The 57,671-nt window shown below is 41.1% G+C and carries 51 protein-coding genes, 5 pseudogenes and 2 riboswitches (1 of these 58 running past the window's edge); of the genes and pseudogenes, 44 read left to right on the top strand and 12 right to left on the bottom strand.

All coding sequences use genetic code 11. From position 1 onward, the window contains the following. The 4 genes and pseudogenes from ACSU6B_RS17995 to ACSU6B_RS17980 all read left to right on the top strand — a co-directional run. Window positions 1-766, top strand: the 3' portion of a protein-coding gene (locus ACSU6B_RS17995) for a YhgE/Pip domain-containing protein (protein ID WP_410887321.1). 404 nt of this gene lie to the left of the window's left edge; 766 of the gene's 1,170 nt are visible here — the last part of the coding sequence; its start codon lies off the left edge, out of view; it ends in the stop codon at window positions 764-766. Window positions 767-790: 24 nt separating this feature from the next. Then, complete coding sequence (locus ACSU6B_RS17990; RefSeq protein WP_410887319.1) at window positions 791-1,000, top strand: hypothetical protein; 210 nt, start codon at window positions 791-793, stop codon at window positions 998-1,000. Window positions 1,001-1,015: 15 nt separating this feature from the next. Next, window positions 1,016-1,237, top strand: a pseudogene (locus tag ACSU6B_RS17985) (hypothetical protein); the annotation flags it as partial. Window positions 1,238-1,526: 289 nt separating this feature from the next. Beyond that, complete coding sequence (locus tag ACSU6B_RS17980) at window positions 1,527-2,165, top strand: cysteine hydrolase family protein (RefSeq protein ID WP_410887317.1); 639 nt, start codon at window positions 1,527-1,529, stop codon at window positions 2,163-2,165. Between the two features lie 115 nt (window positions 2,166-2,280). Here the strand turns inward: ACSU6B_RS17980 and ACSU6B_RS17975 are convergent. Further along, window positions 2,281-2,527, bottom strand: a pseudogene (locus ACSU6B_RS17975) (NAD(P)H-binding protein); the annotation flags it as partial. 499 nt (window positions 2,528-3,026) lie between these two features. Between ACSU6B_RS17975 and ACSU6B_RS17970 the strand changes: the two are divergent. Both ACSU6B_RS17970 and ACSU6B_RS17965 read left to right on the top strand, forming a co-directional pair. Next, window positions 3,027-3,227 carry a hypothetical protein gene (locus ACSU6B_RS17970; protein WP_410887315.1) on the top strand — a complete coding sequence of 67 codons (201 nt, stop codon included), beginning with the start codon at window positions 3,027-3,029 and terminating at the stop codon, window positions 3,225-3,227. Between the two features lie 103 nt (window positions 3,228-3,330). Further along, window positions 3,331-3,792 (top strand): NUDIX domain-containing protein, encoded by a 462-nt coding sequence (locus tag ACSU6B_RS17965; protein ID WP_410887313.1) that lies wholly within the window; start codon window positions 3,331-3,333, stop codon window positions 3,790-3,792. Between the two features lie 362 nt (window positions 3,793-4,154). Here ACSU6B_RS17965 and ACSU6B_RS17960 read toward each other — a convergent pair whose 3' ends face one another. From ACSU6B_RS17960 to ACSU6B_RS17945, 4 genes are all read right to left on the bottom strand, one after another. Next, window positions 4,155-4,301, bottom strand: coding sequence for a YjcZ family sporulation protein (locus tag ACSU6B_RS17960; protein WP_215006194.1), 147 nt, complete (start codon window positions 4,299-4,301; stop codon window positions 4,155-4,157). 31 nt (window positions 4,302-4,332) lie between these two features. Further along, a complete protein-coding gene (locus tag ACSU6B_RS17955) occupies window positions 4,333-4,446 on the bottom strand; it encodes a YjcZ family sporulation protein (RefSeq protein WP_307284070.1) in 114 nt (37 codons plus the stop codon). A 788-nt stretch (window positions 4,447-5,234) separates the two neighbouring features. Beyond that, complete coding sequence (locus ACSU6B_RS17950) at window positions 5,235-6,110, bottom strand: DMT family transporter (RefSeq protein ID WP_410887310.1); 876 nt, start codon at window positions 6,108-6,110, stop codon at window positions 5,235-5,237. Between the two features lie 406 nt (window positions 6,111-6,516). Beyond that, window positions 6,517-7,893, bottom strand: a complete 1,377-nt coding sequence (locus ACSU6B_RS17945) for a PLP-dependent aminotransferase family protein (protein WP_410887308.1) — start codon at window positions 7,891-7,893, stop codon at window positions 6,517-6,519. A 160-nt stretch (window positions 7,894-8,053) separates the two neighbouring features. On the opposite strand from ACSU6B_RS17945, the gene ACSU6B_RS17940 reads away from it, so the two are divergent. The 7 genes and pseudogenes from ACSU6B_RS17940 (at window position 8,054) to ACSU6B_RS17910 (ending at window position 12,668) form a co-directional block, all read left to right on the top strand. After that, window positions 8,054-8,959, top strand: coding sequence for a DMT family transporter (locus ACSU6B_RS17940; RefSeq protein ID WP_410887306.1), 906 nt, complete (start codon window positions 8,054-8,056; stop codon window positions 8,957-8,959). Window positions 8,960-9,123: 164 nt separating this feature from the next. Then, entirely contained in the window at window positions 9,124-10,098 is a 975-nt protein-coding gene (locus tag ACSU6B_RS17935; RefSeq protein WP_410887304.1) for an NAD(P)H-dependent flavin oxidoreductase, read from the top strand. A gap of 371 nt (window positions 10,099-10,469) precedes the next feature. Beyond that, window positions 10,470-10,685 (top strand): annotated as a pseudogene (locus ACSU6B_RS17930) (ATP-binding protein); the annotation flags it as partial. Between the two features lie 330 nt (window positions 10,686-11,015). Further along, complete coding sequence (gene spxA / locus ACSU6B_RS17925) at window positions 11,016-11,411, top strand: transcriptional regulator SpxA (protein ID WP_410887302.1); 396 nt, start codon at window positions 11,016-11,018, stop codon at window positions 11,409-11,411. 114 nt (window positions 11,412-11,525) lie between these two features. Beyond that, window positions 11,526-11,660, top strand: coding sequence for a BA3454 family stress response protein (locus ACSU6B_RS17920; RefSeq protein WP_410887300.1), 135 nt, complete (start codon window positions 11,526-11,528; stop codon window positions 11,658-11,660). Between the two features lie 147 nt (window positions 11,661-11,807). Further along, entirely contained in the window at window positions 11,808-12,221 is a 414-nt protein-coding gene (locus tag ACSU6B_RS17915; RefSeq protein ID WP_410887298.1) for an RrF2 family transcriptional regulator, read from the top strand. Between the two features lie 111 nt (window positions 12,222-12,332). Then, entirely contained in the window at window positions 12,333-12,668 is a 336-nt protein-coding gene (locus ACSU6B_RS17910) for an IDEAL domain-containing protein (protein ID WP_410887296.1), read from the top strand. 131 nt (window positions 12,669-12,799) lie between these two features. Here the strand turns inward: ACSU6B_RS17910 and ACSU6B_RS17905 are convergent. Continuing rightward, window positions 12,800-12,904 (bottom strand): annotated as a pseudogene (locus tag ACSU6B_RS17905) (MerR family transcriptional regulator); the annotation flags it as partial. An 8-nt stretch (window positions 12,905-12,912) separates the two neighbouring features. Here ACSU6B_RS17905 and ACSU6B_RS17900 point away from each other — a divergent pair. Continuing rightward, window positions 12,913-13,014: an alcohol dehydrogenase catalytic domain-containing protein gene (locus tag ACSU6B_RS17900; protein WP_410887294.1), complete on the top strand. Its 102-nt coding sequence runs from the start codon at window positions 12,913-12,915 to the stop codon at window positions 13,012-13,014. Then, window positions 12,989-13,225, top strand: a pseudogene (locus ACSU6B_RS17895) (alcohol dehydrogenase); the annotation flags it as partial. The gene ACSU6B_RS17900 and the pseudogene ACSU6B_RS17895, both read left to right, overlap by 26 nt. A 228-nt stretch (window positions 13,226-13,453) precedes the next feature. On the opposite strand, the gene ACSU6B_RS17890 reads toward ACSU6B_RS17895, so the two are convergent. Next, the gene (locus tag ACSU6B_RS17890; protein ID WP_410887292.1) at window positions 13,454-14,302 is read right to left on the bottom strand and encodes a helix-turn-helix transcriptional regulator; all 849 of its coding nucleotides are present in this window, start codon (window positions 14,300-14,302) and stop codon (window positions 13,454-13,456) included. Between the two features lie 122 nt (window positions 14,303-14,424). Here ACSU6B_RS17890 and fabF point away from each other — a divergent pair, with 122 nt between their 5' ends. Continuing rightward, window positions 14,425-15,663 (top strand): beta-ketoacyl-ACP synthase II, encoded by a 1,239-nt coding sequence (fabF, locus tag ACSU6B_RS17885; protein ID WP_410887290.1) that lies wholly within the window; start codon window positions 14,425-14,427, stop codon window positions 15,661-15,663. Window positions 15,664-15,935: 272 nt separating this feature from the next. Here fabF and ACSU6B_RS17880 read toward each other — a convergent pair whose 3' ends face one another. Together ACSU6B_RS17880 and ACSU6B_RS17875 are read right to left on the bottom strand one after the other, a co-directional pair. Continuing rightward, window positions 15,936-16,175, bottom strand: a complete 240-nt coding sequence (locus ACSU6B_RS17880) for a hypothetical protein (RefSeq protein ID WP_410887288.1) — start codon at window positions 16,173-16,175, stop codon at window positions 15,936-15,938. A 554-nt stretch (window positions 16,176-16,729) separates the two neighbouring features. Continuing rightward, window positions 16,730-17,572: a MerR family transcriptional regulator gene (locus tag ACSU6B_RS17875; protein WP_410887286.1), complete on the bottom strand. Its 843-nt coding sequence runs from the start codon at window positions 17,570-17,572 to the stop codon at window positions 16,730-16,732. A 119-nt stretch (window positions 17,573-17,691) separates the two neighbouring features. Between ACSU6B_RS17875 and ACSU6B_RS17870 the strand changes: the two genes are divergently transcribed. The 9 genes from ACSU6B_RS17870 to ACSU6B_RS17830 all read left to right on the top strand — a co-directional run bounded on the left by ACSU6B_RS17870 (window position 17,692) and on the right by ACSU6B_RS17830 (window position 36,155). After that, on the top strand, window positions 17,692-19,080 hold the full coding sequence (locus ACSU6B_RS17870; protein ID WP_410887284.1) for an APC family permease: 1,389 nt from the start codon (window positions 17,692-17,694) through the stop codon (window positions 19,078-19,080). Window positions 19,081-19,107: 27 nt separating this feature from the next. Continuing rightward, window positions 19,108-20,580 (top strand): aldehyde dehydrogenase family protein, encoded by a 1,473-nt coding sequence (locus tag ACSU6B_RS17865; RefSeq protein WP_410887282.1) that lies wholly within the window; start codon window positions 19,108-19,110, stop codon window positions 20,578-20,580. Between the two features lie 59 nt (window positions 20,581-20,639). Beyond that, window positions 20,640-21,824 carry an iron-containing alcohol dehydrogenase gene (locus ACSU6B_RS17860; protein ID WP_410887280.1) on the top strand — a complete coding sequence of 395 codons (1,185 nt, stop codon included), beginning with the start codon at window positions 20,640-20,642 and terminating at the stop codon, window positions 21,822-21,824. Between the two features lie 109 nt (window positions 21,825-21,933). Further along, a complete protein-coding gene (gene speB, locus ACSU6B_RS17855) occupies window positions 21,934-22,932 on the top strand; it encodes an agmatinase (RefSeq protein ID WP_410887278.1) in 999 nt (332 codons plus the stop codon). Window positions 22,933-23,176: 244 nt separating this feature from the next. Beyond that, window positions 23,177-23,266: a YjcZ family sporulation protein gene (locus ACSU6B_RS17850; protein ID WP_410887276.1), complete on the top strand. Its 90-nt coding sequence runs from the start codon at window positions 23,177-23,179 to the stop codon at window positions 23,264-23,266. 227 nt (window positions 23,267-23,493) lie between these two features. Then, window positions 23,494-31,836: a GH36-type glycosyl hydrolase domain-containing protein gene (locus tag ACSU6B_RS17845; protein ID WP_410887274.1), complete on the top strand. Its 8,343-nt coding sequence runs from the start codon at window positions 23,494-23,496 to the stop codon at window positions 31,834-31,836. A 371-nt stretch (window positions 31,837-32,207) separates the two neighbouring features. Beyond that, complete coding sequence (locus ACSU6B_RS17840; protein WP_410887272.1) at window positions 32,208-33,794, top strand: spore germination protein; 1,587 nt, start codon at window positions 32,208-32,210, stop codon at window positions 33,792-33,794. A 17-nt stretch (window positions 33,795-33,811) separates the two neighbouring features. After that, complete coding sequence (locus ACSU6B_RS17835) at window positions 33,812-35,020, top strand: Ger(x)C family spore germination protein (RefSeq protein WP_410887270.1); 1,209 nt, start codon at window positions 33,812-33,814, stop codon at window positions 35,018-35,020. A gap of 28 nt (window positions 35,021-35,048) precedes the next feature. Then, window positions 35,049-36,155, top strand: a complete 1,107-nt coding sequence (locus ACSU6B_RS17830) for a GerAB/ArcD/ProY family transporter (protein WP_410887268.1) — start codon at window positions 35,049-35,051, stop codon at window positions 36,153-36,155. Here the strand turns inward: ACSU6B_RS17830 and ACSU6B_RS17825 are convergent. The 3 genes from ACSU6B_RS17825 to ACSU6B_RS17815 all read right to left on the bottom strand — a co-directional run bounded on the left by ACSU6B_RS17825 (window position 36,152) and on the right by ACSU6B_RS17815 (window position 38,392). After that, window positions 36,152-36,370 carry a hypothetical protein gene (locus tag ACSU6B_RS17825; protein ID WP_214998719.1) on the bottom strand — a complete coding sequence of 73 codons (219 nt, stop codon included), beginning with the start codon at window positions 36,368-36,370 and terminating at the stop codon, window positions 36,152-36,154. The two genes, ACSU6B_RS17830 and ACSU6B_RS17825, sit on opposite strands and share 4 nt — an antisense overlap. Before the next feature lie 361 nt (window positions 36,371-36,731). After that, window positions 36,732-37,466: an SH3 domain-containing protein gene (locus ACSU6B_RS17820; RefSeq protein WP_410887265.1), complete on the bottom strand. Its 735-nt coding sequence runs from the start codon at window positions 37,464-37,466 to the stop codon at window positions 36,732-36,734. Window positions 37,467-37,471: 5 nt separating this feature from the next. Further along, a complete protein-coding gene (locus ACSU6B_RS17815) occupies window positions 37,472-38,392 on the bottom strand; it encodes a hypothetical protein (RefSeq protein ID WP_410887263.1) in 921 nt (306 codons plus the stop codon). Window positions 38,393-38,625: 233 nt separating this feature from the next. Next, window positions 38,626-38,815: riboswitch (cobalamin riboswitch) on the top strand. Window positions 38,816-38,991: 176 nt separating this feature from the next. Further along, a riboswitch (cobalamin riboswitch) is annotated at window positions 38,992-39,169 on the top strand. 125 nt (window positions 39,170-39,294) lie between these two features. Here ACSU6B_RS17815 and ACSU6B_RS17810 point away from each other — a divergent pair. The 19 genes from ACSU6B_RS17810 to ACSU6B_RS17720 all read left to right on the top strand — a co-directional run bounded on the left by ACSU6B_RS17810 (window position 39,295) and on the right by ACSU6B_RS17720 (window position 57,555). Continuing rightward, a complete protein-coding gene (locus ACSU6B_RS17810) occupies window positions 39,295-39,678 on the top strand; it encodes a (2Fe-2S) ferredoxin domain-containing protein (protein ID WP_410887261.1) in 384 nt (127 codons plus the stop codon). Window positions 39,679-39,731: 53 nt separating this feature from the next. Continuing rightward, complete coding sequence (gene cobJ / locus ACSU6B_RS17805; RefSeq protein WP_410887259.1) at window positions 39,732-41,357, top strand: precorrin-3B C(17)-methyltransferase; 1,626 nt, start codon at window positions 39,732-39,734, stop codon at window positions 41,355-41,357. Window positions 41,358-41,418: 61 nt separating this feature from the next. Then, window positions 41,419-42,342 carry a sirohydrochlorin chelatase gene (locus ACSU6B_RS17800; RefSeq protein WP_410887257.1) on the top strand — a complete coding sequence of 308 codons (924 nt, stop codon included), beginning with the start codon at window positions 41,419-41,421 and terminating at the stop codon, window positions 42,340-42,342. Then, window positions 42,339-43,136, top strand: a complete 798-nt coding sequence (gene cobK / locus ACSU6B_RS17795) for a precorrin-6A reductase (protein ID WP_410887255.1) — start codon at window positions 42,339-42,341, stop codon at window positions 43,134-43,136. Before ACSU6B_RS17800 ends, cobK begins: the two co-directional genes overlap by 4 nt. A 16-nt stretch (window positions 43,137-43,152) precedes the next feature. After that, window positions 43,153-43,800 carry a precorrin-8X methylmutase gene (locus tag ACSU6B_RS17790; protein ID WP_168243617.1) on the top strand — a complete coding sequence of 216 codons (648 nt, stop codon included), beginning with the start codon at window positions 43,153-43,155 and terminating at the stop codon, window positions 43,798-43,800. A gap of 3 nt (window positions 43,801-43,803) precedes the next feature. Continuing rightward, complete coding sequence (locus ACSU6B_RS17785; protein WP_410887252.1) at window positions 43,804-44,907, top strand: cobalt-precorrin-5B (C(1))-methyltransferase; 1,104 nt, start codon at window positions 43,804-43,806, stop codon at window positions 44,905-44,907. Beyond that, window positions 44,894-46,099, top strand: coding sequence for a precorrin-6y C5,15-methyltransferase (decarboxylating) subunit CbiE (gene cbiE / locus ACSU6B_RS17780; protein WP_410887250.1), 1,206 nt, complete (start codon window positions 44,894-44,896; stop codon window positions 46,097-46,099). Before ACSU6B_RS17785 ends, cbiE begins: the two co-directional genes overlap by 14 nt. A gap of 2 nt (window positions 46,100-46,101) precedes the next feature. Continuing rightward, window positions 46,102-46,803: a precorrin-2 C(20)-methyltransferase gene (gene cobI / locus ACSU6B_RS17775; protein WP_098527933.1), complete on the top strand. Its 702-nt coding sequence runs from the start codon at window positions 46,102-46,104 to the stop codon at window positions 46,801-46,803. After that, window positions 46,800-47,573, top strand: a complete 774-nt coding sequence (gene cobM / locus ACSU6B_RS17770; RefSeq protein ID WP_410887248.1) for a precorrin-4 C(11)-methyltransferase — start codon at window positions 46,800-46,802, stop codon at window positions 47,571-47,573. Before cobI ends, cobM begins: the two co-directional genes overlap by 4 nt. After that, a complete protein-coding gene (locus tag ACSU6B_RS17765; protein ID WP_410887246.1) occupies window positions 47,573-48,694 on the top strand; it encodes a cobalt-precorrin 5A hydrolase in 1,122 nt (373 codons plus the stop codon). The genes cobM and ACSU6B_RS17765 overlap by 1 nt, the downstream gene beginning before the upstream one ends. A 17-nt stretch (window positions 48,695-48,711) precedes the next feature. Further along, the gene (locus ACSU6B_RS17760) at window positions 48,712-50,082 is read left to right on the top strand and encodes a cobyrinate a,c-diamide synthase (protein WP_410887244.1); all 1,371 of its coding nucleotides are present in this window, start codon (window positions 48,712-48,714) and stop codon (window positions 50,080-50,082) included. Continuing rightward, a complete protein-coding gene (locus ACSU6B_RS17755) occupies window positions 50,075-51,592 on the top strand; it encodes a cobyric acid synthase (RefSeq protein WP_410887242.1) in 1,518 nt (505 codons plus the stop codon). The genes ACSU6B_RS17760 and ACSU6B_RS17755 overlap by 8 nt, the downstream gene beginning before the upstream one ends. After that, the gene (gene cobT / locus ACSU6B_RS17750; protein ID WP_410887240.1) at window positions 51,589-52,629 is read left to right on the top strand and encodes a nicotinate-nucleotide--dimethylbenzimidazole phosphoribosyltransferase; all 1,041 of its coding nucleotides are present in this window, start codon (window positions 51,589-51,591) and stop codon (window positions 52,627-52,629) included. Before ACSU6B_RS17755 ends, cobT begins: the two co-directional genes overlap by 4 nt. A 20-nt stretch (window positions 52,630-52,649) precedes the next feature. Then, on the top strand, window positions 52,650-53,435 hold the full coding sequence (gene cobA / locus ACSU6B_RS17745; RefSeq protein ID WP_410887238.1) for a uroporphyrinogen-III C-methyltransferase: 786 nt from the start codon (window positions 52,650-52,652) through the stop codon (window positions 53,433-53,435). A gap of 1 nt (window position 53,436) precedes the next feature. Then, window positions 53,437-54,006: a nitroreductase family protein gene (locus ACSU6B_RS17740; RefSeq protein ID WP_410887236.1), complete on the top strand. Its 570-nt coding sequence runs from the start codon at window positions 53,437-53,439 to the stop codon at window positions 54,004-54,006. Between the two features lie 15 nt (window positions 54,007-54,021). Beyond that, window positions 54,022-54,579: a cob(I)yrinic acid a,c-diamide adenosyltransferase gene (gene cobO, locus ACSU6B_RS17735; protein WP_410887234.1), complete on the top strand. Its 558-nt coding sequence runs from the start codon at window positions 54,022-54,024 to the stop codon at window positions 54,577-54,579. 147 nt (window positions 54,580-54,726) lie between these two features. Beyond that, complete coding sequence (locus ACSU6B_RS17730; RefSeq protein WP_410887232.1) at window positions 54,727-55,602, top strand: GHMP family kinase ATP-binding protein; 876 nt, start codon at window positions 54,727-54,729, stop codon at window positions 55,600-55,602. Window positions 55,603-55,725: 123 nt separating this feature from the next. After that, window positions 55,726-56,526, top strand: coding sequence for a sodium:proton antiporter (locus ACSU6B_RS17725; protein WP_410887230.1), 801 nt, complete (start codon window positions 55,726-55,728; stop codon window positions 56,524-56,526). A gap of 189 nt (window positions 56,527-56,715) precedes the next feature. Then, window positions 56,716-57,555 (top strand): methyltransferase domain-containing protein, encoded by an 840-nt coding sequence (locus ACSU6B_RS17720; protein WP_410887228.1) that lies wholly within the window; start codon window positions 56,716-56,718, stop codon window positions 57,553-57,555. Window positions 57,556-57,671 lie beyond the last annotated feature (116 nt).

Raw genomic sequence — 57,671 nt, 5'->3', positions numbered from 1 at the left:
CAACGTTACGGCGCTTGCCAATAAGCAGGCGATTGCCGCAGGAGCGCAAGCGAAACTGACGCAGGTAAGCCCGAATTTACCGACCGCCCATGCACATCAGATGGCGCAAGGACTGTCCGAACGCGTCACATCCGACATACAGACGTACAACAAAGTGAACGGTATGCACAACCAGATGGTGCCGATGATGCTCGTCCTCGCTTACTTCGTCGGATCGATGATCAAGGCGCAGAACCTGCAGATTTCCGTCAATATCATCTCACGGCAATACGGCAGGTGGAACGCATTCGGCGCCAGAGTAATGCTCAACGTTATTGCGGCGGTGGTGATCGGACTCGTCAGTACGACGATGGTTCATTTGCTCGGCGGGCAATCCGTCGTCAGCTTTGCAGCGATGTGGGACTTCGTGTCGCTCGTGTTACTCGCATTCATGTTTTTCGCTCAAATGTTCCTGATTCTGTTCGGCAACGCGGGCATGTTTCTTAACATCCTCATGCTTTCGACACAGTTGGTTTCTTCCGGAGCGATTGTACCGCGCGAGCTGCTGGGCTCGTTTTATAATCGGGTGAGCGACTATTTGCCGGCCACTTACGCGTTGGAGGGGATCATGAACCTGCTTTTCGGCGGTCCGAGCTTGGGTCCGAGCGCCATGACGCTTGTATGGATATTGGTCGTATGTCTCGCTATCAGCGCTGTCGGTGTTGCCGTCAGCCGCAGAAAGCGCGAAACCGCGCCAGCACCTGCTACCGCACCGGCCGAATGCTGACTTTCGATTGAAAAACAAAGAGGATTGGAACGGGTATACGGCAAAACGCATAGCCAATGGAATTTGGTAGCAGAAGCGGTCTATGGAATAACCGAACTATTTCGAAATGACATTAAGGGTACGAGAATTGTCGCAAATCCTGGGTTTTTCTCCTCATCTACAATCCTTGCACTTGCACCAATGGTGAGGGAAGGGCTCATTGATTTAGATAAAATTGTTGTATATGGTATGTAAGGAAAGGTTGGAGCAGGGAATAAGCTAGATCATGCTCTACATCAACCCGAAATACATAACAATATTTTATTCTACAACGTTGTGAACCATCAGCATAGCTATGAAATAGAACAGGAATTATCTGTAATTGCAGGACAATCCTTCCACGTGCACTTCACACCCCAATATGTGCTGATATCAAGGGGAATATTGACCGTAAATCACTGTTTTCATATAAGCTCAAAATCGCCTTCATAAAAAATATTTTCTAACTTTTTAATATCAATATGCTTAGAGTTACCCAGACACTGAAACCAAAATCAATTTGGGTAGGGCGCATTGACAGTTTCGTTCATATCAGTACATTTCTTCACAAAGTTATTTTATCGATTCAAATGTTTTCTGGTTTACCTGCTTATTGACATATTAGGTTTTTTGGGGAGCGAATGGTAATCTCACCTTAATGGGGTGAATAGACCTAATGTGCATGTTGTAATATTTGTGGTATCGAATTGGAATAATAAGCATGGTAAAGGGGGTGAAAAGGTTGGAAAAATTAAAAAAGAACTTGGAACGGAAAAACACGACCGTCATCGTCGTGGATGTGCAAAACGATTATTGCCATCCCGATGGAGCAATTGCCAAAAGCGGAAGCGATGTCAGCGCGGTCAAAAAAATAATTCCGAACTTGCGCAGCTTGTTGGATGCGGCAAGAGAGCACTCCGTTCCAATCATTTTTTTGCAGACCAATCATGATAAGTCGACTGATTCCGAGGTTTGGCTTTCCCGCTTTCCGGATGGAGTCAACCCGATTTGCCAGACAGGGAGCTGGGGAGCGGAATTTTACGAAGTTACGCCGCAGTCGAATGACATCATTGTGAAGAAGCATCGTTACAGCGGCTTCATTCATACTATGCTGGAGTCCATATTGCGAACTCTTAAAATCGAAACCTTGATTATAACAGGAGTCAGCACGAATCTTTGCGTGGAATCAACCGCCAGAGACGGGTTTATGCTGGATTATCGAATCGTGCTCATGAAAGATGCCTGTGCGGCTTTTTCGCAGGAAGAACACGATATGACCTTAAAAACCGTGGATACCTATTTTGGAATGGTGGCAGATACGGAACAGGTTGTTTCCTTTTGGCAGATGCACGCTCTCCAATCCCCCCAGTTTTTGACCTAAACGGTTGATGGACAAAAAACGACCATGCTTATTTTGACAAGCCCCAACAATAAAAACAGTGGTAGCCTAGGATGAGAAAATAAAGTTCTAGCCTGTCGCTGTTTTATTGCTAACTTCACCATTCTGCTGTATCCGGTACGGATATTTCAGCTCCACCCACCGGCAAAAAATTTCGGTCTATTCGAAATTTGCCTACCCTTTCTCCATTCGGCAAGTACGTAGGACAGATAATCGTCCATTCGAGGGTTGATTGTTTGAGCATATATATCGTAAACTTTATGATGTTCTTTCTCTGCATGGGTTGACTTCTGCTTTGATTCACTTGATTGATAACGCAGAGAATTTGGTGTGGTTCTACTTTTGCAAAATACCCGCTGAATAAGTAGCGGGTAGACATAATGAATAAGTGGAAAGACCCAAAAAAGAGCATCAATGGATGCTCTTTTTCAGTCTTAGAAACATTGTAAAGTGAACCTGACTTTATCAAATCTCTGTGGTGCAGCACTGATTTTGTGCTGCATGGATGGCTAACGGGTGCTTTTGTTGAAAATGGATTGCGTTACAGAAAGCCCTTTTTTTTAGTTGTAGACACTGAGCAAATACATTTACATTTGTAAGCGTTTACAAATATAATGTAATTAGATTGGATGACAATGGTGGTCATCACGGTATTCAGCGTAGGCGGAGCTGATACTATCAGGAGCTATAAGCTCTGTTTTTTTTGAAAAAAATCACCTATTTAACGGTGCTTTCGTTAATTATAAATGATGATCGTTGCAAAGGTCTTTTTGTTGTTGGACTAATGGAGCAGGATAATTTTAGAAAAAATAGTAATATGAAGTTATAAGGAGGTTAATATTTATGGTAATTCAATCAAATATGACTTCCAAAGCAATTACTGATGTCTGGGGAGATACTGTAGAGGTTTTTCAAAAATACAATATTCCAATTAAAAACATTGCATTACAAGTATTGATTACCGAAAACACACTACAGGTTTTGTTAATTGAATTAAATAATGTAGGAGGTAGTTCCTCCGTAACTTGCATAAAAGGTGGATGACAAATGCCGTCTAATAGGAGTAGGTTACTCCTTTGATACATATAAACATCAAGTAAAAAAGTTACGCTCATTTTAATAAGAAATTTTATCATTGGGGGTATTTATGGGTTATTGTGAGGATATGAGAGTAATGATTGGGAATTCTCCACTGATAATGGTTCGACCAAGTGTAGCTATTATTAATCATTATGGAGAAATTTTATTAAGTAGATATTCAGGTGCCACTTGGGGAATTCCTGGTGGTATATTACAGTTAAATGAGTCAGTTGAAGACTGTATTACACGAAATGTCATAGAAGAAGTAGGAATAAAGATAATGGCTTTAAAATTATTTGGTGTCTTTTCAGGCAAGGAATTAATAAATCGAGTCGAGGAAAGTGGCGATGAGTACCACACGGTTGCAATTGGATATATATGTACTGAATACGAAGGAGAATTAACACCTGATATTAAACAAGGAATAGAAGCAAAATTTTTTGGATTAAATCAATTACCTGAAGATATCGACCCTTTTATTAATAAAAAGTTAGATGGGTTAAAAGGTCAACTTAAAAACATAAGCTAACGTGTGGAAGGATTAACGCCTTTTTTTGTTAAAATCTTATCGAGCTAACGGGCAGTTTAGCAGTTGAACAAGGATTTTCCACTTCACTAAAGAATTTTACATATAAAAAGGAAACTACAAAGGCTAGTTAACAGTAGATTACCCTAGGGGTATTAGGTATAGAAATTATAATATAAAATAAGGGCTTAATCTGATGGATGCTTTATATAAACTAGTGCATAAGCTAGAAGTGAGCATCAGCCATACCGCCATACATTTTACTTCCTCAGTGCTTTATTATGCGTTCGGTGCATTAAAGCCAGATAAAAAAGCCCTAAAACGGGGCTTTTTTATTTGAAAAAAATTAGGTTGGATGCTTTTAATTAATAAAAGACAGTTGCTCCAATGATAATTAATAAAATAAACAAGACAACGATTAAGGCAAAACCTCCGCCATAACCAAAGCCGCCACCGTAACCGTAGCCACCACAGCCACCAAAGCCGCCGCCGAATCCTCCATAACCGAACATAAATATCCCCCTTTCAATCAGTATTATTTAATTAATAAAATCCTCCACCATATCCTCCGCCCATAAAGGACGCTCCAATAATAATAAGCAGGATAAACAAGACAACGATTAAGGCAAAACCTCCACCGGCTCCTACACCATCCATTTAATAACCTCCTTTACATCTATTCAATACAAAATATGATTAAATCCAAAAGGTGTCAGGGCTTTTGCGAAATACAAAAGCCCAATCTATACTATTAGAGAAAATCATTACACGATACTGCATTATGTAGCGAATAAAAGACTCCTTAACGCTAAAAATGCTTAGTTAAATTAAAAATAAAAATAAAAAGGCTTAACTACTTGGTTCTTCATAATAAACAGATGCATAATCTAGAAAGTAGCCGCTAAAAGACATATTCAAGCAATAGACTTACACGTTAAAACTGGGATAGTCTCAATCAAAAAAAGCCCTACAAGATAGGGCTTTTTTTAGGTTCTTCTTAGAAATAATTTACTGTACCAACCATAATTGATACAAATTAACCTATCGGATGAAGGTAGGCTAAAGGGAAGAGTTAAGTTTGTGAAGAAATGTACTTGAAATTAGGATTGCGTCGTAGCAAGCCACCTTTTTTTATTTGTAGACACTGAGCAAATACCTTTACAATTGTAAGCGTTTACAAATATAATGTAATTAGGTCGGATGGCAATAGTGGTCATCACGGTATTCAGCGCAGGCGGAGCTGATACTAACAGGAGCTATAAGCTCTATTTTTTTTTGCAAAAAATTACCTATTTTACAGTGCTTTGTTAATTAAAAATGATGATCGTTGCAGAAGTATTTTTGTTGTTGGACTTAAGTGGCAGGATAGTTCAACAACAGAGAACTTTTTTATCAGGAAAAATGAAGCAAACCCCCTTCAACTGAATTTGAAGGGGGTTTTAATACTATTTTTTCTCAATGATAACGAATAAAACACCTGTGAGAATTAGAAGAGAGCCTATCCAAAATGTTACACCAATGGTCTCTCCTAGAATAAGCCATCCAAGTAATGTTCCAACCACGGGTTGAAAGAAGAAAAATATTCCTCCACTTGAGGCGTTAAGCATTTGTAAACCACGATTCCAAAGTAGAAATCCACCTGCTGTTGAGACAATACCTAAATACAATATTCCTCCCCAAATGGTCGGGTGAGTCAGTTGAGAGATATTAATTTCTTGTAAGCGTGGCATAACAAAAGGGGTCAACACGATTAGGGCTACCAAGGTTGAATAGGTCGTTACCACAATTTGTGAATAATCACTCGGCAAAAGTTTTACAAATACAGACATGAGTGCCCATGTTAAAGCTGCAATAAGTAGTGCAATACCTCCAAGTGTACTGGACATATTCACATCACTAATTCCAACAATGAGAAGCACTCCAATTGTCGCTAAACAAACGGAGATTCCCTTTTTTAAGGTCATCCTTTCTTTAAGGATTAAGCTAGCAAAAATAACCATAAATGCTGGTGTTGAAGAAGTTATAATGGCTCCCATTTGTGCTGTGGATAGCATAGTACCAGTTTCCTGAGCAACAATTGAAATGGCATTACCTATAATTCCAATGGCTATGATTATTAAGACATAACGTTTTTCAATTCGCCATTTTTGTCTTGTTATGAAGCCAAACAAGAGAAGTGCGACAATCGCAACTAAATAACGCATCCACACAAGTTCCAGTGGAGGTATGACCGATACTACAACTTTAACAACAACGTACATACCGCCCCAAATACTCGAAGCTAAAATTAAATATAAAGAACCTAATAAGGTGTTTTTCATTTTTTTGTACCCTCCGTATTTTGTTTAGGTCGTGAATGCCCCTAACGGAGAGATGTAGTCACCTTCACTCCATTAAGAGCAGAAGAGAGCTACTGGTACATCGTTTTCAAATAATGGAGTCCAAAACATTTTGATTTCACCTCAATCCTACCACAATTATCTGTGTTTTATTATAGCAAAGAATACTAAGCCTGTGGCTATCAAGCTTTTAATAAATTACTATACGGTGAGTAGATTGTGAAATAGTGTTCTTAAAGTAAAGGGTGCTTTTGTTGAATAACGGGATTCCGGAGGCAGTCCTTTAGTTAACAAAAACATCCTTTACTCGAAAAAGCTTAAAAATATCCTTTTGAAAATTATTTGCTCTATTATCAAGGTTTATAAAGTTAATTTTTCAAGGCTACAACTAAAAGAGTAAAAAGTTATTTGGAGTAATATGATTTTTTCTATTGTTAATTAAAGCAATACAATGAGCCAATCGCTCTACCCCTAGTTTAATTTGACTCTCGTTCACTTGAGAGATACTTAATCGAAGGAGATTTTCCTTTTTATATTCTGGCAAAAACATTCTAGCGGCATCATCAACAAATATATGCTGCTCGTTTAGCATATGAACTACCTGTTTTGCTGTCACATTCTCTGGCAAACTGATGGATAGATAGAATCCTGAAGTCGGTTTTGAAAAATGAGTATTAGCCGGTAGCAATAATTCACAGGCTTCTTGAAGGATTTGCATTTTAGAATGGTATACCTCTTTTATTTTTTTGAGATGGTTATTAAACATACCACTTTTTAAATAGATTTCTAGTGCACCTTGAGAAAGTGCTGAACTATTAAAATCCGAACTAAATTTATATCGTAAAAAATTGTTAATCATTAATGTAGGAAGAACGACTGTAGCAATCCTTAGCCCTGGGAGGAAAATTTTCGAAAAGCTTTTAATATAAATCACTCTCCCGGAAGGATCAAAAGAAAATAAAGGATCTGATTTTGCATTTGGGTCAAGGTCCCCTAAAAAATCATCTTCCACTATATATATATCGTATTTTTTTGCTAACTCAACGATTTTTTTCTTTTCGCCATTCGAGTAACAATGTCCAAGTGGATTGTGAAATCTCGGGATAATATAGAAAAATTTTATATCATTATTTCGAAAAATGTATTCCAAACGATCAAGATCAATGCCTTCCATCGATAACTCAATTCCAAAAGTATTAGCTTGTTGCAGATTGATGGACTCAATGAATCCGAAATATGTAGGCTGCTCAATTAGAATATTGTTTTTTCCATTTGGAAACGGCATTGAAACTAATAAATTAAGGGCTTGCTGTGAGCCAGAAACAACGACTACTCTTTCAGGTTGAGTGAACACCTGTAGATTCTGCAAATATTTCACTAACTGTACGCGTAATGAGTAAAGCCCTTGTTGATCAGAGTATGTAAAAAGCTCTTCTTTATATTGTTCAATTGCTTGATTCATACAATGTTGAAATTCAATATAAGGCATAACGTTTTTATCTGGACCAGCAGACAAGAAATCAATCACGTCATTTTCATTCGTCGTATTTTGAAATTCATTCACAACAAAGTAGCCACTTTTAGGAACAGAATAAATTAAATGCTCTTTTTCTAGTTCTTCGTATGCTTTAATGACCGTATTTTTGCTACATGAAAAATGCTCAGATAGCTGACGAACAGAAGGGAGTTTACTCCCTGCAATAAGCGACCCATCTGCTAGCCGAAGCTTAATTTCTTCCATTATCTCGATATATTTTGTGCTCATACATTTATCCTCCTTCAACTGTACCGGTACAGATGGGTAAAAAAATGGTTTATTTTTATTGTGTGTACCTATTAATATTTTAATTATATCAGAACTGTTTTTTAAGAAAAGCAGAAAATGGTACAGATATAATACGAAGTTAAAAGGTAGGTAGGATAAGATGCAGAGAGAAACCAGAGAGAAATTTGGATTATTGTTGGGATTAGTAGGTGTTATTTTTTTTAGCTTAACGCTCCCATCTACTAGAATTGCAGTAGAGTATTTTGGGACCACGGTTGTCGGGTTAGGAAGAACAGTTGTTGCCGCTATTTTAGTTGCTGTTGTATTAATTGTTCGAAAAGAAAAACTCCCTTCTCCTCGCCAATTTAAAAGTCTGCTTTTTGTTGCTGTTGGTGCAGTTTTAGGATTTCCGCTCCTCACTTCTTGGGCAATGGAATCCTTGCCTGTTTCTCATGGAGCTGTGGAATTAGCACTGTTACCATTAGCCACAGCCGGATTTGCAATGTTTAGAGCTGGTGAAGTCCCTTCTCTCAAATTCTGGATTTCAAGTATAATCGGCTCTGTAGCTGTTATTGTGTATGCCCTTCATCTAGGGTTTGGTCAATTACAATTTGCCGATTTAGCTTTACTAGCAGCCGTGATTATACTTGGACTTAGTTATGCAGAAGGTGGGAGATTATCGAAAGAATTAGGTAGCTGGCAAGTGATTGCTTGGGCGATTATGATCGGTGCTCCATTTTTCATTATTCCAGTTTGGCTAAGCCTTACAACTGAAATGCTTCATGCTCCTTTACAAGCTTGGGTCAGTTTTATTTATCTTGCAGTTGTTAGTCAATTTCTAGCATATGTTGCTTGGTATAGCGGAATGGCTATGGGCGGAATAGCAAGAGTTAGTCAGATTCAATACTTACAACCAGTTTTGATGATCCTATTTGCAACAGTATTCCTCCATGAATCCATTACATATTTTACTCTTGTAATAGCAGTGATTGTTGTCTTTTCTGTTATATTAGGCAAAAATGCTACCGTTTCAAAAAAAGATCACTATCAAAGAAAAACTAACTAAATGTTCAGCATTGGGATAGCTAAGGGCCATAAATTTGCACGGCTCAACGGGCAGAATACCCCAACAAGAGCTTCCCTTTTTTAGGAGCTTAACAGGATTAATTATCATTTGTGTCGAATTTCTAATCTCATAACATGGAACACCGAAAAGGAGTGGGAGTATTTATGAAAACACGAGTAACAGAAATTTTTGGAATTAAATATCCAATTGTACAGGGAGGACTTGCTTACCTTGCTTATGCTGAACTGGCAGCTGCAGTCTCGAATGCAGGAGGACTTGGACAAATTACTGCGGCAACGCTAGGTACACCTGAAAGACTTCGGGAGGAAATCCGTAAAGTGCGTACACTTACCAACAAGCCCTTTGGTGTAAATTTTGCTATTGCAAGACACGACGGTAAATATCAGGACTTGCTGGAAGTTGCCATTGAGGAAAAGGTACCAGCAATTTCAATAACTGGAGCTAACCCGCAACCTGTTTTTGAACGAATTAAAGGAGAAAACATTCGAACACTGGTACTTGTATCCGGGGTTAGACAAGCACAAAAAGCCGAAGAACTAGGAGCTGACGCTTTAATGGCGGTTGGACAAGAAGGCGGAGGACATTTAGGACGTGACGAAATTGGTACAATGGTACTTATTCCTCGTGTCACAGATGCTGTATCTATACCAGTATTAGCAAGTGGTGGAATTGGCGATGGACGAGGTTTATTGGCATCTTTTGCACTTGGGGCAGAAGGAATTGAAATGGGGACTCGCTTTATCGCCACTCAAGAGTGCGTACATGCAAACAAGAAATATAAACAGGCAATCGTTAATGCAAACGAAACGGATACAGTGATTATAAAGAAAACATTGGGTTCACCAGGACGAGTCCTGAAAAGCGAAGTTACTCTCGATATTATTGAACGTGAAAAGGAAGGAGCAACCTATGAAGACCTGAAAGATATAATCAGCGGAAAAGCTAATTGCAGCTATATCTATGATGGAAATGAAGCAGGTTTCGGATGGGTTGGACAAGTAATCGGACTTATCAACAATATTCCTACAGTACAGGAGTTATTTGATGAGATGATTCTATCAGCAGAAAAAGGATTGAGCCGTATAGGTAATATTATGGGAGAGCGAACCCATAGATAATTTATTACTATATTTATTGACGTTTTATCTGAATCCTGATGGTTGCTTCGGTAACCATTTTTATTATGAAAGCAAAGATTGTGAAGTAGTGTACATAAACTATAGGGGGCGTTTCTGCAAATAGGAAGGAACGTTTTCTTACTAACAAAGCGCGGGTTAGTTCAACAAAAAGAAGGAATAGATACCTTTAAATAAGTAGTGTTTATCAAGAAATAAATGACGGATGGGATTTTTATGAAGATAGAAAAAATATATGGTGATTTACCAATAATACCAAATTGAAGATAAATACCGCCGATCAGGTGGTCTTTTTAATGTACGAAAAAACCATTTCAAACTTATATATCGATTATTGAAAGGTTGTTGAGGTTAGTGATATGGGTGTAGGTATAGAAGAGGCAGATCTGAAAAAAATCTTTAGTCCATTCTATACAACGAAATCCGATGGAACCGGGCTAGGGCTATCCATCTGTCAGAAAATTATTCAGGATCACGGTGGAACCATTGAGGCGGCAAGTATCCTGAACCAAGGAACCACATTTACCATTTGTTTTCCTTTGAAAAGTGGATATCACCAAAGTAAGTAAGATTGTAGTGAAAGGAACGGGGGGCGTTGATCCAAGAAGGATTAACGCTTATTTTTGTTGAATTTATTTCGCTAAAAGATAGAATGCCTAAGCCACTTCATATCACGGTTATTAAATTTATTCTCCACATTTTTTACATAGGCATTTACTTAAGGGCGATACAACCTCTTATGAAAAAATAAATGTCTCTTATATAGATATTATATTTAATCCAAAACTTTACAATTGACAAAATGAACTGTAATGATTAAACTTACAGTATAGTAACTGTAAAATTTTTTATTACATTTAAATATGTTTGCCAAATATACGTAAGGAGTGTGTAAAAGTATGGTGACTCTTTTTACAACACCCAGCTGTGCTTCTTGCCGAAAAGCAAAAGCTTGGCTTGAGGAACATCAAATTGATTTTATGGAAAGAAACATAATATCTAATCCCCTTACTGTCGATGAGATTAAATCGATTCTTCGCTTGACAGAAGAGGGGACTAGCGAAATTATTTCAACGAATTCAAAGGTGTTCAAAGAATTAAACGTAAACATTGAATCTCTTCCGCTTAATGAATTGTACAAATTAATAATCGAGCATCCCACAATGGTGCGTCGGCCAATTATCCTGGACGAAAAAAGATTACAAGTGGGATATAACGAGGATGAAATTCGTAGTTTTCTGCCCCGTAGAATTCGCTCATATTTGTACAACGAATTGCAAAAGGCGGCTAATTAATATGAAACAATAAGGAAAAAATTCTAAGTCTTAACAGTTTAAACTAACCCTGGAACTGAAAAGAAGGACGATCATCTTTAATGTGTAAATATGTTTTTAAAGGAGGTAAAACGGATGATTGAAGTATTCGTGACAGTAAATTATAAAGATCGAAATTACCATACCAATGTGATAGTGAAAAAAGATATGGCATGGAAAAAAATTAAACGGATAGCAGAAGAACAAGTCAAAAAGCAGTGGGATATTTAAATAAAACCAGCCTACCACGGACATTGAAAGCTAAATGGTTGACTAGCTAATCTGTAATGTTTAGTATTACAGTTGTTAATTTTAAAAAAAGATGCAGACAATACATGTAATAGTAGAAAGAAGTTATTGTCCTTAGGAGGCAAGCTCATGAATAGTGATTATACCCTTGCCATTCATAGTTTATCTTTTCTTGCGCTTCAGCCGGACCGCATGTCAACTAGCGATGCCATTTCAGAAAGTGCTGGCGTCCATCCGGTACGCATTCGAAAAGTGCTAAGTTTGTTAAAAAAACATGGATTTATTAAATCAAAAGAGGGAACTGGCGGCGGATTTATTTTTGAGCTAGATCTTAGTGAAGTAAATCTTTGGGATATATATAAGATAACCTCAGAAGGTGCTCTGCAGCCGAAGTGTCCTGAATCAAATGAAAAGTGTATTGTAGGGGCGAATATGCAAAGAGTACTCTGTAGCATTTTCTTCGGTGCGGAAGAACATCTGGGAGAATATTTAAAGGATTATACAATCAAAGAGGTTGTTGATCTTGTTAATAAGCGTCAGTGACAGGTATGTGGCCGTATACTTCTTAAGCTAAAATGTAATAAAAAAATTACAGATTAATTATAACTGGCATATTCTAAGATGAAACAAAAAAATTAAGAAGGTGAAAAAAGTATGTTCTCCAATAATAATACCATTTTAAAAACAGGTGATTGGATTAAGGCAGAATCACCAGATGGCGAATTAATCATTGGTTATATTGAATCACTGTCTAGTATAGAAGGAGTAGTAAAGGTAACCGTTGTTACAAGTGACAATAATCAAACGATTGGTAAAACCATACCTATTTTAAGTAAACAGGTTAAAAAGATGCCTGTTTCTAATGTAACCAACAAGGCACAAATTGAATTTCTCCTAGACCTGGCCTTATCAACAGGGGATAAGGAATGGTTTTTGGCGCTTTCTTCGGAGTTAAACGTGATGAAGCAGCTTGTTAATGGAGTACATTAAAACTTACAGATGGAATTCCGATGCTCGTGACAAGTTAAAGATGCTAGGAATATCAAATGTTTAATGGTAAAGGTTAGTCCAAATAGTAGAACGAATAGGTGCATTATTCCGGAAACGGTTTAATGCACTTTTTAATTTATTATAGGACTCCCTATTTTATCTTTTTTATGAATATCTTCCGTTCCTGCATCCAATGCAGTCATATAATAGTAGCATTTATGATTTATGAGTTCCATTTTATGGTTTGTGTTGTATTCTGGATGTTCTAATTGAAATTAAATATGCAGGCGTATGTCATTCTGACATCCATACTGCTCACGGCAAATGGGGTGCCGTTGTCAGTTAACGTATTCTCATTGATCGGTCATCGTCGTTCATTTGCAGGTTCAATGATTGGAGGCATCCGTGAGACTCAGGAAATGTTAAATTTCTGTGCAGAACATAATATTGTTCCTAAAATTGAAGTAATCTCGGCTGACCAAATTGACTAAGCCTACGAACGCGTATTAGCTTCAGATGTGAAGTATCGATTTGTGATTGATATCAGCACAATGTAAGTTGTGTAAGCGATAAATATGAAGATATGATCAAGGATGTCCCGAAATCCAGCTTTTGGGACATCCTTTTTATTTGCTTTTCTTAAATATTTTCCTTTACTTTTGAAAATTTCGCCTGAATTTCTTTTAAAAACAGATCAGCGGCAGCGGAAAAAACCTGATGCCAAATGGCACAAAAAAAGGGGGAGGTTTTAGTCCCCCTAATTAGGACTACTTTCAGCTCTAAACTTAACTTTTTTCACCTTTTTTCATCATCTTCTTTAATTTTTCTTCAGTAGAGGAACCCTCGACAGGAGTATAAATGCTACACCAAAAATCAGTATTACCATGAACTTGTAAAGAAGTTAAATTAAAAATCATTTTACCTGCCTTGGAATGTCTAAATTCAATTAATACTTCGGGAGCCATATTTACCTGATTTTCTTGCCATAAGGACTGAAACTCTGGATTAAGATTAGTCATTTCTTCGAGAAATTGAGTGTACCATTCATCCCCCATATGTTGTCCATAATAAACCCGAAAGATGGAAAGAAAGCCTTTCACAAAATGCTCCCAATTGACAGCTAAAGACCTCAATTCTTTCCTAGTAAACACTAAGCGAATTAAGTTTCTCTGTTCAATGGGAATTTGTTCAAAATCCAAAAAAACATAGGCTGCAGCAGGATTCCAACCAACGATTTGGAAATGTCGGTCTGTGATCAGAGTAGGGCAATATTTTAATTCTGTTAAAATTTTTTCTAAAGAAGGGGAAATTTTTGTTTGTAAAACTTCTTTTTTATACACATTTGTGTTTACTTCTAAAGCTAAATCGTATAGATACTTTCGTTCATCGTTATTTAAATGTAGAGCAGATGCTATAGAATCTAGTACAGAAGACGAGACCTTAATATCTCGCCCTTGTTCAAGCCATGTGTACCAGGTAGTGCTAACTCCTGCTAATTGGGCGACTTCCTCCCTCCTTAGACCTGGGGTTCTCCGCCTAGTTCCCGTTGGTATTCCTACTGTATGAGGTTGTATATTTGCACGTTTTGACTTTAAAAATTCGGATAGGGCTTCTAATCTAGTTTTGCTATTCATGTTCACATTACTCCTATCTTAAAACGATTATCATATTACTAATTATACTATGATAAACAACAACTTGTAATAGGATAAATACAGTGTGAAAATATAGATAATCTTTACGAGGGGGAATAGATATGGAACGAGTTGTGATTACAGGAATGGGTGTCGTGTCACCCTTGGGAAACAATGTTGAAAAATTTTGGAGGAATTTAACCGAAGGCAGATCTGGAATTTCTTACATTAATACATTTGATGTTAGTAAACATAAAACCAAAATTGCTGGACTAGTTAGGGATTTTAGAGCTGAAGATATACTTGGTCAGAAGGAAGCTAGGCGTATGGACAGATTTTGTCAATTCTCTCTAGTTGCAGCTGAACAAGCATGGAACGATTCCAAACTGAACATTACGGAAATCGATTTAGAGCGTCTTAGTGTATATGTTGGTTCAGGAATAGGTGGAATTGAGACTTTGACTAAAAATATTGATATTCTTCGAGAAAGAGGACCGCAAAGGGTAAGCCCCACGTTGGTTCCATCGATGATTGCAAATGCGGCTTCGGCACAAATAAGTATTAAATATGGTGCATTGGGACCTTCCATGGCACCTGTTTCCGCTTGTGCAATTGGAAATACATCTATCGGTGAGGCGTTCAGAATTATTCGGTATGGTATCACTGATATAGCATTTGCTGGAGGGGCTGAAGCAGCCGTAACAGAATTGTCATTAGCCAGTTTTGAAAATGCAACTGCTTTATCTTCAAGGAATGATGACCCAAGTGCTGCTAGTCGTCCTTTTGATTCGAATAGAAATGGATTTGTAATGTCTGAAGGTGCAGGAATCTTAATACTTGAATCATTAACACATGCTTTACGAAGAAATGCACGAATTTATGCTGAAGTAATTGGATACGGTGCTAGTTCTGATGCATATCACATGGTTTCCACTCATCCAGAAGGTAGGGGAGCTTATCTTGCAATGAAAATGGCTTTAAAGGATGCGTCCATTTCTATTGATGATGTTGATATGATTAGTGCTCATGCAACAAGTACAAAGATAGGTGACATATCTGAAACAATAGCTATAAAAAAATTGTTTGGCGAACAGGCATACAGAATACCTGTTACTGCAAATAAGTCGATGACAGGTCATTTATTAGGAGCAGCTGGTGGAGTTGAAGCAATTGCATTAGCAAAAAGCCTGCAGGAGGGTATTATTCCTCCCACTATCAACTTAGAAAAACCCGATCCTTTATGTGATTTAGATTTTGTACCGAACGTAGCCCGACAAACAAATCTCAAAATAGGTCTCTCCAATTCATTTGGGTTCGGCGGGCATAATGCAGTCATTGCTTTGAAAAAATATGAAATGTAAAAATAATTTTAAAAATTGGTTAGAAAATCAACAATAGTCTTTAAAAGAAAAATAGCATTATGCGGATTTTAGATTCTTTAGTTATGAAGACAAATGAAACCTGTGGTTAAAGGACGGTTATAAGGGCGATTCTTCAACATGAAGGTCGCCTTTTTCTGTGTGCTAGGCATGTTCATTAACTAGGCGGTGCAAGTCCGCAGTAATAGTATCAACCTTACGGTTGAGAAGGACGGAACGAAAGGAGCGAACATGTTAGAGCACTTTACAAAGGACTAAGATACAGCCAATCGTATGACGCTGCGATGAGAAATAATGGACGCAATTACAATGTAGATCCCTAGCAGAATTAACCATAGTTCCTCAAAGGAGAATCCTCCCACCAGGACAGCAATTCCTGTAATAGTTAACATATGTTTTTGCTTAATTAAGCATGCAACCACTACAATCAAAAATCCGATTCCAATCCCTAGCCATCTTTCAGCCATTGTTTTTTCAAAGAAACTATATATCATAATCACTCCAATTAGAAGCTAAATAGATTTTAAGTAGACTTTATGAATTTAAATAAGCAGTTGACGTATATTGTTTACCTTTTAAAATGGTCAATTTGTAAGAAATAATTAAAGGAAACTTTACTGCTTTTTAATATAAACTAAAAAAATAAAGACTAGAATTATCTTAAGTAACCGGATGAATTCCCGCAAAAAATTAAGGAAAGGCAAATGATATTATTCGTAAAGGAAGGATGATATTTATGTATATTTCCTATAGAAACTATCAAAGCGGAATTAATAATTTGGTGGTAGTAGAAAGCAATGGAGTAGTTACTACCAGTTTAAAAGATAAGGAAACCGCAATAAGAACCCATAAAAGAAAATTAAAACGATTAAAGGCTAAAAAAAATGACAAGACGAGTTAATTTGAATAAATTAAATTCATGAGTGCAATATTTAAAGAAGTAAGCTACCATTCCTGGCGGCTTTTCTTTTTTCGACTAAAGAAGCAGTTTAACAGAGTATTCTTTCCAGATTTAAGCTAGCGGGACGAGGTTCCTGTCCCCCCGACCCTATATTTGAACTGGAACTTGAATTTCGAATGTAATCTCATTTGGTTTATCTGTGATTGTAATATCGACGTGCATAATTTGCAGCGCATCGCCGGTTATGTGATATCCGGTTTCATCAAGATATTCCAATATCTTACTCAAACTTTCGCTTCGATTCCATAATAATTCCCCGTTATAACGAATACACGCAAATAACCCAGCAGGAACCGTCATTTGACACTGTTTAGGTATTTTTTCTTTATTTTTTGCCACTACAAAAATAATGGATGGTTCTTCAAATCGTTTCGCTCTAAGATCCGCTTCCTGGATGATAATGCCTAGTCTATTACTAGCCAAAATTGGTGTCTTCTCGGTGAGCATATTCTCTAACCTTATAACAGCATAACTGAGTTCCAAATTATTATTTATTTTTTCATTTAAGGTAATTAACTTCCTTCTTCCTATTTCGCGGAAAAACACCGATTGAAGTTCCCTTTCTTTCGCTACATGCTCCAAGTATCCAATTTTCCCCCGAATATTTTCCTCCAAGTCATGTAACTCGTCCAGTTTTGACACAAGTTCCGTATGCTTAGTTTTCAGAATATCCAAGGACTTATTAAAATTACGTTCATTAAAATAATCCTTTATTTCGTCCGTACTCATCCCAAGTTGCCGCAACTCTTTAATGGTCCCTAAAACTTCATATTGAAAAATAGAATAGTAGCGATACCCCGAATCAGGATCGACATATTGCGGTTTGAATAGGTCAATCCTATCATAGTGGCGTAAGGTCTCCGTCGTTACCCCTCGTAATTTCGCCATTTCGCCAATGGTTAATTTTTCCTTTATTTTCAGTGAAATCACCCCCCTATAAAATATAATACACCTATTGACCTTTGTGTAACAACAATGTTTATAATAAAAATACGAAATCTTTTAAATCATCTAAGAATTAAATTTATTAACACGGAGGGAGTTGAGTTATGAAACAGAAAGCGCTTGCAAGAACACTTACTTTGTCACAGGTTGTTTTTTTAGGGATTGCATGGAATAACCCCATGGTGTTTTTTAATACCTATGGAATTGCTGCCGTTACCTCAAGAGGTGTTATTACGACAGCATACCTTATTGCTTTTCTAGCAATACTTTTTACAGCTCTCAGCTATGGCAAGATGGCGAAAGCCTACCCGATCTCAGGTTCAGCCTATTCCTTTACGCAAAAATCTATTAATTCTGAGGTTGGGTTCATTATCGGTTGGACGATTATGCTGGATTATTTGTTAACGCCTATGGTTACCTGCTTGATGTCCACTGTCTTTTTAAGCGCTGTATTTCCTGGAATCCCGCATTATGTGTTGGTAATTGTGTTGACTGCAAGCATAGTGTCTCCGAGCATACTAGGTGTGGAGATATCAGCAATAACTAGTAAAATTTTTGTTATTGCTCAAGTCATTTTTGTTTGCCTTTTCTGGATATTAACCTTCAAAAGTTTATCAGAAGGAGTAGGGACGGGTAGTCTTTTCTCAATTAAGCCCTTGTTTGATGCAGATGTTTCCTTGTCCGTTATCTTGGCAGGTGCTACCATTCTTTGTTTTAGTTTTCTTGGTTTTGATTCACTCACCACTTTATCAGAGGAAACAATCAATCCCGAAAAAACGATTCCAAGAGCCATTATTATCATGCTATTTTTTATCGGAGTTTTGTATATTGGCTCTTCTTACCTAGCACAATTGGTGAGTCCGGGTATTTCATTCAAACATACTGATTCTGCAGCCCTTGAAATTGCAGTACTTGTCGGAGGAAATTTATTTAAGTCCATTTTTATTACAGCAGTGATTATTGGTAATTTCTCTTCAGGAATCGCTGCAATTACAAGCGCATCGCGAGTGTTATATGCGATGGGACGAGATTCCGTATTACCCAAAAATATATTTGGATACATTCATCCTAAATTTAAAACACCGTCACATGGCATCATTGTGATTGGCGTAGTTTCTTTACTCGCAATTCTATTAACCCTAGAACAAGTTATTAAGTTTATCAATTTTGGAGCGTTAATTGCCTTTACATCTGTAAATCTGTCTGTAATCGCCCATTATTTTATCAGAAATCATAAGCGTTCTTTTATGGATTGCATTCGGTACCTATTATTACCACTCATTGGTGCAGCGTTTACGATATGGTTATGGTCGCATTTAGAAATGGATGCGTTGATTCTAGGGGGCATCTGGATGGCATGCGGCTTGATTTATCTTGTCTATATGACGAAATGGTTCCGCAAACCACTTCCTGAGTTTCATTTTGATAAAGAAATAATTCCACAAGATGTCCAAGACATTGATCGAGAGGTTATCCCTCAACAGGTAAGGTAAAAAATAATATATTGGAGGTTTGTAAAAATGCTGAAGTTGAAAATGTTTATTAATGGTGAATGGATGGATTCATTAAGCGGAGAAAAGAGTCATGTTGTGAATCCTGCAAACGGTAAAATTATGGCTGAGGCTCCGCATGGAAGTAGAGAAGAAGCCCAAATGGCGATTAATACTGCACGAACAGTTTTTGACTCCGGAATTTGGTCAGACTTACCGGCATCTGAACGTGCATCCTACTTATTTAAAATAGCGGATAAGATTGAAGAAAAGTCAGACGAGCTTAGCAAACTTGAAACAAAGAATACGGGAAAACCCCTTAAAGAATCAGAGTTTGATATTGCTGATACTGTGAATTGCTTTCGATACTATGCTGGGTTAGTGACAAAGCCAAATGGTCAAACGTATTCTGTTGCCGATCCTGTGCAAGCCATGGTTATTCGGGAACCTGTCGGAGTATGCGGACTTATCGCTCCATGGAATTTTCCATTGTTGACGGGAGCTTGGAAAATAGCCCCTGCGCTTGCTGCGGGAAATACGATTGTATTTAAACCAGCTGAAATCACTCCAGTTACCACTTACAAATTATTTGAGATCATGGAAGAAGTGGGGGTACCAGCTGGTGTTGCAAACCTAGTTTTGGGAGGTGGTTCAACAGTAGGAAATGAATTAGCGGAAAGCCAAAAGGTGGATCTGATTTCTTTTACAGGTAGTACAGCAACGGGTAGAAGCATCATGAATTCAGCAACAGGAAATATTAAAAACATTTCACTCGAACTAGGCGGCAAGTCGCCAAATATTGTTTTCGCTGACGCAGATTTTGAGACAGCCATCGATTATGCTTTGAATGGGATTTTTACCAATGCCGGTCAAGTATGTAATTCGGGATCCCGTTTACTATTAGAAGAGAGCATTCATGATAAGTTCATTGCTAGATTGGTAGAAAGAGCGAAAAAGATTCAGGTTGGCCCTGGGGATGATTCGTCTACCGAGATGGGTCCGCTTGTAAGTGAAGACCATATGAAGAATATCCTTGAATATATTCAAATTGGCTTAGACGAAGGAGCTATATTAGCTTGCGGTGGCAACCGTATCACAAGCAACGGGCTTGAAAATGGTTATTTCTTTGAGCCAACAATATTTGTTGACACCAATCCTGACATGAGAATTGTTCAGGAAGAGATTTTTGGACCAGTTCTTGTCGTTCAAAAGTTTAAAGATGAGGCGGAAGCAATCCAGCTGGCAAATGATACTTCATACGGACTTGCAGCAGGTGTTTTTTCACAAGATGGCGCCAAAGCTTTGAGGGTTATTAAAAAAGTAAGAGCCGGAATTACCTATGTTAATGCTTATGGCCTTGCCTATAATGAAGCACCGTGGGGAGGTTACAAGCAGAGCGGAATTGGCCGCGGGTTAGGAACCTTTGGTTTGGATACGTTTACTGAGGTAAAACAAATCAATATTAATTTAGATGTTAAGCCAACTGATTGGTTTAGCAATTAATTAAAAATAGAATATCAACATTAAATTCAAAATATTTAAAAAAATAGGAGGAATTCATTATGTTATGGGACTTTCATTTTAATCTGCCTACATCTATAGAGTTTGGGAATGGAAAAGTAAAGAATATTGGGAAAAGGGCTAAGGAATTAGGTGGAAATAAAGCCCTAATTATTACCGATAAAGGACTTGCACAAACAGGAATTTTGGAAAAAATCACACGGTCATTAGATCAGGAAGGTGTCAATTATATTGTTTATGATGAAATATCACCTAATCCAAAAGATGTAGATTGTGAGAGTGCTTATCAACAGTTTAAAAACGAGAACATCGATCTTTTAATTGGTCTCGGCGGTGGAAGTTCAATGGATACTGCCAAAGCAATTGGGACACTTTTTACACATGGAGGAGAGCTAAGAGAACGTTACGGCGTAAATTTACTAGAACGAGAAATCCCTCCACTAATTTGTATTCCGACAACTTCAGGTACCGGTAGTGAAGTTACAAGAGGTTCTGTCATTACCGATACCGTGACGAAACAGAAGGAGGCGATACTAGATTTGAAAATCGCTCCTAAACTGGCACTTGTCGATCCTGAATTGACTTTAACATTGCCTAAATCGATTACAGCTGCTACAGGAATGGATGCACTTACACATGCAATTGAAGCTTATACCTGCAAAGTTGCTCAACCACTTTCAGATACTTTGGGACTATATGCCATTGAATTAATAGCTAAAAACCTTCCATTAGCAGTTGAAAATGGGCATGATTTAGAGGCTAGGAAAAATATGCTTTTGGGCAGTTTAGTTGCAGGTATCGCCTTTGATAACACTGATCTTGGGGCTGTACATGCGATGGCCGAACCACTTGGAGGACTCTATGATACTCCACATGGAGTGGCGAATTCTATTTTTCTTCCACATGTATTTGAATTTAATATTCCTTCAAATCCAGAAAAGCACGCCATGGTAGCAATCAAGCTTGGGGCAAATCCTGAAGGAAAAACAGTTGAAGAAACGGCGAACGAGGGTGTTGTGTTGTTAAAAGAGCTGGCAAATAAAATCGGCATTCCTATCTTCCGAGATTTAGGCAATGTAAATCCAAAAGACTTCCCTTTCCTAGCCGAAGGAGCCTTTAAACATTTGTGTACACAGGCGAATTCAAGAGATTTGACAAAAGAAGACTATCTGAACTTATTTCAAAAGACCTATGAGGTGAAAACCACAACTTTAATTGAAAATTAATTGTGTATATAGAAGCAAAATTTAAAATCCTTGGTTAAGAACTGGCCCACCGGCAGATAACTTGCCTTAGGAAAAAGCGAGAATGAATATCTAGAAGGAGGCAGCATGAATGTCTAATCGTGATGAAAAACAGTTTCTAAATTTACCTTTTACAGGCATTTGTACTTTTGGAAAATACCCAATGTGTGCGAACCTGAACCAGCTTGACGCAGATGTGGCGGTCATCGGGGTGCCAAATGACATGGGTACACAATGGAAATCAGGAGCAAGAATGGGCCCTAGAGGAATCCGCGAAGGTTCTACATTATATAGTTTCGGTCTGGATGGTGCTTATGATATTGAAAACGATATTATGTATCTAGGGCCTGAATGGAAAGTAGTTGACTGCGGTGATGTAGACATGGTACACGGGGATATTATGCAGTGCCATGAGAATACAGAAGAAGCAATCCGAAAAATTATTTCCAAAGGTGCTATGCCGGTTGTATTAGGCGGCGATCATTCCATCACAGCAGCAGTTGGAAAAGGACTTAAAGACATAGGTCCGTTTCATGTGATTCAAATTGATGCCCATTTAGACTGGGCGGATCATCGCTCAGGAATGCGGTATGCTCACGGAAATTGCATTCGCCGCTTATCTGAGCTGGATCATGTTCAGAAAATATTTCAGTTTGGCATACGCGGGATCAGCAGCAGCAAAAAAGAAGACGTCGAAGCAGCAAGAACATATGGCAGCGTGATACTATCTCCGCGTCAGATGAGAAAGATAGGACTTAAGGAAGTGCTGGAGCTAATTCCTGCCGGCGAAAAATATTATGTAACGATTGATATTGACGGAATCGATCCGTCAATTGCGCCTGGAACAGGTACACCTTCTCCAGGCGGCCTCCTCTACGATGAGGTTAATGAATTGCTTGAAGGGATTTCCAAAAGAGGAGAAGTAATCGGGTTTGATTTAGTAGAAGTTGCCCCTCCATATGATCCAACGGGCATGACCGGACAAGTAGCAGCCCGTATTGTACTAGACTTACTCAGCTATGTATTAAAAGAAAAAGAGAAAAAAGTGAATAAAAAAGACGGAAAAGAAAAAGAAGAAATGCTTTTTTAACTGGGATTGCTTCCTACTGGGACGAATGGATGTTAATAAAAAGAGAGGAACGCAAAGCGTTCCTCTCCTTATTTCTATAGACCCTGTCCTAACTATGAATAAGCAAAATATCCTCGAACTGTGCAGCAAGCAAATAGCTTTTTTTATGTTAAGTATATGTAAATTTTTGTTCTTGTCCAATTCGATATTTAATGATCTGACATACGATGTTCTATCTAACTATTAATTAAAGTGGTGATACATTATGTCAGATGGTTATGGCGTTAATTTTGCTTTAATCGTGGTGCTTTTCATCCTTTTAATTATTGTCGCTATCTCTTTCGTTAAATACTAGTTATCAATAAAACAAATTAAGCCGAACTTTTATAATTGTTCGAGCTACCCCCAATAAACTTTCAATCAGAAACCATTCCGTCCTGTTCACAAAACCTTCATATTGCACTTTTTAAATTCCAGCTCTTGACATTCTCCTTGGAACCATTTTGCATATTTTCCAGCCAAAATGGGCAATTTTTATCAGTATAAGACCTTGGTAAAAAATGCTTTTTGGGGAGGAAAATAATGATTTTTAATAAAGAGCAGCTAAGAGAAGAAGCGCATAAAACTGCATTAACCCACGATCCTTTCATAAGCCGAAAGACATCAGCTCGCTTTTTACGGTCAAATGAGTCGGACTTTGAGAAATTGCGCATCTTTGTTAACGACTTAAGAGATAATCGTTCATCCTGTTCACAGCCAGCTGAAGAGTGGTTACTAGATAACGCGGAATTTTTGGAAGAACAGGTACTTGAAGTAAACCAAAATTTAACAAAGAAGTTTGTTAACTCTTTACCCCACCTTAAAAAAACGGGGGATTCCAGAGTTTTTTCTATTTGTACAGACTATCTTCAATTTAACGACGGGCATTTGGATATGGATTCATATATTTCCTATCTCCAGTCATATCAGGAAGTTTCCGTATTGACATTGGGTGAAGTTTGGGCTGTACCGCTTATTATGAGGGTGGCTTTGATTCGTCGGCTGGCCGAAATCATGGATACAGTCAAGGAAAGACGCGATGTTTGTGTGTTGGTTGAGAAGTTACTTTCTGGTATCAAGACATCGGAGATCACACCAGAAAAACTGAAGCAAGTAATAGAGGAAGCTGGACATGAAATGCCTCTTTCTGGACCGATGATTGTCCATTTGGTAAAACATCTGCGCGAACGAGCTGATTATACAGCAACAGTCGGTGAATGGCTTATTTGCAAATTGGAGAATGGACCAGAGAGCCTGGATCACATATTGTCATATGAATTTCAGCTCCAAGCAGCATTGCAAGTGACGACAGGTAACCTGATCACAAGCTTGCGTAAGCTTTCTCGCTGGGACTGGAAGGAAACCTTTGAGCAAATTAGCATAGTTGAACAATCACTAAGGAAAGAGAAGACCGGCTTTTATGCGCAATTGGACTTCTCCAGTCGTGAAACTCTCCGAAAGAGGGTCGAGCAGCTAGCGAGACGTTTAAATCTGCCGGAAAACCTTGTGGCATCACAGGCAGTGGAACTTGCGGATAAATATGGAGAGGAACGATCAGCTGAGGCACCGCGAGAACCGGCAAATAGCGAGGTACTAGCCGATAAAAATGGAAAGGAACTTAGCGAGAGAAATAGTAAGGAGAAAAATCGGCAATTATTTGTTGCCTATTACTTATTAGATCCCAAGGGCAATATGCTATTGAGACAAGCATTAAAAATGTGTGGTAAACCACGAGCTCTCCCAGAAACAGGGTTAATGCGCCGAGCCACGGGGACGTATTTTAATATGTTAGCAGTATACTTCATTGTTTTCTTGATTGGCTTTTCGATTTGGATAGGTTGGGATGAATTTTTTTCACCGCTTCAATGGCTTGCTATTCTAGGAATTCTCTTGTTCCCAGCGACAGAATGGGCAGTTACTTCAGCTCATTGGTTCATTGAACGAGTCAAAGGTCCAGTCCCATTATTGAGATTTGATTTTTCAAAAGGAATTTCCGATGATGCGAAAACGATGGTTGTGATTCCTGTCATCTGGACATCGATAACAGAAGTAAAGGAGTTGGCGGACCGGCTTGAACTGCATTATTTGGCGAATCGGGATTCCAATCTTCACTTCGGGTTATTGGGCGACTTCAAGGATGCGGAGACAGAGTCTCTCGAACAGGATGAAATCATTTTAACAGCCGCCAAACGAGAAATTGAACGATTACGAAATACCTATTCCAACACAAACTTTCATCTCTTTCAGCGAAAGCGGCAATGGAACCCGTCTGAGGGTGTATGGATGGGATGGGAGAGAAAGCGAGGAAAGTTAGTAGAACTTGTAGAGCTGCTAAAAGGGAGAAAGGATACCAGCTTTGCTTTAATAAAAGCCGATTTGACTATACTTCAGGATGTGCGTTATATCATTACTCTCGATTCAGATACGCAGCTTCCACTTGAAAGCGCACAGCGAATGATTGGGACGCTGCATCTACCCTATAATCAGCCGGTCCTAAATGATACAAAGACAAGAGTGATAGAGGGCTACGGGGTGCTTCAACCAAGACTCAGTATGAGTCATGAGGCCTCAATGAAATCGCGCTTTGCCAGTCTTTGGTCAACAGATCCAGGGTTTGATCCATATGCGTTTGCAGTTTCTGATCCATATCAAGATGCGCTAGGTCAGGGGATTTTCACCGGAAAAGGAATATTTGATGTTGATACGTTTTATCAAGTGCTATGTGAACGGATTCCGGATAACCGGGTGTTGAGTCATGATTTACTTGAAGGCAGTTTCCTGCGGGCTGGCCTACTTTCCGATATTGAATTAATTGATCATTATCCAACAAAGTTTATCGTCTTTCAAAAGCGGCTGCATCGCTGGGTAAGAGGAGATTGGCAGCTATTACTATGGTTGCTGCCAAGAATGTATAACCGAAGAGGTGAACTGCTGCCAGTCGATTTGTCTGTGCTGACTCGGTGGCAGATCATTGATAATATGCGGCGGAGTCTATTGTCTACGTCATTATTTGTCATCCTTTTTTTAGCAGTCACGATCCTTCCGGGTTCACCTTTACGCTGGTTAGCTTTGGTGGCTGCAACTTGGTTTTTGCCGGTTCTTCGCCAGCTTGTCACCGCTCAAATCGGTTTCATGAATCTGCGTAGTGTTTTAAACACGGGGGCTCAAGTCTTGTTAGGGATTGTTACCCTGCCGTTTCAAATGGTCCTTTTGCTCGATGCCATTGCTAGAACGTTGTACCGTTTAATGTTTTCAAAAAAACGATTGCTCGAATGGGTTTCATCAGATGAAGTGAATCGCAATAGCGAACGGAAGGGGACTCCTTTACTCCAAGGCATGTGGGGAGGGTATGTTCTTTGTATTTTGTTTTTGGCGGCAACATTATTTAACGAAAATAAAGTGGTGCAAATCATTGGGCTTACCTTAAGTGTGATGTGGGTATGTGCTCCATTAGTAATAAGGTGGCTCGATCAGCCGTCTCCACAGGAACATATGGCTTTTTCGGAAGATGAGCTCGAAGAATTGACGAACCTGGCTCAGCAAATATGGTCTTTTTATGAAGATTATGTTACCGAAAAAGAAAACTGGCTGCCACCTGACAATGTGCAAATGGACCCGCCGAACGGGGTGGCGCATCGAACCTCTCCTACCAATATCGGGATGTATCTTACCTGTGCTTTAGCGGCAAGGGATTTTTCGTTTATTGATACCCCTGGATTAATTTTGCGGTTGGAGCGTACATTGGAGACACTTGAGCGGATGGAAAAGTGGGAAGGGCATTTATACAATTGGTATGATACAGAGACACTGAACCCGTTATCGCCAAGGTATATATCAACCGTTGATTCAGGAAATTTAGTCGGCTGTCTTATTACGGTAAAAGAAGGCTTAGCCGAGTGGCTGGAATCCTATGATAAAAAGGAAACTCCGATTTACCACTTTCATAACAATGATAAGCTGCAGACAGCTTTTTCCGAAGAAATCGCACCAGATGTCTCGAGACAACGAAATGGTAAGAAGGCAAGTATTATTTGGCGCGATAGGGGTCAAATGTTGCTTAAACGTATCGAAAAATTGATTGAAGAAACCAATTTCCGGCCACTATTTGATCATAGAGCTAAGCTATTTTCCTTAGGATACCATGCTGATCGAAATATACAGGATGAGGTCCTATATGATTTAATGGCGTCTGAGGCAAGAATTGCTAGCTTTGTCGCGATTGCGCTTGGTCAAGTGTCTGTGTCCCACTGGCATGTACTTGGAAGAACGATGACAAAAGTTGGGAAACAGCCCGTCCTCTTGTCCTGGTCTGGAACCATGTTTGAATTTTTAATGCCATGGCTGTTAATGAGGACCTATCGAAGTACATTGTGGGAAAAGACGTATGCTGCGGTTGTTGATCGCCAAATTCAATACGCACACCAGCGAGGAGTGCCATTCGGGATCTCCGAGTCAGGCTATTATGCGTTTGATTATCAAATGAATTACCAGTATAGGGCCTTCGGTGTTCCGGGTCTCGGATTTAAACGGGGACTTGAACAAGATTTGGTGATTGCACCTTACGCCACGATTATGGCTCTGCCATTTGCAAAGGATCAAGCTTTGGATTCTTTGAAAAAAATAGAACAGTTAAATGGTCGAGGAAAATATGGCTTTTATGAAGCAATGGATTTTACGCAAGAACGGCTGCCTAATGGCAAGCAACATAAGGTGATTCAAAGTTTTATGGCCCATCATCAAGGGATGAGCTTCCTAACTTTGGCGAACCTATTACTGCCAAAAACAATGGTAGAGAGATTCCATCGGAACAAACAAATACGTTCAGCAGAATTGCTCTTACAAGAACGGATTCCTAAAACGCCTAAGTATATTAAGCATCCAGCTTTGGGACGTGTGCACAAGCCTTATTCAAAAAGCGCTCAGGATGTTGAAACCATAAGAGAATATATTTCACCTGACACAAGGGTTCCCGAGGTCAGCGTTCTTTCAAATGGTTCGTTCACAACAGTGGTAACGAATACCGGCAGTGGTTTTAGCCAGTACAAAGGTTTATTAGTCTCTAGATGGCGCGAAGACCCGGTAATGGATCCATGGGGGAGCTATGTTTATATTAGGGATATCTCCCAAGATAAACTATGGTCAGCGTCGTACCAACCATGCCGAGTAAATTCTTCGGAACAACGCGTACAATTTGGATTAGATCGTGCAACATATATGCGGGAGGATGGAGAGGTTAAGACAAGTATGGAGATTTGCGTTTCATCAGAATGGAATGCGGAGCTGCGTAGAATAACATTGACAAATAGCGGTGTAGAAGCAAAAGTTTTGGAGGTTACTACTTTTGTTGAGCTAGCTTTGTCCAATCCCATCGCAGATATTGCCCATACTGCCTTTAGCAAGCTGTTTATTCGGACTGCTTTCCATGCGGAATCAGGCTGCCTTATCGCTGGCCGAAGACCTCGTGAAGCGAATGACCAGACACTTTGGTCAGCACATTCACTCATGGTGGACGGTGATACGCTTGGATCGGTTGAATTTGAAACAGACCGCGCTAGCTTTATTGGCCGGGGCTATCGGCTCTCCAATCCCCAAGGAATTCGGACTCGCCTTCGTGGTAAGGTTGGTTCGGTGGCCGATCCAGCCTTTGTGATGAGACGGCGGATCTGCATTGAACCCGGTAAGCAAATTCGATTAGTTGCCGTTACTTCGGTTAGTGAGACAAAGGAAGATGCGATCGAAATTGTGCGTAAGTTTGCTCCTAATCAAGCAGTGGAACGGGCGTTTCAATTATCATGGAACCGAGGACAGATTGAAATTCGTAATCTGCATTTAACGAATAAAGAGGCAACTAATTTCCAAAGGCTGGCAGGTCATATTTTATATACTCCCCCGCTCAAGAAGGGCCGAGGGAAAAGTATTTCAATCAATACTAAAGGTCAGTCTGGACTTTGGAGTTTTGGGGTATCTGGGGATCGACCGATCGTCCTCGTCCGAATTGAAGACCGCAGCCAAATGCCGTTCGTGGTTAAAATATTAACAGGTCATGAATACATCAGGCGACTAGGTCTTTTATTCGACCTTGTTCTCCTTAACGAATCGGAGGAAGGCTATCAACAATTCTTGCAAGAAGCACTTCAGCAGTCGGCAGAACATGGAGTGGACCGTTTTGGTGCAGGTTTATCTGGTGTATATGTCATCGCTTCTAATCAATTGGCTGCGGAGGACAAAGCATTGTTAATGGCAGTAGCTCGTGTTGAGTTCCGCGCAGGTGGAGCTAGTTTAGAAACGCAAATGCGCTTGCCTAAGGTTGAATCAGAAAATGGACTGCCTAAGGCTGAAACGGAGAATAGGTTGCCGGAACAACTTAAGCCGGTGCCTTCTGCTAAAAATAAGTACGTTTTTTCTGGGCAAACAATCCAAGAGGAAACGAAGGATTGGTTATTTTTTAACGGTTGGGGCGGGTTTTCCCCCGATGGAAAAGAGTACCGGATCATGATCAAAAATGGAAATCACTTGCCGGCGCCGTGGATTAATGTCCTGGCCAATCCTCGTTTTGGCTGTCTCATTTCCGAGATGGGATCGGGTTATACGTGGTGGGGGAACAGCCGTGAATGCAAGCTTACGCCATGGTCCAATGATCCCGTCCTTGATCCACCCACGGAAACAGCCTATTTAAGAGATGAAGAAAGTGGCCAGGTGTGGTCAGGTGCACCATCCTCAGTCCATTCAAACGAGCCATATAAAATAACGCATGGCAAAGGATTTACAAAGTTTGATCACGAAAGAAACGGCATTAAACACGAAATGCTGGTATACGTACCATTAGAGGATCCTGTGAAAATCATCAGGGTGAAGCTGCAAAACAAGACTGCGGAGCAAAGGCAAATTTCTTTTACCTATTATGCCGAATGGGTTTTAGGGGTTCAACGACAAGCGAATGCACCATTTATTGTGACCGAATGGGTTGAGTCTGAGCGGGTCATGATCGCCAAAAACACATATCAAGAAACCTTCCGTGATGCAACCGCATTTTTGGGGATATATCCGCAGCAAGGTGCTGATACGGGCCCTGACTATTCAAACGATCTTACGTGGACGGCGGACCGCAACGAATTTATTGGACGAAATAGAAGCATGGAACATCCAGCGGGAATGGGTCGTGTTGGTTTGTCATGTCGGACAGGCACGCATTACGAATCTTGTGGTGCGATTCAGACTAAGCTCACGATAAAGCCAGATGAAGAACAGATTGTCTATATTCTGTTAGGCTGCGACGACTCTAAAAAGAGCGTCTTACAGTTAGTTAAGAAATACAGCCAACCTTCCGCTTGTGATCAAGCGATGGAGGAGCTTACTGCTTTTTGGGATCATCATTTAGGCCAAATTCAAGTGTCAACCCCGTCAAAGGAAACAGATTTTTTGTTGAACGGGTGGTTATTATATCAGTCACTTGCCTGTCGAATATGGGCAAGAACTGCATTTTATCAAGCTGGAGGAGCATTTGGCTTTCGCGATCAATTGCAGGATTCACTAGCACTCCTGCATACGATGCCAGAAAAAACAAGAGCACAAATTGTGCTCCACGCTTCCCACCAATATATTGAGGGGGATGTGCAGCACTGGTGGCATGAAGAAACTGAACGTGGTATCCGAACGACGTTTTCTGATGATTTATTATGGATGCCGTATGTGGTTTCACGTTACATCGAGCATACTGGTGATCGAACGGTTTTGGACGAAGTCGCACCGTTTCTAATGAGTGAAAAGCTTGCTGAGGGTGAACACGAACGCTATGAACCGACCGTACGATCTTCTGAAACGGGCACGGTATACGACCATTGCCTGCGAGCGATCGATCGGGCATTGGGCCGGATTGGTGAGCATGGTTTGCCATTAATCGGAGTGGGAGATTGGAATGATGGCATGAATCAGGTTGGTGTGAAGGGACGAGGCGAAAGCGTGTGGCTCGGCTGGTTTATTTGTGACGTGCTGAATCGATTTGCCGAACTTTGCGGATTGCGTGGGGATTCTGAACGGGTGGAATCATTCCAGAAAATGCGCAAACAGTTAACAAACTCTCTCAACGAGCAGGGCTGGGATGGTCAGTGGTACCGACGGGCTTTTACCGATGCAGGACAATGGCTCGGTTCCATTCAAAATGAGGAGTGTCGGATCGACGCCATAGCTCAATCATGGTCCGTAATCTCAGGTGCAGCACCAATGGATCGTGCTGTTCAGGCAATGAACTCGTTCGACCGGGAGCTCGTCGAGCGGGACCTTGCTGTTGTTCGGCTGTTGACTCCAGCTTTCGATCAGACCGAACCAAGCCCTGGATATATACAAGGTTATCCACCAGGAATCAGGGAGAATGGTGCCCAATATACTCATGGAGTTATTTGGGGCATCATCGCTTGGTGTCAGCTTGGTAACGGTGAAAAAGCAATGGAGATGTTTACGATGCTTAATCCGATCACGCATACTCGTACCGACCAAGAAGTAAGAAGATATACAGGTGAACCATACGCAATTGCTGCTGATGTGTATACGGCAGAACCGAATCAGGGACATTCAGGATGGACTTGGTATACGGGTGCGTCAGGTTGGTTTTATCAGGCCGGTATCGAATGGATATTAGGGATTCGGCGACGAGAAACTCGACTTTATCTTGATCCTCGTATTCCAAGTGAGTGGCCGGGATTCTCGGCTACGTACCGATTTGGGAAAACTCGTTACCACATTAACGTTAAGAATGGTTCTGGTAACAGTGAAAGTGAGTTGACAGTTGATGGTGTGCAAATTCCGATTTCTAAAAAGGAAAAATCTGCTGGACCATTTGTGGAATTACGAGATGACGGACTCGACCATCATGTGGAATTGAGAATTTAGGAAAAATAAAAACATTGCTAAGCTCCCTTTACTTAATAAAAAAAGCTCCTGGATTAATTGAACAGTCCTATTAAAGTGAGACAATGAAAAAGCACCAATTTATGCTCCCTGTTCGAGTGGAATTCTTCCTATCTTATAGTGGAGTGGAGGATTCAATGACGGCATTATCCAAGCATTTTCCTTTCCGGGACATGTTTGAGATAATGCCTTTTTCTTTTGCTATTCTTTGAAAGGAACGGGACGTCTACGACTGTGTTTCCAATTTACTCATACCAGTATGAAAATAAATAGAAAATATTTAATGAATAACCTAAATATGTAAAACTGATAATAGGTTATATGAAAATGATGAATAGGAGTATTCAAATGGTATGAAATTCCTGCGAAATAAAAATAAACATTCCAAGGCAGAGCAAAGAAATAAACTGATATCTGATACAGAAGGATACTCACTCGAGCCTAATTTAGAAACTATGCTGCATAAAATTAAACAAGAAATTGGTGATAGCCCTGATCTCGTTATTCGCTCGTTTCAGATTGGGAGCACTCCAAGCATTCCAGTTGGGGTTGTTTATATAAGCGGGTTAACGGATGAGCAATCTGTTAACGAATATGTTATACGATCGTTAATGGTAGATACGGCAGACAGTAAATTAGAAATAGATTCTAATCATGTATTCGATCTTATCTTAAATAATGCTTTAACAATTGGGAAAGTAAATAGTCTAAAAGATTGGAATGAACTCATTTTTTCCATTTTGTCAGGCGATACAATCATTTTGATAGATGGCTATGCTGAAGCTATATCGGGCAGTACAAGAGGTGGTCAGTGGAGGCCAATTACAGAATCGACTTCGCAAGTTAATATACGAGGACCTAAGGACAGTTTTAACGAATCCATTACAACTAATATTGCTCTTATCCGGAGACATCTTAAAAGTCCACAGCTACGATTAGAAACGATGAGAATCGGAAAGGTTTCACAGACTAATGTAGCAATTATGTATATAAAGGGAATTGTTAGTAATGAGCTTGTACAGGAGGTCCGACAGAGGCTGACAGATATCCAGATTGATGCTGTTCTTGAATCAGGATACCTTGAAGAACTTATTCAAGATCGAACCTTTACTCCCTTTCCAACTATATATAATACAGAACGGCCGGATGTAGTTTCTGGTAACTTATTGGAAGGAAGAATAGCCGTATTAGTTGATGGTACTCCGTTTATTCTCATCTTACCAACTGTTTTTTCGCAGTTCTTTCAATCATCGGAAGATTATTATCAGCGATTTGATATTGCCTTACTAATGAGATTAATTAGATATACAAGCTTTTTTATTTTAATACTGGGACCATCCTTTTACATTGCAGTTACTACCTATCATCCGGAAATGCTTCCAACCTCTCTTCTCATTAATATTATGGCTCAACGAGAAGGAGTTCCTTTCCCTGCCTTGATCGAGGCTGTGATTATGGAAGCTACATTTGAAATATTACGTGAGGCTGGCATTCGTATGCCTCGGGCAGTCGGACAAGCTGTTTCGATTGTAGGAGCGATTGTATTAGGACAAGCCGCTGTGGAAGCAGGGATTGTCACAGGATTAATGGTAATCGTCGTAGCTATAACAGGGATTTCGAGTTTCGCGATACCCGCATACAATTTGACCATTGCCGCGAGATTGATTCGTTTTCCTTTAATGGTCATAGCAGCGCTGCTTGGTTTTTACGGACTGACGTTAACGTTGATTTTATTAGTCGCTCATATGAATAGTTTACGTTCCTTTGGTATTCCATATCTGGCCCCTTTCACGCCTTTTTCTTGGAAAGGTCAAAAGGATACCGTGATTCGTGCTCCTTTCAAGTCTTACGTAGCACACTCTCGTTTGAATAATCAAACAAATGCAGTGAATACAAAAACTGATGAACTCAAATCATCGGCTAGTGAATCGAGGAAATAAAGCAAAGGGGAATGCAGATGAAGCGTACGGTTTTCAGTCTTTTTTGCTTATTATGTGTATGCACAATATTCCTAACGGGTTGTTGGGATCAGCGTGAGTTAAATAAAATAGCTCTTGTAATGGCCATAGGGTTAGATAAAACAAAAGGAAAAGAGGAATATCGCGTCTCGTATGAAGTTGTGAATCCAACAGAAATTTCGGGAAAAACAGGGACAGGAAGAACTACACCTGTTTCAGTTTACATTAGTTCTGGTTCTACGGTATTCGAAGCACTTCGCAATGCGGCAGAAGTAACACCTCGACAGCTAATGATTTCCCATATAAACATTATTGTAATCGGAGAAGACCTAGCAAAAGAAGGTATACACGGTATATTAGATTTTTTTGAAAGAGATGATGAAGGTCGTTTAACGTCAAATTTACTCATAGCTAAAGATGCTAAAGCGGAAGAAGTCCTTAAAACACTTACACCTATAGAAAAAGTCCCAGCATTTGCAATAAAAGGGAAGCTAGACACAATGGTCAAAAAATTGTCTAAAGGCTACGATATTGAACTGGATGAGGTGATACGGGGAGCATTAAGAAAAGGTGGCGGGCCTGCTATTAGTGGAGTTCAACTGATTGAACATGCCGAATCAGGATTAAAGGAATCCGATATAAGAAGAACCACACCAGCCACAATTATAAAAATTAGCGGTCTAGCTATGTTTAAACACGGCAAGCTAGTTGGATGGTTGAATGGTGAAACAGCACGAGGCGCTGCAGTGATTAATAATAAGCTGAGAGGGTCTGCTGTCAGTATCGGCTGTAAACAGAAAAAAAAGGGACTTAGTATTGAAGTTCGAAGGTCCAAAACTAAAATTAAAGCCAGCAGTCGAGATCGTATTCCTACCATTCAGCTGTTTATTAAACAAGAGGGCAGTATTGGACATATATTGTGTGCCATTGACCTAAAAAAGTCTAAAGAAATTAGAAAGTTAGAAAAAAAATGGGCGAAAGAAACGAAAAAAGAAGTAGAGAACGCAATATCACAAGCACAAAGAAATCACACGGATATTTTTGGTTTTGGAGAAGCATTAGAACGAACAAATAAACAAGAATGGAAAAAAATAGAAAAGAACTGGAGTAACATCTTTGCAAAATCCAAAGTAGAAGTTCATGTCGAAACGAGAATCAGACGTCCTGGGATGAGATCAATCCCATATCTTTTCAGTGAAAAGGAATAGATAAAAGCGGAATGGAGAAATGTAAACGATGGAAAAAGCAAAAATTAGTGCCGGGGAATTTTTTTCTCTCATTGTTTTGTTTAACTTTGGTACGGCTCTTGTCGTTAGTTTAGGGCTACAGGCTAAGAAGGATGCTTGGCTGGCAATTTTTTTTGGAGCAGCAGGTGGAATCATCCTTTTTTTTATATACCGTTCTCTTTTTCGAATATATCCGCAGCAACCACTTATCAGCTATATTCAAACTATTTTAGGGAAATATATAGGATGGCCGTTAAGTTTACTGTATATCCTTTTTTTTATCTATGGTGCATCTAGAGATGTGAGAGATGGGGGGGAAATTCTCACGAGCGCCATATTAGATCAAACACCATTGCTGATTATTAACCTCTCGATTATTATAACGATCGCGTATGTTATTTATAAAGGAATTGAAGTATTAGTCAGAACAGCTCAAATCTATTTGGTACTGGTTTTATGTTTAGGGCTAATAAGCAACCTTCTTCTCATATATTCTGGAGTTATTGATATAAATAACTTATTACCCATACTTCGTGACGGATGGAAGCCTGTTTTCACAACATTTTATAGTCAAACATTATCTTTCCCCTTTGGAGAAATGATTTGCTTTGCGATGCTATTTCCATTGCTGCAAAGCGCCAAACAAGGGGTAAAAATGGGATTTTGGGCAGTGGTTTTTAGTGGTTTGACATTAAGCTATACAATCGCACTTGATATAGCTGTACTCGGTTCTGACATTGCAGGACGCTCATCATTTCCATTGTTAACAATGATAAGTAAAATAAACATTGGGGAATTTATACAACATCTAGATTTAATTGTTATTTTAACGTTAATTATTTGCAACTTTTTCAAAATTGCTGTTTTTTATTATGCAGCTGTTATGGGGGCAACAGCTTTATTTAACCTTCAAGATTATAGGAAAATGGTAGCTCCTATCGGAATCATCATTCTCTATTCTTCTAGTATGATCGCATTTGATTTTTCAGGACATCTGGAGGAGGGAAACTTCTCACTCAAAACCATATTTCCTCTTTTTGGAGAAATCATACCCGCATTCCTTCTGCTTATAGCTGTGATTCGAAAAAAATTTAGTCAACGATTACGAGATATTTAATGAATTTTCTTTTTCACAAACATAATCATAGGCTTTAAAAACCATATTGAAATTAAAATTAAAGAGGAGGATATTTCCGTTGAATCCATCAACCAAAACGGGTTATTTAAGTTCTGCCAACATTGAGAAATTGTCTGACCTAAAAACAAGTCCATTGCAACAGCAAAACCTATACTCAGTATAAGAAGAAAAACAAATATAAAGAATGATTTCATAAATGAAACCTCCTGTGTGTTACAAACTTTCCCATAGTATGACTTATTGATGGTGTTTTCATTATTGCTGTTGGCAGGAACAATATGTTAAAACCTAATCATGCAGAAAACGGCTCTCCAAATAAGGAGTGGGTTTTTTGTATTGAAGGAAGTTCCCCTGTTTAAATTATAAAGATGCACTTAAAAAATTTTCTTCTGTTTTGTTTTTGAATTCCTAAGATTTAAAAGGAGAGGGAACTATTCCCATAGGGGTCCACTCTCCTTATCTAGGTTGTTCTATGAACTGGATAAAGGATCAAAAAATCTCGGAAATTGTTCCATTCGTTGCGACACTAAGTCGGTAAATAATCCTCTCAATTTATTATTTTTCCCTGACAATCAAGGCTGAAATCCAGCCTTCGATCCCGTTTGCGGTGTGAACTTTTAGCCACTTAATTCCTTTGGAATCCACTTGTTCTTCATTCAAAAAGTGCATGATTTCTCCATTTGTAATAGTGTATAGGCGGGGTGCGGTAAGTGTGGGAGCTACACGAATATTTCCGCCTTCTTCGTATTTCTTATTTAAAATTAATTCTTTTGGATCAGGGGAAGCCCAGGATGCTTGTATGTGTACAGGTTCTTGGTTTAACCATATCTCAGCTTTCTTCCATTTTTGTGTATACCACTCATTTGGATTGTTGATCATTGCTGCAGTAAGCAAAATCACTAAAGTTGACGCAGAATAGAAGGTCCATCTTTTAATCCTTGTCTTATTCCTTTTCCGTTTCATTAAAAGCTGAATCATGTTGTTGAGAAAACTTTCGAACCAGGCAAACATTCCTTCAATGATATCTATCCAAACAGATATGCCAGCTTTTCCTGCTTCTCTCCGGCTTCTTTGAATTGTGCAAAGAAGTGCCATGATTGGGTAAGAAATGAGATAAAGCATTTTTTTCAACAAACGGCACAATAAGTTTAAGAAGGGAGGAATAATGTACAACAAAATCAGCCTTGCGAACTGTAGGAGCACAAAGAGAGCCAAAAAAATACGGATCCATTCCGGCAGGGCAGAAATAAGTGACCAGATCCAAAACAGCTGATTTAAAATGGATTCCACAATCGCTAATCTCCTTTATTTAAATAGGATAATAGTTCTCTCCTTGGACCAGAAATCTGTTTTTTTCTATTGATGTTTTCCAGATTGACGGGGAGATAGGGGAATAGCCTTTTTAGCTTGGCTAATCTTTGTTCTGCCTCAAACTGGTCAATAGAGTGATCGTTGATCAAGTTTAAAAGTTGTTTGTTTACCTCATATTTGAAGGCTTGATTTTGGCTAAACTCCGATTCCACTAACCGCTTTGCCATTTCATTCTTTTCTCCAAGCTTCCCTGCAGTGATAAAATCACCTGCTTGAAGGGCTTCTTTAATCGAGGCCGAAATCCGGCGCGCTTCCTCCAAGTCCAGAGCCTCTTGATAGGCAGATAGTTCTGCGTTCCGGTCTAAATCGGCGATCGCCTCATCATGACGCTGGTCCCGAATACCTTGCCGGATTAAAACACGAACATTTCTAACAATAATACCAGCCTCTCTTAATACCTTGACTAATGGCGAGGTTTGAAAAAATTCTTCAATATGCCGGGCAAAACTCAGATCCTCTTCAATAGGATAAAATCTTGCTTCCGACTCCACCCAGAAGGGTAGATTATTGTTAAAAATGTTGCCAATTTCTCCTGCATTTTGTTGAATTAACCGTTCGGGGTGTTCAACGGCAATATCGATAAATAAATTGACAGAAAACCTTCTTCCTCTTGTAGCCGCTGGGACTTCTTCCTTGTAGGTGATGGTTTGCTGCTGCATATTGACTGTATAAACCCTTTTATATTTGCCAATCCGCAATTCACTACGTGACAAACGCTCTCCATTTTTAACTGCATAGTATTCATTGTGATTATTAACATAAACAAAGGCATAGGTCATAGACGACGCCGGCGGCTTTTCCAAAAAACTAAATTTCACGTCTTTAACATCTTCAATAAATTGCATTAGGTTATTCCCTCCAGGTTAACTATTTTCATTGAGAGATCACTTACCCTTGTCTACATTCTATGCAGACAATCGGAAGAAAAGCCCCCATATCTTTGTAGATTGTTGTAGGTATCCAGCAATCCGATAGCTATGCCGCCCCCCTAAAATAATATAAGGGAATTTAAAAAGCACTTGATATATTCTATTTGTTAGACTAGTATAAATATTATCTCTTAAAATTACATATGAATTTGTTAACAATTAGTTAAGATGCCTTAGGGCTTAATAGGGAATCTGGTGCAAGGCCAGAACTGTCCCCGCAACTGTGAGTGTGGACGAAATAGACAAACCACTGAACCGTTTATTTTATTGACGATTCGGGAAGGGTCTAAAGTAGGAAGAAACACAAGTCAGGAGACCTGTCTTAACTTTTAATGTTTCGATTTCTTCGGGGGTTGTGAAGATGGAACGTTTGACAAAAAGGATTATTTATTATCTTTCTTTGTGCTGACGTTTTATCCGTTCAACTAATGTTGAACGGATTTTTTCGTTTTGATGATTCTAAATCATGTTTAATTATCATAGTTTAGCTTTAGAAGGAACAAGCCTTTTTAACAATTGAATAGATTAGGATAGGTGCACGAATATGTGCTTAATAGGGAAGTACGGTTTAAATCCGTCACGGTACCCGCCACTGTATGGGGAGTTCATTGCAGATGTCACTGAAGGAATTCGGGAAGACGCAATGAAATGATGAACCTAAGTCAGGAGACCTGCCTTTACCTAATAACTTCCATCAACCTACGGGAACATAGGTAGAAGTGCTGAACATACATCGCTATTTTTTTGTGTGTATATTTTGCACCTCTATGTCCATAGGGGTGCTTTTTTTACGTAAAAAACGAAAAGGAGAGTGTGACATGACTACTTGGAATTTACAAGGGACGAAACACCATGTTTTTATTTGCAACGGCAGCAGCTGTATGAGAAAGGGTGGGGAGGAAGCGACACAAGCGATTCGGAATGAAATCACCAATTTAAACTTAGATTCACTCATACATACAACAAGAACGAGATGCAATGGGAGATGTAAGGATGCCCCCGTTGCCATCGTCTATCCGTCAGGGACTTGGTATAAAAACGTAACCTCAGAAGTGGGAACTACGATTGTAAAGCGTCATCTGGCAGAAGGTCATTGCCTTCAGGAGCATGCGATCTATCAATATTCCGAAGCAGGATTCATACCGCCAGAAGGGTCGGAATGCATCGAAGGAGTACAAAAAGTGGTTAAAGAAAAGATGTAACAGCGGATAGTAGCTGGATTCTAGTTTGAAATTTTGGAAGGTGGCGTAATAGTGTGAAAGGCAAATTATTGGTTATTGGTTTTGGCCCTGGTGATGAAAAACATATCACTGGCCGGGCAAAAGAAGCCATCGAAGAAAGTGATATCATCATCGGCTACAAAACCTACGTTGATCTAATCAAGGGATTAATAGCTGGAAAACAAATCATTAGTACAGGAATGACAGAAGAAGTGAGCCGGGCCCAGGAGGCAGTGAAACAGGCCGAACTCGGTTACACAGTAGCCGTCATTTCAAGCGGTGATGCCGGTGTATATGGAATGGCAGGACTGGTTTACGAAGTGCTAATCGAAAAAGGCTGGAAAAAAGACTCAGGGGTAGAAGTGGAGGTGGTCCCTGGCATTTCCGCCATCAACTCCTGTGCTGCTTTATTAGGCGCGCCGGTCATGCATGATGCCTGTACGATCAGCTTAAGTGACCATTTGACACCTTGGAGCTTGATTGAGAAACGAATCGAAGCGGCCGCTTCATCTGATTTTGTGATTGCCTTATACAATCCAAAAAGCGGGAGAAGAACACGGCAGATCATGGAAGCTCAAAAAATTCTACTAAAATATCGCTCGCCAGACACCCCTGTAGGATTGGTAAAGAGTGCTTACCGTGATAGTCAAAAAATCGTCTTAACCAATTTACAAGAGATGCTCGAACATGAAATTGGCATGTTAACCACCGTTTTAATTGGCAACTCTTCCACATTTTTCTACGACGGCTTGATCATCACTCCGCGCGGTTATCAGCGGAAGTATACATTAAATCAGGCAATACAGCCGTTGAAACCGCATCAACGTTTGCAAAAGGAAGCCGAACCATGGGCACTGGAGCAAATGGAAGATGTAAAACCGGTAAACAAGGAACTAGTCACCCCAACCTCCATGAAAGAGTCGCCAAGAGAGCTGGCTGAGGAAGCCTTGCAAATGATCCTTGGTGAGAACGATGGACCTTCCCAAGGTTTAATGGTGAAGCAAGAATTTCAATCTATTTTTGAGGTAGCGGTCAGCCCTGGTGTCGCCAATAAAAAATTTACCGCGAATCAGATGGTCATTCTTTCCGAAATTGTCGGAGAAGAAGGGGTCATGGAATACACACAAGACCATTTTATGAAGCTGCAAATTTTAACCTCTAGGCCTGATGAGATTGTTGAAAAGCTAACGGCGGCCAACTTTTTGATTGCTCCTGTTGGCGACGTATTAACCGTAAAAGCCTGTGATTTTTGTGACGGAGAAAAGAAGGATTCCATTCCTTATGCCGATGAGCTTCAGGAAAGGCTTGGCGGCATGGAACTCCCCAAAGAATTAAAACTTGGTGTGAATGGCTGCGGTATGGCCTGTTATGGAGCCGTAAAAGAAGATATTGGCATTGTCTACCGTAAGGGGGCGTTTGATTTATTTTTAGGAGCCAAGACAGCTGGAAGAACCGCACATCCTGGCCAAATCGTAGCGGAAGGAATCGCACCGGACCAAATTGTCGGGGTCATAGAGGGGATTGTTCAAGAGTACAAACAAAAGGCCTATCCAAATGAACGTTTCTATAAATTTTTTAAACGGGTCAAAGAGGTTCAAGGTTTTGTGTACCAGGATATCACACCAAACCTTAAAATCGAAGCGGCTGTTTGCGGGGAGTAAAGGGAAGAAGTCTAGGTCAATTGGCAGGTAAGGCAGTTACAAACAAAGGGGAGGAAATATTTTGAAAGCAATTTTATTTGTGGGGCATGGGAGCAGAGATCAAGAGGGAAATCAGCAGGTTCGCGAGTTCATCGGTGAGATGAGAAAGACTTGGGACGATTCTTTCCTGGTTGAGACGTGCTTTTTAGAATTTGAACGGCCTACCGTTAATCAAGGAATCGATCTGTGTGTGGAGAAAGGGGCCGACCATATTGTCGTGATTCCAATCATGCTCTTACAGGCAGGACACTCCAAAATTCATATTCCAGCAGCTATTGATGAGGCAAAGAATAAATATCCACTTGTTCAATTTACTTATGGCCGGCCAATCGGCGTTCATGAGGAAACATTTGAAATTCTAAAAACCAGATTAATGGAAATTGGCGAGAATTTAGAATCCATCGAAGACGATACGGCTGTCCTTTTGTTAGGACGGGGCGGAAGCGATCCCGATGCGAATAGTGATTTATATAAAATTGCTAGATTACTATGGGAAAAAACAAACTATAAAATCGTCGAACCTGCTTTTATGGGGGTGACCAATCCCCTTGTGAACGAAGGGATTGAGCGCTGTATTAAGCTTGGAGCAAAAAAAGTGATAATCCTGCCTTACTTTCTATTCACCGGCATCCTGATTAAACGGTTAGAAGATATGATGGTTCCTATCCAAAATCAATATTCCACGGTTGAATTTCAGTTGGCTGACTATTTTGGTTATCATCCAAAATTACAGACGATTTTAATCGATCGGGTGGAAGAAGCCCTCCGTGATGAGGTGAAGATGAACTGCGATACCTGCCAATACCGTCTCAATGTGATGGAACATATCGATCATCACCACCACCATGATCATGATCACGGCCATGACCATCACCACCACGACCACGACCATCACCATCACCATGATCACGAACATGCAGAGCAAAAGGCAGGAGATAGAGGATGATTTTCGTTTTAGCCGGTACAAGTGATGCACGAGCCCTTGCTTTAGAAATAAAAAAGGAGGGCTTCGATCTCTTGGCCTCCGTTGTCACAGAAAATGCAGCGGTTGAATTAAGGGAGTCAGGGATACCTGTTCAAGTAGGAAGATTAACGGATGAAGACATGGTGGGGTTGTTTGACACAAAAGGGATTCTAGCAGTTGTCGATGCCAGTCATCCGTTTGCGGAAGAAGCTTCGAAAAACGCTATCAAGGCGGCCCAAACGGCGGGAATCCCCTATATCCGGTATGAACGGGAGTCACAAACTTTCCAATATGACAACATGACAGTCGTCGAAAGCTACGAGGAAGCAGCGGAGCTTGCATTAACCAAAAAAGGCGTGGTGATGCTGACGACCGGCAGCAAGACGCTTCAAATTTTCACAGAAAAACTATTAGGAAACCCGGACATCCGCTTGATCGCCAGGATGCTGCCTCGTGTGGATAATATGGAAAAATGTGAGCAGCTAGGGCTGCCGCAGAAAAATATTGTTGCGATCCAGGGACCATTTTCAAAAGAGTTCGACAAAGCCCTATATAAGCAATATGGTGTGACCTTAATGGTGACGAAAGAGAGCGGGAAAGTCGGATCGGTCGATGAAAAGGTCGAAGCCGCTAAGGAACTGGGGATTGAGGTCATCCTTATTGGCCGCCCGAAACTGAATTATGGCACCGTCTATGCTAATTTTATCGATGTCATCACAGAATTACATCAAAAGATTGGTTCCACACCAGCCGTCACAACAGAACAATTATTTTAATACAGGAGTGAGAGAAATGGATTTTCGTACCGAATTTAAACCGTTAACCGTCCAACCGGAACAGATTGAAGGCAGAAGTTTTGAAATGATTAATGAAGAAATTGGGGAGCACCCGTTTACTGAGGAGCAGTATCCGATTGTCCAGCGCATCATCCATGCATCCGCTGATTTTGAACTCGGGAAAAGCGTCCTCTTCCATCCTGACGCGATTCAATCCGGTATTCGGGCGATTCGGAGCGGGAAAATGGTAGTTGCCGATGTTCAAATGATTCAAAGCGGGGCTAATAAAGCACGAATTCAAAAATTCGGCGGAGAAATCAAAGTCTATATTTCCGACCCGGATGTGGTACAAGAAGCCAAACGGTTAAATACCACACGGGCAATTATTTCGATGCGAAAAGCGATCAAAGAAGCGGACGGTGGCATTTTTGCCATCGGGAATGCCCCAACTGCCTTACTCGAACTCATCCGCCTGATTAAAGAAGGAGAAACGAAACCAGGTCTTGTCATTGGTCTGCCAGTTGGGTTTGTTTCTGCGGCTGAGTCAAAAGAAGAACTAGCCAAGCTCGATATCCCGTTCATCACCAATATTGGCAGGAAAGGCGGCAGTACCGTGACCGTTGCCGCATTAAATGCTATTTCCATTATGGCTGAACGGGGATAACCCATGCAGGAAGTACCAAAAGGAAAGCTGCGGGAAGGATATACGACTGGGGCCTGTGCTACGGCAACCACCAAAGCGGCGCTTACGGCATTAATTACCGGTGAGCCGCAAACAGAATCAACGATTTACTTGCCCGTCAAGCGGTTTGCGACCTTTCAGATAGAAAGCTGTGAGATAACGGAACAAACGGCCACCGCCAGTACCATTAAAGACGCGGGGGATGACCCGGATGCCACCCACAGGGCCTTGATCGTTTCCACTGTGTCATGGCTCGATGAACCAGGTATCGTCCTTGACGGGGGAATTGGGGTTGGCCGAGTCACAAAGGACGGATTACCCGTTCCTGTTGGCGAGGCCGCGATTAACCCCGTTCCCCGTAGGATGATTCGTGAGACGGCCGAAGGGGTTTTAAAAGAATTTGGGATTACGAGAGGAATCAAAATCGTTATTTCGGTTCCAGATGGCGAAGAAATTGCTAAAAAAACACTCAATGGACGCTTAGGAATCATTGGCGGGATTTCTATCCTCGGAACCCGCGGGATTGTCGTTCCATTTTCCACAGCCGCCTATAAGGCCAGTATCATCCAGGCAATTAGTGTTGCCCGGGCCAGTGGCTGTGAGCACGTTGTGATTACAACAGGCGGGCGGAGCGAGAAAAATGCGATGAAGCAATTCCCCGAGCTGTCTGAGGAAGCTTTTATCGAAATGGGTGACTTTGTCGGGTTTACCCTTAAACAATGTAAGAAGCAAGGGGTAAAAAGAGTTTCGATGGTCGGCATGATGGGGAAATTCTCAAAGGTAGCAATGGGGATCATGATGGTCCACTCAAAAAGCGCCCCGGTAGATTTTGATTTTTTAGCGGAGGCGGCAAGCCGTACCGGTGCGGATGCCGCCCTGGTCGAGGAAATACGAACGGCCAATACGGCATCACAGGTTGGTGATTTGATGACAGCACAAGGTCATCTATCCTTTTTCGAACGGCTAAGCGACCATTGCTGCCTTGCTGCGTTAAAGGAAGTCGATGGCGGGATCGACATAGATACCACCCTTTATACCATGAAGGGGGATTTGTTAGGAAAGGCGGTGCGAAAGAATGGCATCCATTAAAATGATCGGCATTGGAGACGAAGGGAAAGTCAGCCTGCTCCCGATGTACGAAAAGTGGATTAATGAAAGTGAACTATTAATAGGAGGAAAGAGACAGCTTTCCTTTTTTCCTGAATTCGCCGGTGAAAAAATCGCGATTGAAGGCGGGCTTTCTTCACTGGTCGAACGTTTGCAGTCGGAGACGAGAAACGTAGTGGTTCTAGCTTCCGGAGACCCGTTGTTCTATGGAATTGGAAGCTATTTATCTTCTAAAATCGATTTGGATATTTATCCATATTTAAGTTCGATCCAGCTTGCTTTTGCCAGAATGAAAGAAAGATGGCAGGATGCTTATTTTACCAGCGTTCACGGGAGGAGTATAAAAGGGCTGGCCCAGCGGGTGGATGGAAAAAAAACGGTCGCAATCTTAACCGACACAGAAAATTCCCCAAATAAAATCGCTCAGTATTTGTTTTCCTTTGGCATGACTGAATATGAGGCGTTTGTGGGAGAGAACCTTGGCAGTGACAAGGAACGATGCCGCTGGTTTACCCTTAATGAAATGAAAGATGAAGAGTTTTCACCGCTCAATGTGGTGATTCTCAAGAAAAAAGGGGAAAGCCCGCATAGGCCGATTGGCATTGACGATGCGGAGTTTTTTCAGCGCAAACCGGATAAGGGCTTAATTACCAAAAAGGAAATTCGCACACTAAGCATTAGTGCCCTAAGGTTAAAGGAAGACAGCATGGTTTGGGATATTGGGACATGCACAGGTTCTGTTGCGATTGAGGCAGCGAAAATCGCCAGGGAAGGACAAGTGTTTGCCATCGAAAAGAACGAGGGCGACCTGGAAAACTGTAAGCAAAATTTAGCCAAGTTCCGTGTGGATGCAACACTCGTTCACGGGAAAGCACCAGAGGGATTAGATACCTTCCCAGATCCGGATGCGGTTTTTATTGGCGGGACGGCAGGCGGGATGGAAGACATTTTGGATATTTGCTGCAGCCGCTTGAAAGCGTGTGGACGCATTGTCTTAAATGCCGTCACGATTGAAAATCTTTCCGAAGCGATGATGGCGTTTAAAGAGCGGGGATATGAGACGAACATTACTCTTGCGCAAATATCCAGAAGTAAGCCTATTTTGAATCTGACAAGATTTGATGCATTAAATCCGATTTACATTATAGAAGCATGGCGCAAGGAAGGGGAGTAAACATGTTAGGTACATTATACGGCCTTGGGGTGGGCCCGGGGGATCCAGAGCTCATTACCGTTAAGGCGTTTCGTAAATTAAAGGAATCACCAGTGATTGCCTATCCGAAAAAACAAAAGGGCAGCAAAAGTTATGCCCATCGAATCATTGATGTCTATTTTCAGCCGAACGAAAAAGAAATGCTAGGCCTTGTCTTTCCGATGACAAAGGATCCAGCCACATTGGAAAGAAAATGGACGGAAACCGTGGAAAATGTATGGGCGAAGCTGCAGGAGGGAAAGGATGTCGCTTTTGTAACGGAAGGGGATCCTCTTTTATACAGCACGTTTATTCATATGATGCGTTTGATGCAGGAAAAGTATCCGCAGGTTCCGATTGAAGTCGTTCCTGGGATTTCGTCCATCAATGGGGCGGCTTCTAGGCTGGGAATTCCATTGGCAGATGGAGATGAGCATGTGGCGATTGTTCCAGCACGGGATGACTATGAAACGATGAAAAAAGTCATTCAAGACAATGATTGTGTCATTTTTATAAAAGTAGCGAAGGTAATTGATTTAATGCTTGAAGTATTACGTGATTTAGATTTGCTTGACAAGGCTTCAGTCGTCACAAAGGTAACATCGGATGAAGAGATTATTTGGCGGGCAGATGAGCTCGAAGGAGCGGAGCTTGAATACTTAACATTAATGGTGGTGAGAAAATGAAGCTTTATATCATTGGTGCCGGACCAGGCGATCCTGATTTAATCACGGTAAAAGGTCTTCAGCATCTTCAGGAAGCAGATGTCGTTCTTTATGCAGATTCTCTTGTAAACGAAGACTTAATTGCCAAAGCGAAACCTTCCGCCGAAATATTAAAAACGGCCGGGATGCACTTAGAAGAAATGGTTGACGTCATGGCTGAACGAATCCAGCAAGGGAAAAAGGTCGTTCGTGTCCACACGGGCGATCCGGCTGTCTATGGGGCGATTATGGAACAAATCGTCTTGTTAAGGAAGAAAGGAATCGAAGTAGAGATTGTTCCGGGTGTGAGTTCTGTGTTTGCAGCCGCCGCGGCCGCGCAAGCCGAGTTGACGATTCCTGATTTAACGCAAACCGTAATCCTTACAAGAGCTGAAGGCAGGACACCAGTGCCAGAATTTGAAAAGCTCGCAGATTTAGCCAAACATCATTGCACAATTGCGCTTTTCTTAAGTGCGACGTTAACGAAAAAGCTTGTCAAGGAATTGACCGGGGCTGGCTGGAGCAAGGATACCCCTGTTGCGGTCGTTTACAAAGCGTCGTGGCCGGATCAAAAAATTGTTCGGACCACACTGGAACGGTTGGACGAAGATATGCGGGTGAATGGGATTCGTAAACAGGCGATGATCTTAGCTGGCTGGGCGCTAGATGAAAACATTCACGAACAAGATTATCGTTCCAAGCTATATGACAAAACATTTACACATGGATTCCGCCGGGGGGTGGAGTCGTAATGATCGAGCTCCAAGAAGCACAAAGGGCGGTCATTCAGCAAAAGGGTGACTATGCCGTTGTCGCGATTACAAAGCATGGGGTCGAACTGGCCCGCAAGCTGGGACATTCGTTTCAACATGCCGATGTGTACTATATGGCGAAGTTTGAAAAAGGAGATGAGCGGAACAAGGACATCCAGTTATTCACCGGAAGCGTTCGCCTTCTTCTGCCCTCTCTTTTCGAGGCCTATAAGGGGCTGATCATTATCATTTCCCTTGGAGCCGTGGTCCGAATGATTGCACCTATTTTAAAGGATAAAAAAACAGATCCTGCCGTTGTCGTTATCGACGATAAGGGCGAACATGTGATCAGCGTGCTGTCAGGCCATATCGGCGGTGCTAATGAACTAACGAAAGAAGTGGCGGCCGCCCTAAAGGCCCGCCCCATTATTACCACCGCGTCAGATGTTCAGGAAACGATTGCGGTTGATTTGTTCGGAAAACGGTTTGGCTGGATTTGGGACTCGGCTGAAAAGCTGACGCCCGTTAGCGCTTCGGTTGTGAACGAAGAAAAAATCGCCGTGGTCCAGGAGTCAGGCGAAAAAGACTGGTGGCCATATGGCCGCCCGCTCCCGGGAAATATTAAGCCGTATTCATCGATCCAAGAAGCGCTGGCACAAAAGCCAGATGCAGCCCTAGTGGTAACCCATCGGAATTTATTCGAAGACGAAACGGAGATTTTACATAATGGTGTTTTATATCGACCAAAGGTGATTGTCCTTGGAATGGGCTGCAACCGCGGGACCACTGCAGCGGAGATCGAAGCAGTGATCGACGAAACGCTTGAGGAATTAGGGTTTTCTAAAAAAAGTGTCAAAGCGGTTTGCACGATTGATCTAAAAAAGGATGAAGCGGGGCTGCTCGAAGTGGTGAATAAAAACCGCTGGGAGTTTATTTATTACACACCAGCTGAATTGAATGCCATTGAACTTCAGAACCCTTCTGAAACGGTTTTTAAATATACCGGTGCGTACGGTGTCAGTGAGCCGGCCGCCTTATTGTACAGCGGTGCGGAACAGTTAGCGCTAATGAAGAAGAAATCGGGTAATGTCACCATTTCAGTAGCGGTCATTCCCTATTGATAGAGGAGGGAAATAGAATGTCTAGTCGCCGACTTGTAATTGCAGGGACAGGCAGCGGTGTCGGAAAAACTACTCTGACCATTGGGCTGATGTCTGCTTTAAGGAAAAAAGGTTATACCGTCCAGGGCTTTAAATGCGGTCCAGATTATATCGACCCGACCTATCATACGGCCGTCACGGGAAGAACGTCAAGAAACATTGACAGCTGGATGCTCAACCACGAGATGGTCAAAGAGATTGTCAACCGCGCAAGTGTTGGGGCGGATATTTCCGTTATCGAGGGGGTAATGGGATTCTTTGATGGGAAAAATCCTCTTAACAATATGGGCTCTACTGCCGAAATCAGTCTCATCACCGAAAGTCCGGTCATTTTGGTCGTGAATTGTGCCAGCATGGCCCGTAGTGCGGCTGCCATTGTGAAGGGATTTCAAACGTTTCTGGAGGAAGCCAATATTATCGGAGTAATCGCCAATCGGGTGGGCAGCGAAGGGCATTTTAAAATCGTCCAAACCGCGATTGAGCAAGAATGCGGTATCCCCGTCCTTGGCTATTTGAAAAGAAACGAGGAACTCTCGATTCCGGAACGGCATTTAGGGTTGATACCCTCCGTTGAACGGGGAGAATTGGATCCATTTTTTGAGCAGCTTGGTGATTTAGTGCTTGAAACCATCGATGTAGATTCTTTATATGAGCTGGCGAAAGCTTCCCCTTTAAAGGTAAAAGAATCCCAGTTTAAGAGAGTGGAGCAGGCAACTGTAAAAATTGCAGTCGCACGAGATGCCGCTTTTAATTTTTACTATCAGGAAAACCTCGACATGTTAGCAGCCGCCGGAGCCGAGCTGATCGAGTTCTCTCCATTAAAGGGTGAATGCCTGCCTGAACAAGTCGATGGCTTGTATATCGGCGGCGGGTTCCCAGAGGAATTTGCGGAAGAGCTGACCAAACAGACAGAGGTAAAGGACTCGATTCGATCGGCCATTGCAAAAGGACTGCCAACCTTAGCGGAATGCGGCGGGTTTATGTACTTAACCGAATCGTTGGAAACAACGGATGAAACGAGTTATAAAATGGTCGGGATCATTCCCGGAAAGGTGAAAATGCAGTCAAAACTAGCAGCTTTGGGATACCGGGAAATCACTGCAGAAGGAGAAAATTTCTTGTTAGCGGGAAATCTGAAAGCAAGAGGTCATGAATTTCACTACTCTACCTTTCATCCGAGAACAGACTTTGACCCGGCCTATCAAACGAAAGGAATGCGTGGGTTTAAGCAGGAGGGCTATCGGAAAGGGAATTTAATTTCAGGTTATACCCATTTTCATTTTGGCTCTTGCCCCGAGCTTGTGGAAAATTGGGTGAAGAAATGTAAGGAGTTCAAAGAAAATGGTTAAAGCTCTACCACTTATGTTTCAAGGGACTAATTCGGATGTCGGCAAAAGTGTCGTCGTGACGGCCTTTTGCCGGATTTTCTCTCAGGATGGACATAAAACGGTTCCGTTTAAATCACAAAATATGGCGTTAAATTCCTATATTACCGTGGACGGAAAAGAAATCGGCAGAGCCCAGGGAGTTCAGGCCGAAGCCGCAGGGATTCAGGCAACCACGGATATGAACCCGATTCTACTAAAGCCGAACCGGGATAACCAATCCCAAATTGTCGTCCATGGTAAACCATATAAGAATATGGAAGCAGGAAGGTACCGCCAGGAATTCTTTCAAACGGGATTGACACTGATTCAACAATCACTCTCCACCCTGTCCCAAAATTATGAACGGATTGTCATTGAAGGGGCAGGCAGTCCGGCCGAGATTAATCTCAATGATCGGGAATTGGTCAATATGCGGGTCGCTAAAATGGCGAATGCCCCTGTGATCCTGATTGGGGATATCGAAAAAGGGGGAGTGTTTGCTAGTTTAGTAGGAACCCTTCAACTGATGGAACCAGCGGACCGCGACCGAGTGATAGGCGTGATTATCAATAAATTCCGCGGCGATATCCGCCTGCTGGAATCCGGATTAACGTGGTTTGAGGAGTATTCAGGTAAACCAGTTCTCGGCGTGATTCCTTACTTGGAAAATTTAAATATTGATGCCGAGGATTCCGTGATTTTAAATCAATATACCTCCACACAAAATACCGAAAAAGAATTGGATATCGCGGTGATCCAGTATCCGAAAATCTCCAATTTCACCGATGTCGACCCTTTTTTTGCCGAGCCGGATTGTCATGTCCGATTTATAACGAGAGCGGATCAATTACACGACCCAGATTTAGTGATTCTCCCTGGCAGCAAGAATACAATTGAAGATTTGCTGTTTTTAAGAAAGAGCGGCATCGCTCAAAAAATAGCAGAATTAAAGAAAAAGAAACACACCGTTCTTTTCGGGATCTGCGGCGGCTATCAAATGCTCGGGGATAAAATTGAGGATCCGTTAGCGATCGAGTCGCTCCATCAAGCAATCGATGGTCTTCAGTTACTGCCAATTGAAACGACCATTACGAAAGAAAAGACGACGATCCTATCAAATGGGATGTTGCATCTTTTCGGAAAAAATTTTCATGTGACAGGTTACGAGATTCATATGGGTGAAACCTTGACGAAAGGAGCGTCCCAAGGGCTTATTTTTACGAATGAAAAATGGGATGGCTGTCATTCTTCAGACGAAACCATCATTGGCACTTATTTTCATGGGATATTTCATAATGATGAATTTCGCGAGGAATTGCTTAATCAGATCCGACGCAAAAAGGGGTTGGAGCCCATCCACAAGCGCCCATCTTTTAACCAATTGAGGAAAGAGGCGTTTGACCGTCTGGCAGAACATGTTAGGAAACATGTAAAACTCGATGTCATTGAACAATTAATGAAGGATTACCAAAAAAGGGGGATCACCCAATGAATAGCATAAAAACAGCGATCCAACCTCTCGATAGAGAAATGGGGCAGCAAGTTCGTGAGTATATCGATACGTTAACCAAACCTCCGGGCAGTTTGGGGAGATTAGAGGAAATAGCCATTCAACTGGCGGAAATGACATCTGAAGCCTTTCCGGTCGTGTCACCGCCTGGAGTGATCGTGTTTGCCGCTGATCATGGCGTGGTCGAAGAAGGGGTGTCCGCTTTTCCGCAGGAAGTAACTGTGCAAATGGTTATGAACTTCTTAAACAGCGGTGCGGCCATCAATGTCTTTAGCCGGCAAATCGGGGCTATGTTTGAAGTGGTCGATATCGGTGTCGCAGCAGATATTGAGACTGAAGGGTTTGTGAATCGGAAAATTCGCTATGGAACCAACAATATTTGCCAGCAGGATGCAATGACAAGAGAAGAGGCCGAACAAGCCATCGCCGTTGGCTATGAACGGGCGGAACAGATGATTCAACAGGGAATCAAATGCCTAATTGTTGGTGAAATGGGGATTGGCAATACGACGCCAAGCAGTGCGATCGCAGCGGTTCTAAGCGGGCAGGACATCGGTGCTCTTGTCGGCCGAGGAACAGGGATTCCGACAGAAAAAATCCGTCATAAGCAAGAGGTCATCACACGGGCACTAAAGGAAAGAAACCCTGAGCGGAAGGATCCAATCGATATCTTAGCTAAAATTGGCGGTTTGGAAATAGCCGGCATGACCGGTGCAATGCTCTCCGCCGCTCGGAACCGGATCCCGATATTGGTAGATGGATTTATTTGCACGGTAGCAGCTCTTTTGGCAAGGGAAATCTGTGCGACAACAGCGGATTATATGATAGTCGGTCATCGTTCCGTCGAGCCGGGACATGAAATTGCGCTGCAGTTATTAGGAAAGAAACCACTACTTGATCTAGATTTACGGCTAGGCGAAGGAAGCGGGGCAGCAGTGGCCTTTCCTATCTTACAATCAGCGACCTTAATGCTAAAAGAAATGGCCACCTTTTCATCAGCCGGAATTTCAAATGAGTAACGAAGGAAAGGAGCGAGAAGATGACGAATGGAAAAGTATATCTCGTTGGTGCTGGACCGGGAGACCCTAGGCTGATCACGGTTTATGGGATGGAGTGTATCCAGCAGGCGGATGTGATTTTATATGACCGCTTAGTAAATGAGGAACTGTTGAAATATGCAAAGGCAGAGGCAGAGCTGATATTTTGCGGTAAACAGCCAGGAAGACATCAGGTCATTCAAGATCAAATTCACGAGCTGTTAATTGAAAAAGCCAGTCAGGGCAAGACTGTCACCAGATTAAAAGGAGGTGATCCCTGTATTTTCGGCCGTGTCGGTGAAGAAGCGGAAATTCTCGCGGAACATGGGATCCGCTATGAAATGGTGCCGGGGATTACAGCTGGTATTGCAGCGCCTGCTTATGCCGGAATTCCGGTGACCCACCGCGATTATGCTTCCTCCTTCGCGATCGTCACTGGCCATAGCCGAGCGGAAAAGGATGAGGATCAATTAAATTGGCCAGCCCTCGCTCAAGGAATCGATACGATTGCCTTTTATATGGGAATTGGGAATTTACCCTATATTGTTTCGAGATTAATCGAGAACGGAAAAAGCCCTGATACGAAAGCCGCGATTATCCAATGGGGGACGACGGCCAAGCAGAAGACGGTGACCGGAAGTTTAAAGGATATCGAAGTCCGGGTCCTTGAAGCCGGGATTACTCATCCGGCGATTGTTCTGGTGGGTGATGTGGTCGGCCTGCGCGAGAAATTACGTTGGTTTCAAGAAGCAGAAGAAAAACAAGAAGTAGGAATAGGGAGGGACTAAAATGTCGATTATAGCGGAAATCAAAAATCGAAGAGCAATCCGTGATTATGCGGCACGAGAGGTCGAAGACGAAAAGATTCATAGCTTATTAGAAGCAGCGACATGGGCACCGAATGACCGGATGCGGGAACCATGGAGCTTTTATGTTATTAAAGGCGAAGCAAAAAAACAATATGAGGCGTTGGCCTATGAATACTTACAGGAACGCTTTCCAACCAAACCAAATTTAATCGAAAGCTCCTTAAAAGTGCTAAAAACCACACCGGTTCATATTGTCGTAACAGCCGACATGGTTCCAGGCGATGAAGAGGCCTCTGCCGATAATGAATATGCCGTATGCTGCGCAATCCATTCGATGTGGCTTGCCGCCCAAGAATTGGGACTAGGGCTGGTTTGGAGGACAAGGGGCGTCGGACTTGTTCGCGACCAACGAATGGTTGAGTTTATTGGATCACCTGAAAACAAGAAAATTATCGGAAATTTGTTTATCGGTTATCCCGATCCAGAAGTATTAAAAAAGGCGAAAGTGCCGGCTCGGACATCCTTTGAAGAAAAAACAGTCTGGCTGTAACGAGGAGTAAAGCGGATGGAAGAGGTAACAGAAAACAAAGCAAAGCGCGGTCTTACATTAGTTTATACCGGTGATGGAAAAGGGAAAACGACAGCAGCCCTTGGGCTCGCCGTTCGTGCCGCAGGCCGGGGAAAACGGGTACTCATGATTCAATTTATTAAATCGCCTGATCGAACGTACGGAGAAAAAATTACGTTCGAGAAATTGGGGATTGAAATCGTACAGACAGGAGTCGGCTTTACGTGGACGAAGACACCGGTGGAACATCGGGGAGCCCTAAAAACAGCGTGGGCGTTAACGAAAGAAAAGGTACTGTTTGGCGGCTACGATGTTGTCATTTTAGATGAACTGAATAATGCGCTCGCAATTGATAAATTCCCGATTGACGATGTCCTTCCGTTGACAGAAGTACTGGAGTTGATTCAGCAGCGCCCCAAGGGGATGCATCTGGTCATTACCGGACGGTCTGCTAAAGAGGAGATCATCACTTGCGCTGATTTAGTAACCGAAATGAAGCCCGTTAAGCACTATTATAATGAAGGAATTCCTGCCGTGATGGGAATTGAGTTTTAATGGTCTACATTGAAAAATTTGGACATGGCGGCGATTTACTGACGGCCAGGCAACTGTTTCGTAAAGATTCTATTTCGGTGTACCTTCTGAGCGGGCAAAGATGGGCGAACCGTTGCGGTACATTGAAGGCCTTGGGAGTCTAATTATATGAAACTAGGAAAAGGAAGCTGCAATGGAACATTTGGAGAATTGGTCCAAGGAATCATGGGTGATCGCCCTTATTTAATCACCCTGCCTATATCGAGTTTAAGAAGTGAGGCTAGGTTTATTCCAGATCCAATCGTTAACGAAATAAGAGTGGCAGACTCAAAAGTAAAAGCTCAAAGAGCAGGGGAATGGTTATTCCAACTGTTTGGGGTAAAAGGCGGCGGGGATCTCGAGATACGCTCGAATATCCCAGTTGGTAAAGGTCTGGCCAGCAGTTCAGCAGATATTGTTGCTGCATTAAGAGCAATTGCTGGCAGCTATAGTCTTCCGCTCACAAATGAAATGATCTCGATGATTGCCGCAAAAGTGGAACCTACCGATGGGGTAATGTATGAGGAAGTCGTAGTCTATGACTATATTCACGGTCAGCTGATTGAAAGCTTTGGGGCCTTACCCCCATTCATCCTCGTTGGTATCGACCTTGGGGGTATGATCAACACAATTGAATTTAATAAAGTTCCGAAAGAGTACAGCCAGAACGATCAACAGCAATTTATGAAAGCTTATGATCTGGTTACAAAAGGGTTTAAGGAGAAAAATTTAACTTATATTGGGGAGGCAGCAACCCTCAGTGCACGGGTGAATCAAAAAATATTGCCAAAGCCTGTTTTTCCTCTATTAGATCAGCTGGCCCATCGCTATCAGGGCGGAATCGTTGTCGCCCACAGTGGAACGGTCGCGGGAATTTTACTAGATGGAAATCTTCCAAACGGTGATGAGGTGGTTTCACACTTATTTAGGGAAATGTCACTCGCTTTCAAGGGTGTTCCTATAAATTTATTTCATTATGAAAACAAGGAAAAGATCATAATTTGAAAGACTCGCAAAGTTTGATTTCAAAAGGGGGTTAACATGTTTAGTCTAGAGGAACGAGAAGTGATTTATGATGTCGATTGATTTTTTATGTTGCAACCGTTTATAAAAGGGAGGAATTTTTAAATGGAAACTGTATCACTGTTTTTACTTGTTTTTGTTTTGGGGCTTCGGCATGGGTTGGATGCTGATCATCTTGCCTTTATTGATGGACAAACCCGTTATAATTGGAGAATGGGCAATTCGTTTGCACGTTGGGTGGGGACATTATTTTCATTGGGTCACGGAGGAATGGTAGCATTAACAGCAGGTATTTTAGGAATGGTGATAGAGAATTTTTCATTCCCAGCTTATTTTAATAATTTTGCATCATGGGTGTCGATTATTTCTTTATTCCTTATTGGAACGTTAAATACGTATAATCTGTTACGCACTAGAAACAATCACGAAGAGTTTCAACTTAGCGGACTAAAGGGAAAGTTTATTCCAAAAATTGCGAAGGGGACTACAAATCCTTTTCTTATTATTTTAGTAGGGGCTTTGTTTGCCCTGGCTGCCGAGACAGTAAGTCAAACCGCCGTCTGGTCTTTGGCGGCAGGAAATGCAAGTGAATATACCCCTTTATTTTTAGGGCTAGTTTTTATGTTTGGAATGATGATTACAGATACAATTGATTCGATGATTGTCTATAAAATGGTGAACCAGTCCAGCAAAATCGGTCAAGCTGCGTCAAGACTAATGGGTTGGGTGATTGTCGTCTTGGCATACGGGGTTTCCTTCTATCTGGCATTTACTTTCTTTAACCCTTGGGCAGAACTAGATTTCGAAATCGTGGGAGTCATTCTTTTCATTTTTTTAGTCGCATCATTTATCTTTATAAGCGTTTACACTAAAAAACAGAATTATGAAATAAATACTACGAATTAATTATAAAAGCTCTGACAATTTTATAGTGTCAGAGCTCTTTTATCCTCTATAATAATCGTCCGTAAAATTACGTAAATTAAGAATCTACAATCTTTTTTTGCTGTTATAGTTGCTCACAAGCAGTTATATGGAAACAAATAATTCTTTTTTTAAAAATATTGGAATTTTATAGTTCAGGGAGAGGCATGAATGAAGACTGGAATAGAAACAGATTATGATTACATTGAGTTATGGAAAGAATCTATGATTGATCATAATGGAAATATACCGAAGCGATTAGAAGATGATCAGGCTGAAGAAGCCTTCTGGTCTTCAATGCTGGAGAGAAAGATAAGGCATAAACCAGATTCATATGCACAAATTGTAAAAGAGGAACTTCTGCCTCTTTTACATAGTGATGATCATGTATTGGAAATCGGCCCTGGATGGGGGAACTATACCTTTGCAATAGCTGATAAAGTTCGTAAGCTCACATGTATAGACAGTTCAAAAAGTATTGTGCAATTTTTAAAGTCCCAGGCTGCTACTAAAGGTGTCTGTAATATGCAATTGATTCAAGATAAATGGGAAAGTGAAAAACAAGGAGCGAAATATGATGTGGTGTTTGGATTCAATTGTTACTACCGTATGTATGATATAGGAAACGCATTTTTAAAAATGAATGAGTCAGCAAACCGTCTAGTAATTGCAGGAATGACAACAGGTCCAGAAAAGCCTCACTACATGGAACTATATCAAATGGGATATAAAATCAATTTAAGACGCCGAGATTATATTCATATCTTGAATGCACTATATCAGCTTGGAATTCTGGCAAACTGTAAAATCGTAAAATTGCAAAGCAGGAAAAGCTATTCTTCCTATGAGCAATTGATTCGCGATAATACCACCAAGATTTTGAATGAGCACTATAATGGTCATGAAGTGGAGACCGTTATTAATAAATATGTGTCAGAAAAAGACGGTACATATGAGTACGTATATCCGTTTCATGCTGCTTTAATGTATTGGAATCCAACGAATATATGAAAATGGAAGCCACAAAATTAAAAGGTGCTAATTCCTGCAAAGCATATTGCTTTGACAAATAAGAGAGGATTCCACAAGTGGTGATGAAGACCTCTCTATTTAATAATAGAGAGGTC

The organism is Neobacillus sp. C211 (assembly GCF_051842875.1).
Lineage (GTDB): Bacteria > Bacillota > Bacilli > Bacillales > Cytobacillaceae > Neobacillus.
Note: the sequence above shows the minus strand (reverse complement) of the source record. Positions and strands in the feature narration are given on the sequence as shown.

What these genes read in the sequence shown, in the direction of transcription:
- ACSU6B_RS17970 (WP_410887315.1), top strand. Translation starts at nt 3,027, where the DNA reads ATGGTAATTCAATCAAATATGACTTCCAAAGCAATTACTGATGTCTGG.
- ACSU6B_RS17965 (WP_410887313.1), top strand. Translation starts at nt 3,331, where the DNA reads ATGGGTTATTGTGAGGATATGAGAGTAATGATTGGGAATTCTCCACTG.
- ACSU6B_RS17960 (WP_215006194.1), bottom strand. Translation starts at nt 4,301, where the DNA reads ATGTTCGGTTATGGAGGATTCGGCGGCGGCTTTGGTGGCTGTGGTGGC.
- ACSU6B_RS17955 (WP_307284070.1), bottom strand. Translation starts at nt 4,446, where the DNA reads ATGGATGGTGTAGGAGCCGGTGGAGGTTTTGCCTTAATCGTTGTCTTG.
- ACSU6B_RS17950 (WP_410887310.1), bottom strand. Translation starts at nt 6,110, where the DNA reads ATGAAAAACACCTTATTAGGTTCTTTATATTTAATTTTAGCTTCGAGT.
- ACSU6B_RS17945 (WP_410887308.1), bottom strand. Translation starts at nt 7,893, where the DNA reads ATGAGCACAAAATATATCGAGATAATGGAAGAAATTAAGCTTCGGCTA.
- ACSU6B_RS17940 (WP_410887306.1), top strand. Translation starts at nt 8,054, where the DNA reads ATGCAGAGAGAAACCAGAGAGAAATTTGGATTATTGTTGGGATTAGTA.
- ACSU6B_RS17935 (WP_410887304.1), top strand. Translation starts at nt 9,124, where the DNA reads ATGAAAACACGAGTAACAGAAATTTTTGGAATTAAATATCCAATTGTA.
- spxA (WP_410887302.1), top strand. Translation starts at nt 11,016, where the DNA reads ATGGTGACTCTTTTTACAACACCCAGCTGTGCTTCTTGCCGAAAAGCA.
- ACSU6B_RS17920 (WP_410887300.1), top strand. Translation starts at nt 11,526, where the DNA reads ATGATTGAAGTATTCGTGACAGTAAATTATAAAGATCGAAATTACCAT.
- ACSU6B_RS17915 (WP_410887298.1), top strand. Translation starts at nt 11,808, where the DNA reads ATGAATAGTGATTATACCCTTGCCATTCATAGTTTATCTTTTCTTGCG.
- ACSU6B_RS17910 (WP_410887296.1), top strand. Translation starts at nt 12,333, where the DNA reads ATGTTCTCCAATAATAATACCATTTTAAAAACAGGTGATTGGATTAAG.
- ACSU6B_RS17890 (WP_410887292.1), bottom strand. Translation starts at nt 14,302, where the DNA reads ATGAATAGCAAAACTAGATTAGAAGCCCTATCCGAATTTTTAAAGTCA.
- fabF (WP_410887290.1), top strand. Translation starts at nt 14,425, where the DNA reads ATGGAACGAGTTGTGATTACAGGAATGGGTGTCGTGTCACCCTTGGGA.
- ACSU6B_RS17880 (WP_410887288.1), bottom strand. Translation starts at nt 16,175, where the DNA reads ATGATATATAGTTTCTTTGAAAAAACAATGGCTGAAAGATGGCTAGGG.
- ACSU6B_RS17870 (WP_410887284.1), top strand. Translation starts at nt 17,692, where the DNA reads ATGAAACAGAAAGCGCTTGCAAGAACACTTACTTTGTCACAGGTTGTT.
- ACSU6B_RS17865 (WP_410887282.1), top strand. Translation starts at nt 19,108, where the DNA reads ATGCTGAAGTTGAAAATGTTTATTAATGGTGAATGGATGGATTCATTA.
- ACSU6B_RS17860 (WP_410887280.1), top strand. Translation starts at nt 20,640, where the DNA reads ATGTTATGGGACTTTCATTTTAATCTGCCTACATCTATAGAGTTTGGG.
- speB (WP_410887278.1), top strand. Translation starts at nt 21,934, where the DNA reads ATGTCTAATCGTGATGAAAAACAGTTTCTAAATTTACCTTTTACAGGC.
- ACSU6B_RS17850 (WP_410887276.1), top strand. Translation starts at nt 23,177, where the DNA reads ATGTCAGATGGTTATGGCGTTAATTTTGCTTTAATCGTGGTGCTTTTC.
- ACSU6B_RS17845 (WP_410887274.1), top strand. Translation starts at nt 23,494, where the DNA reads ATGATTTTTAATAAAGAGCAGCTAAGAGAAGAAGCGCATAAAACTGCA.
- ACSU6B_RS17840 (WP_410887272.1), top strand. Translation starts at nt 32,208, where the DNA reads ATGAAATTCCTGCGAAATAAAAATAAACATTCCAAGGCAGAGCAAAGA.
- ACSU6B_RS17835 (WP_410887270.1), top strand. Translation starts at nt 33,812, where the DNA reads ATGAAGCGTACGGTTTTCAGTCTTTTTTGCTTATTATGTGTATGCACA.
- ACSU6B_RS17830 (WP_410887268.1), top strand. Translation starts at nt 35,049, where the DNA reads ATGGAAAAAGCAAAAATTAGTGCCGGGGAATTTTTTTCTCTCATTGTT.
- ACSU6B_RS17825 (WP_214998719.1), bottom strand. Translation starts at nt 36,370, where the DNA reads ATGAAATCATTCTTTATATTTGTTTTTCTTCTTATACTGAGTATAGGT.
- ACSU6B_RS17815 (WP_410887263.1), bottom strand. Translation starts at nt 38,392, where the DNA reads ATGCAATTTATTGAAGATGTTAAAGACGTGAAATTTAGTTTTTTGGAA.
- ACSU6B_RS17810 (WP_410887261.1), top strand. Translation starts at nt 39,295, where the DNA reads ATGACTACTTGGAATTTACAAGGGACGAAACACCATGTTTTTATTTGC.
- cobK (WP_410887255.1), top strand. Translation starts at nt 42,339, where the DNA reads ATGATTTTCGTTTTAGCCGGTACAAGTGATGCACGAGCCCTTGCTTTA.
- ACSU6B_RS17790 (WP_168243617.1), top strand. Translation starts at nt 43,153, where the DNA reads ATGGATTTTCGTACCGAATTTAAACCGTTAACCGTCCAACCGGAACAG.
- ACSU6B_RS17785 (WP_410887252.1), top strand. Translation starts at nt 43,804, where the DNA reads ATGCAGGAAGTACCAAAAGGAAAGCTGCGGGAAGGATATACGACTGGG.
- cbiE (WP_410887250.1), top strand. Translation starts at nt 44,894, where the DNA reads ATGGCATCCATTAAAATGATCGGCATTGGAGACGAAGGGAAAGTCAGC.
- cobI (WP_098527933.1), top strand. Translation starts at nt 46,102, where the DNA reads ATGTTAGGTACATTATACGGCCTTGGGGTGGGCCCGGGGGATCCAGAG.
- cobM (WP_410887248.1), top strand. Translation starts at nt 46,800, where the DNA reads ATGAAGCTTTATATCATTGGTGCCGGACCAGGCGATCCTGATTTAATC.
- ACSU6B_RS17765 (WP_410887246.1), top strand. Translation starts at nt 47,573, where the DNA reads ATGATCGAGCTCCAAGAAGCACAAAGGGCGGTCATTCAGCAAAAGGGT.
- ACSU6B_RS17760 (WP_410887244.1), top strand. Translation starts at nt 48,712, where the DNA reads ATGTCTAGTCGCCGACTTGTAATTGCAGGGACAGGCAGCGGTGTCGGA.
- ACSU6B_RS17755 (WP_410887242.1), top strand. Translation starts at nt 50,075, where the DNA reads ATGGTTAAAGCTCTACCACTTATGTTTCAAGGGACTAATTCGGATGTC.
- cobT (WP_410887240.1), top strand. Translation starts at nt 51,589, where the DNA reads ATGAATAGCATAAAAACAGCGATCCAACCTCTCGATAGAGAAATGGGG.
- cobA (WP_410887238.1), top strand. Translation starts at nt 52,650, where the DNA reads ATGACGAATGGAAAAGTATATCTCGTTGGTGCTGGACCGGGAGACCCT.
- ACSU6B_RS17740 (WP_410887236.1), top strand. Translation starts at nt 53,437, where the DNA reads ATGTCGATTATAGCGGAAATCAAAAATCGAAGAGCAATCCGTGATTAT.
- cobO (WP_410887234.1), top strand. Translation starts at nt 54,022, where the DNA reads ATGGAAGAGGTAACAGAAAACAAAGCAAAGCGCGGTCTTACATTAGTT.
- ACSU6B_RS17730 (WP_410887232.1), top strand. Translation starts at nt 54,727, where the DNA reads ATGAAACTAGGAAAAGGAAGCTGCAATGGAACATTTGGAGAATTGGTC.
- ACSU6B_RS17725 (WP_410887230.1), top strand. Translation starts at nt 55,726, where the DNA reads ATGGAAACTGTATCACTGTTTTTACTTGTTTTTGTTTTGGGGCTTCGG.
- ACSU6B_RS17720 (WP_410887228.1), top strand. Translation starts at nt 56,716, where the DNA reads ATGAAGACTGGAATAGAAACAGATTATGATTACATTGAGTTATGGAAA.